The sequence below is a fragment of the Vibrio pomeroyi genome (assembly GCF_024347595.1).
In the GTDB taxonomy this organism is placed as follows: domain Bacteria; phylum Pseudomonadota; class Gammaproteobacteria; order Enterobacterales; family Vibrionaceae; genus Vibrio; species Vibrio pomeroyi.
Genome location: NZ_AP025506.1, coordinates 692056 through 749726, shown reverse-complemented (window position 1 = coordinate 749726; position 57671 = coordinate 692056). Strand labels below are relative to the sequence as shown.

Genomic DNA, 57671 nt, shown 5'->3' with positions numbered 1-57671 from the left:
AAGTGCAGGGTTCAGGAAGTTACGACCCGTACCACCGAAGATCTCTTTCGCTACAACAACACCGAAGGTAATACCTAGTGCTGCTTGCCATAGAGGAAGTGTTGGCGGAACGATAAGCGCGAATAAGATAGAAGTAACAAAGAAACCTTCGTTTACTTCGTGTTTACGCACCATACAGAACAGAACTTCCCAGAAACCACCAACGATGAATACCGTTGCGTAGATAGGTAGGAAGTAAGTCGCACCAAGTAGCATCTTACTGCCAACACCAGCATCGGCTCCTAAGGAGGCGCCAAGCATTTCGGTTAGCCAGTAGTGCCAGTTACCATCGATAACAGATGCTAGTTCAGCGCCTGCGTACATATGGTTAAGTGCTGCGATAGCTTGGCCACCCGCGTTGTACATACCCCAGAACATTGCTGGGAATACCGCGAACCAAACCATGATCATGATACGTTTTAAATCAACGCTATCACGAACGTGCGAGCTTTTCTTTGTAATAAGACCTGGTGTGTAGAACACAGTCGCTGCTGCTTCGTAAAGCGCAAACCACTTCTCGTGTTTACCACCTGGCTCAAAATGATGCTCGATGTCTTCAAGAAACTTTTTAAGGCCCATGAAAATTACCCTTCCTTCTCAATCGTATCTAGGCATTCACGAAGTAGTTGACCGTACTCGTACTTACCTGGACATACAAAGGTACACAATGCTACATCTTCTTCGTCTAGTTCTAGCGCACCTAGTGCTTGAGCACTATCAACGTCGCCTGCACATAGATCACGAAGCAGCAATGTAGGTTCCATATCTAGAGGCATTACGCGCTCGTAGTTACCGATTGGAACCATTGAGCGGTCACTACCGTTTGTTGTCGTTGTCATGTTGAACAACTGACCTTTAAACAGGTGACCAAGGAATGAACGAGTAACAGAGAACTTGTTCTTACCAGGCATAGCCCAGCCGAATAGCTCTTTATCACGACCTTCACGTAGAACAGAAACTTGCTGATGGTAACGACCAAGGAAAGCATGTGGACCTGTTGCTTCAGTACCTGTAAGTACAGAACCAGAAATCACACGAACTTCGCCTGGCATTAACTCGCTGTCAGTCAACTCTTCAAGGCTAGCACCAATTTGAGTACGAACTAGACGTGGGTTGTTAACCACTGGACCAGCCAGAGAAACAACACGCTCAGAGTAAATCTCACCAGTAAGGAAAAGCTTACCGAATGCGATAACATCTTGGTAGTTAATGCTCCACGCTACATTTTGTGCATTTACCGGGTATAGGTAATGCATATGCGTGCCTGCAAGACCTGCAGGGTGTGGGCCATCAAAAACATGTTCTTCAACGTTAGACTGAGCTGAACGAGGTAAGCTAGTACCTTTTTTACAAACGTACACTTTACCGTTAGTCAGAGTTGAAAGAAGATCTAAACCAGCAACGAAAGCATCAGACTGCTCGTTAATGATTAATTCTGGCTCAGCTGCTAGTGGATTAGTATCCATAGCAGTAACGAAAATAGCCTGAGTTTCAGAATCAACTGCTGGAACCTTGCTGAACGGACGAGTTCGCAAAGCGGTCCATGCGCCAGACTCAACTAACTGAGTTTTAACCGTTTCACGGTCAAGACCTGCTAGTTGGTTAGCTTCATAGCTATTGAACGTGATTTGCTCATTGCCTGCTACTTCAATCACTACTGATTGAAGAACACGCTTAGCACCACGGTTCACTTCAATAACTTTACCGCTTGCTGGAGAAGTAAATACAACACCTGGGTTCTTTTTATCTGCAAAAAGAACTTGGCCTTTCTTCACTTCATCACCAACGCGAGCATGCATCGTAGGACGCATACCAACGTACTCTTCGCCAAGCAAGGCGACTTTAGTGATGGACTTACCATCATTAATCACCTGGGATGGAGTTCCTGCGATAGGAAGATCCAAACCCTTCTTTATTGTAATCATACGCACTTGCACTACTTTATCGGGAAAAAGATTCTTTTAATTGCGTAAATTCAGGACGTTTTAAAATCGCCCTTAGACACGACATTACAGTGTCCGGTTTTGGTAAATTTGAGATACCAAAATCGCAACATTATCTTAATAAACTCATCACACGAAACATGTGAGATTTATCAGGTGCCGTATTCTAGCATTTTTTGACAACTTGATGCCATGACCAATAACTTGAATACCGCCTTTATTTGGTGAGATTTGAAGCATATGGACTCTCAAATATGTATAAATTTGACGAGCCGCACAGATAAAATGGCTTTTGAAACGTGTTTTAAACAAGAGATTAATACTCTGTCACAAACTAATATTTTACGAGTTATGTTGAAACACTGTTAATAAAAACATTACTCATTGTAGGTATTTTTAGTCGTTCAAATTGCCATCAGTTTGAGTGATATAACAACGAAAAACACATAGGTTTGGCGACAAAAAAGGCGGCATCGCCGCCTTTTCTCAATATGCTCGTTGTGTTACTTGCCACCACCCATACACATAGGGCTGTCTGGCACGTTATCGAGCTGCTTCATCCATTCATCTTTTGTATAAGTGTGAATGGACAGTGCGTGAATATTATTCGCTAACTCTTCTGAAAGTGCTTTATTTATCGCTCGATGACGAGCAATAAGACGTAAACCTTCAAACACATCACTGACAACAATCACTTTAAAATGACTCTCAGAACCGGCCGGAACATTGTGCATATAGCTCTCATTGACCACGTTTAAATGACTTGGTGAAAACTCATTGTGCAATTTTGTTTCGATAACTTCTTGGATCATTGTGATTCCTTAATAACGTATTGGCATTATCCGTGGGGTGAGTATAAACCCTAAGCGGTCGACTGTCTGAGTATTTGATAGCGAATGGCGTAGGTTTGCTTGAGTTTTTTCTATCTTGTTCAGCCTGCATTTGAGACAATATCCTTGTTATTCCTTACATAAGTATCTCAAGCAATGAAAACCGAACTTACCCTTCACGATAGAACTTTGACCTTACATCGTTTCCCTAAACGTTCAAATGAAACCCTTCAAGCTTGGGATGCGGGCGACGAATACCTGATCAGTCATGTTGAAGAGATGAATCTTGAACCTGGCAAACACATCCTGATCATGAACGACAGCTTTGGTGCCCTATCCGCTTGGTTCTCGAAAGATCATGATGTCACAATGATGAGCGACTCATTTATTTCTCATCGCGGTGCGCTAAAAAACTTACAGCGTAATCAATGTAATCGAGTCAACTTTTTAAACACCATGGATGATATCCCGCACGGTATCGACCTTGTGATCATGCAACTACCAAAGACCAACCGCCACCTTGTATGGCAGTTAAGTCAGCTACGCCAAGCACTGCCTGAAGGCTGCCAAGTGATCGGTGTCAACAAAGTAAAAGAGATCCACACCTCTACGCTTAACCTTTTCGAGAAGTACCTAGGCGAGACCAAAACCTCGCTAGCGAAGAAAAAGCACCGCTTGGTTTTCTCTTCTCCAAATTGCCAACCAGTTCAAACTGTCGAGCCGTTTGTGGAGTGGGATGTAGACGGTGAAGATATCCGCTTGAAAAATTTACCAAATGTTTACTCAGGCGAAGCACTCGATCAAGGCGCTCGCTATATGCTAGAGCACATCCCTCAAGATCCAGAGCTACGTCATATCATCGACCTAGGCTGTGGTAACGGTGTATTGAGTGTTAAAGCAGGACAATTGAACCCTCAGGCTCGTATCACTTGTGTTGATGAGAGCTTCATGGCGGTGGAATCGGCACGCCAAAACGTCAAGGATAACCTTGGTGAAGAAGGTAACTTCCAGTTCATTGCCAACAACTGTTTAGATGGTTTTAAGAAAAACAGCACTTACTTAGTAATGTGTAACCCTCCATTCCATCAGCAACAAGCGATTACTGATCACATTGCATGGCAAATGTTCTGTGATGCAAAGCATGTTCTAAGCAATGGAGGCAAATTAATTGTTATTGGCAACCGACACCTCGGATACGATGTCAAACTAGCAAGACTATTTGGTGAAGCTAACGTTGAAACGCTTGAACTAAACCAAAAATTTGAGATATTACAAGCAACAAGAGAACCTGCGAATTTTAATAAATAAGCAGAAACGACTTCACAAGAATTTAAGATACCGAGCTTCTGGTGTGAATTTAGAAAGGATAAAGGAATGAAAAAACTGATTTTGGCTGCTTCTATTATGGCTTTGACAGCATGTTCAGCCCCTCAGCAAGAACAGATCAATGTAATGCCAGAAGCTTCACTAAGCTCAAGCAACCTAGTACAAGGCAAAACATACACACTAACAAGTAAAGATGTTCGTGCCGCTCAATACGTTGCACTGGTTGATAGTGGCCGTTCAAATATTCAGCCAATTCACGCTAAGCAGAACATGCGTATTTCTCTAGAGAACGCGGTAGCACAACAGTTAGAGTCTCAAGGTTACCGTGCAAGCGTAAACAGCGAAAACTCGATTGTTTTAGAGATTCAAGAAGCACTTGTTACCGTAGAACACACCATTATGGAAAACCAAATGGACGGTAAAGTAACGCTTGAAGTAACGGCTGAGACACCGGAAGGTAAGCTCGTTAAAACATTCAATGGTACTGCAACTCGCACAGGTGCATTAAGCGCTTCAAATGATGATATCGCGATGGTGCTTAACGATGTAATCAACTTGGTATTGAAAGAGATTGCCAACGACCAAGAGCTACAAACTTACATGAAGGAACGTTTCTAATGGGTCGCATTTTATCTTCTATTGCACTAATGCTGGTGAGCGTGAGCGTTTGGGCTGGTCCTAAAGTGAACGTAGAAACAACATTAGGCGACTTCACTATCGAGCTTAACCAAGAGCAAGCACCAGTGAGTGCTGAGAACTTTCTAAAGTACGTTGTTGACGGCAGCTACGAAGGTACTATCTTCCACCGTGTTATTCCTGGTTTCATGGCGCAAGGTGGCGGCTTCGATCAAGACATGAATCAACAAGCAACTTATGCTCCTATCAAGAATGAAGGCAGCAACGGCTTGAAGAACGATACTGCAACAATCGCTATGGCTCGTACTAATGCGCCAGACTCTGCGACTCGCCAGTTCTTCATTAACTTCTCTGATAATGATTTCTTGAACGCAAAAGGCGGTAACCCAGGTTACGCAGTATTCGGCAAAGTAACTGAAGGTTTTGATGTTGTTCAAAAGATGGCGACGATTCCAACCAAGCGAATGGGCCGCATGTCAGACATCCCAGTCGACCCAATCGTCATCACTAAAGTGACCCTTCTTAAGTAATCCAATGTAACGCCCTTATTTCTTAAGGGCGTTTTTCTATACAAGGACGCCCTATGTCATCAGGCACTCCCTCTCTTTCTTGGATGCAGACTTTCCGCAGCTACCTTGATAAACGCCTACTTTGGGTGTTTATGCTCGGTTGTTCGAGCGGCTTCCCATGGGTTCTTATTGGATCCAACATGTCTGGTTGGCTAAAAGATGCAGGTTTAACACGAGCAGCCATTGGCTACTTTGGTAGTGTGTTTGCCGTCTATGCGATTAACTTTTTATGGGCACCATTGGTAGACCGAGTAAAACTGCCGGTGCTTCACGCAATACTCGGCCAGCGCCGCAGTTGGATCTTTTTCTGCCAAACCATTGTTTTAATCGGCACCTTATTCATCGCAGGCGTCAATCCCGCAGAGAATTTGGCGTTTACCTCAATGTTGGCGCTCGCTATTGCCATTGCTTCAGCCACGCAAGACATCGCAATTGATGCATTTCGTATTGATACCTTCCCAAAATCCGAAGCATCAAAACTGCCGCAAGCTTCTGCAATGGCCGTAATTGGTTGGTGGACAGGGTATTCTCTACCAGGCTACCTTGCCTTTATTAATGCAGACTCAATCGGTTGGAATGGTGTGTATTACGGAATGGCAGGTGTCGTTGTTGTATTAATGCTGTTTACTCTTTTTGTCGGAGAGCCAACTACACAACGCGAAGCCCTACAAGAACAAGCACAGCAGCGACACAATAAAGTGGTCGGCTCAAAGCTTGTCGCTTGGTTCAGTGTAACGGTAATTGAACCGTTTTATGATTTCTTCAAAAGAAACGGCGTTCAAGTTGCCATTACTCTATTGCTGTTTGTGTTCCTATTTAAGATAGGTGAAGCCTTCCTCGGTCGCATGTCGATCACCTTCTATAAAGAGATAGGTTTCAGTAACGAACAGATCGGTCACTACTCCAAGTTAATTGGCTGGGGAGCAACCATATTCTTCACTTTGGTAGGCAGTGTCTTCAATGTGAAATTCGGTATTGTACGCGGGCTGATGATCGGCGGTGTAGCAATGGCAGCAAGTAATCTAATGTTTGCGTGGATCGCCCAGACTGGCCCGAGTGAAACCTTGTTCTTGGCAACCATCATTGTAGACAACTTCACAACTGCCTTTTCTACCGTTGCGTTTGTCTCTTTCCTAACGTTATTAACAGGCCAAGCGTTTTCAGCAACACAATACGCCTTACTCGCATCCTTAGGTAACTTCGGTCGCACCACACTGGCTTCCTTCAGTGGTGAATTGGTTGATTACCTCAATGACTGGTCAACCTTCTTTATACTTACTGCGCTTATGGTGATACCAAGTTTGATCATGCTCTATTCGTTGCGCCACTTTTTCACAGATTTACTAGAAAAAGCTAAAACCAACCACGAATAAGAGAAAAAGAAGACAGAATAGAAAGAGGGTAGCTTCACGCTACCCTCTTTTACTTTGTCATTAATGATTTAGTAAACGCTAGTCTGTTGTATCACTCACAATAAGGTTAAAGCCTGTGCCAACCGAATCGTCGATCGCCACAACTTGATACACCACGCCATTAGCTAATATCGCCTGTGCTGAATTAACCGCTATTGTTGATGGGTCACCTGCAACGGTAATCGTTACATAATAGGTTCCCGCTGCAACATAAATACCATTCACATAATCTTTAAATTTCACATCACTCAGCGCAGGAGTGCTGCCAGCAATACCCGTGTTCTCGGTCAAGTAAATATCAACCGAAGCCGCAATTGGATTAGCCGCCGCGTGCGTAATGTTTAACACTGCACTGGTCGCAACCGGGCGACGGTTTTCTGGAACAACCAAGGCTTCCAAATTCAGTGGACTCACTGTCCCTACCGCATAGATGCTGTAATCCATACCCGCAAATACAGCGACACCATCCGCATCAATCAGTGCATTAGTTGTAGTACCATCTGCAAAGATGTCAATATCGTAGCTTCCCACAGCCAAATCGATAAATCCTCGGATTTCCTTGAACATCAAATCGGCTAAAGGCGCAAAAGCCGAACCATTTACAAATGGGTCTACATCCGGAGCACCATCAACTAAATGTCCTACTCTGACTTCTGCCGTTTCTGCCATATCGTAGATTAAAGATGATCCCGACCCATCCATTACCATCAATTTAACAGGTGAAGCACTATTAGAATCTGCTCTCGGTACGGCTGCAATGGTTAACTCACTACCAGCAGGGAGAGTGATCTCTCCTGAATCAAACGCAATAGCACTACCGCTTACTGTTTCAAGTCTCACACGATATTGACCAGCAGGAATATTGAGCACATCGGTAAAATCTTTATAAGCCAACGTCCCCAACGGTACACCCAATGGATCACTAGGACCTGTGACATACAAGTTTACATCGCCGACACCTGTTGCTGCATGAACTACTTGCACATCTAAACTTGAACTGGTTGCCGTACCCGCAGTTGGGCGAGTAACAACCAAAGCCTCTACAGGGTTATTGGAGCCATCGGCATCGCCCACCACCATCACCGTATAATCTAGGTCTTGGCTCAGGTTAAATTGGCTTTGAGGTATTACTGTTGCGACGGCCTCTCCGGGAAGTTGAACATCAACTTGCACTGAAGTCTGCCCTTCTGTTACTGAAGCGTACCCAGACGCTTGAGCATAATCGACACCAGTCCATCGAGCCTGACTGTCGACGATAACATTAGCTAAAGGAGCATCGGGTGATGCATGAACAGCTTGAAGTTGTGTAGTAGGTTCATCGTCATCATCACACCCGACAATGAACAGCGCTGATATTGCTACCGCTAGTAATGGTGAATATTTCATCGGTCTTCTCTCCAAAAAGTTAGACCAGTTCGTCACACAAAAGATAAGCTCAGTAAAAAATCTTCAAATACTCTCTCTCAGTATTTAGTGCAGTGAACTGTCTCAATAATATCTGTGATGGGAAAAGTAATAAGGCTCACATTCCAAATTACTCATCACATGAGTTGTTCATCAATTGATTCCCCCACCATTACGGAGTTGGTTAAAAATAGATCAAAGAGAGGATCTAACTGAGGAGAGATTTAGTCGTTTTCTGGGGATAAACTACATAGAAAAGAATACTGTTGATTTTGATATGCATATCACTCTATTTAGTATAATCGTTTGCTTAGAGCAGCAATTCACCAATTTATCTACAAAATAATCAGATTTCACAAAATCAATAGAACTCAGGGTGCATCAGGATGCATTGCCACCTTAAAGTTCCATCATTTAGATCGTTAGTGTGATCGACCTCACTATAATAATTGCAATTTTCACTCCGTCTCACTTTTATTTGAGAACAAAATCGCTATGATGCTCGGCATTCGGACATATAAACACGCACGGATTAGCGGGTTACTTATTTCAAACATAGAGAGTTCCATTATGCGTAAATCACTTTTAACTCTTGGCCTACTTGCAGCAACTTCTGCTCCAGTAATGGCAGCAGATTATTCTGACGGCGACATCCACAAAAACGATTACAAGTGGATGCAGTTCAACCTTATGGCTGCAATCGATGAGAAAGGCGCTGGTCCAGAATCAACTCACGATTACTTGGAGATGGAATTTGGCGGCCGCTCTGGAATCTTCGATCTTTATGGTTATGTTGACGTATTCAACCTAACTTCAGATCCAGGCAGCGACAAAGCTGGTGCAGAAAAAATCTTCATGAAATTCGCACCTCGTATGTCTCTTGACGGACTAACTGGTAAAGATCTTTCTTTCGGTCCAGTTCAAGAACTTTACGTTGCATCTCTTATGGAATGGGGTGGTAACTCTGGCGTAAACAACCAGAAGATCGGTCTTGGTTCTGACATCATGGTGCCATGGTTCGGTAAAGTTGGCCTAAACCTATACGGTTCTTACTACGGTAATGACAAAGATTGGAATGGCTTCCAAATCTCGACTAACTGGTTCAAACCTTTCTACTTCTTCGAGAACGGTTCATTCATCTCTTACCAAGGTTACATCGATTACCAATTTGGTATGGAAGATAAAGCTGGTAACAAGTTCAACACTAACACGTCAAACGGCGGTGCGATGTTTAACGGTATTTACTGGCACTCAGACCAATTTGCTGTTGGTTACGGTTTGAAACTATACAAAGATATCTACGGCTTTGAAGATGGTGAAGCACTACCATGGACTCAAACTGTTGACTCTTCTGGTGTAGGTCACTACCTAGCAGTAACTTACAAGTTCTAATCGAACTTCTAAGAAAAGTTTCCTAAATGGCACCCTCGGGTGCCATTTTTTATTGCTTTCATTTAATGCCTCGCTATCCTTGCAGCATCTCTTTCTTATCTCGGAATTGCCGTGAACATCACAATTGTTGGACCCGGAGCGATTGGTTCTTTGTGGGCCATAAAACTACTTCAAGCTGGTCATAATGTCTCTTTGTGGAGTCGATCTTCTGACAACTCTATAGACCTATCACTTGATGAGCAAACTTCACTCTCCTTCCGTAACAACAATATCGAAAAGCTATCTGCGAGTGACTTAGTGATCGTCACGGTCAAGGCTTGGCAAGTGAAAGAAGCCACCACTCCGTTACTTCAATATCTCGACCCTGACACCATTCTTATGTTCATGCACAACGGAATGGGAGCAGTAGACGAGATAGCCACTCAAATTGATGCTCATCCGGTAGTATTAGCGACCACTACCCAAGCAGCCTTTAAACCCGACCGTAATAGCGTCTCTCACACAGGGTTAGGTCAAACTCAGCTGGGAGCATTTAACCTCAAAGGTCAGCAGTGCACTTTTTTGGTTGATGTGTTGGAACACGCCCTACCGAGCGTGAGTTGGAACCCTGAGATAAAAACTGCGCTTTGGACTAAGCTCGCTATCAATTGTGCTATCAACCCACTGACTGGATTGGAACAGGTCAAGAATGGGGAACTGGTCGATCAACGCTTCAGCGAAACGCTAAATTCCATTGTTCACGAACTCACGCAAGTAATGCAGGCGGAAAGTATTGCTTGTTCATTTGATGAGTTAGAAGCAAGCGTCAACAAGGTTATTCACGCCACTGCACAGAACAACTCTTCAATGAAGCAAGATATGTTCTATCAAAGAAAGACTGAGATCGACTTCATTACCGGGCACCTCTTAAAGACTGCACTCAAGCATCAAATAGAAGTACCTACTAACCAAAAGCTGTTCGCAATGGTTAAAGAACGAGAAAATAGCTGGAATCATCAAGATTAGTCAGCAACGCTTAACAAGTCGCGATAAAATAACGATACCGCTCAGCGTAATGCTGGCACCAATTTCCAAGATTTAGGTAAGAATAGATGCTTGATATCAATCACATCCGAGAGCAGTTTCCTGCGCTATCACAAACCATCAACCAACAACCGTTGATTTACTTAGACAGCGCGGCAACCACACAAAAACCTCAGGTAGTTATTGATGCCATTAGCCAATATTACTCTAAGCAGAATGCCAATGTTCACCGTGGTAGCCACAGCTTAACCGCGCAAGCCACCAGTCAATTTGAAGCCGCAAGAGATAAGGTCGCTCAGTTTATTGGCGCTACGTCTTCAAAGGAGATTATTTGGACTCGCGGTGCCACCGAAGCACTTAACCTCATTGCTCAAACGTACGCAAGAAGTACCCTTCAACCTGGTGATGAGATCTTAGTCAGTGAAATGGAGCACCACGCCAACATCGTGCCTTGGCAAATTGTGGCTGAACAAACCGGTGCTAAAGTCATAAAAGTACCAATGACATCAGACTGCGAATTCGACCTTGATGCATTCGATTCTCTATTAACAGAACGAACTAAGATTGTTGCTCTGGCTCAGATAACCAATGTTACTGGCACTCGCCAACCGATTGAGCAAGTGATCGAGAAAGCCCATAAGATAGATGCTATTGTTGTGGTCGATGGCGCGCAAGGCATTGTTCATGAGCCAGTGGATGTCGCTACTTTAGGTGCGGATTTCTACGTATTCTCTGGGCACAAACTCTATGCTCCTGCTGGTATTGGTGTGCTTTACGGCAAACTTGAATTGCTCGAAGCGATGCCACCTTGGCATGGTGGTGGCAAGATGGTTGAGCGTGTCTCTTTCTCTGGCACTACTTTTTCTGAACTTCCGGGCAAATTTGAAGCGGGCACACCAAATGTCGCAGGGGCTATTGCTTTGAGTACTGCAATAGAGTGGTTGCATCAATTTGATCAACAAGATGTCGAGGAGCACATCCACCAGCTACAACAGAAAACCTATCAAGCCCTCATCCAGTTGGACGACATCCAGATCCTTGGTTACAAACCAAATTCTAGTGTGATTACGTTTGTTATGGATGGCGTTCACCATCAAGACATTGCGACGCTATTGGATCAGCAAGGTATTGCCGTTCGTGCTGGTCACCACTGTGCACACCCATTAATGGATGCGCTCAACGTAAAAGGAACCGTGCGAATTTCTTTTGGCATTTACAACAATATGGATGATGTCGAAAAGCTAATTGCAGCCATTGAAAAAGCCGTCGATATGCTCTAAATCACCACTAAAGATATTAATGTCTGGTTCAATTATTCGAGCCAGACATCCCCCTCCTCTAGAATAGTTCCACTTCCCAAATAAATACCGTTCTCTTTTCAAACCAACGCCTACCAACGTAAGGTGCTGATATTCTTTAACTTGATGTTTTCTTGATATCCCTCTTATTCGTTTTTATCGATTTCTAAGACTTCATTGATGAGTCATTTCTAAAAAAAGACACAATGCACCCCGTTCTCGTTAACCGCAGATAACAAACTGACTATCGCCATTAATAACAAGAACCGCCATTTATCATGGGTGACCTAAAGCTGACGGAATAGCACTTTAAATACAAACTTTTTAGATAGAGACAACACAATGAAACTTAAAACAATCGTTCTTCCTCTAGTAATGCTAACTACCGCTCAACAAGCTTCAGCAGACCCATACATTGGTGCAAGCTACTTGTATTCTGAGTACCAAGTAGAGAACGAAAACATCGATATGACAGATGAGAATAGCGGATACAACTTGTACTTGGGTTACGCATTCAACGACCTACTTTCTATCGAAGCTGGCTACGCTGACTTTGTAGATACGCACAAAGATTTCGAGCACGTTTACTCGAATGCATGGCTAACTAGCGCGAAAGTTTCTTTGCCAATCACTATCTTTGATATTTATGGTCGTGCGGGTATTGGACACTTTGAAAGTAACCTAGGTGACAGCAACGACGTGTACTACGGTGTGGGTGCGGGTGTAATGATTGGCCCTGCTCGTGTTGCTCTTGAATACACAATGTACGAAGCAAAAGTTATCGAGAATGGCTACGCGGTAAGCGCTGAATTCCACTTCTAATTTTCTATCGACTTATTCAGTTATCCGCTAAAACGAAAAACGGTGCTACTGGGCACCGTTTCTTTTCAATACTGTCGCTTGCTTATCTGTACGAAGAAGTTCTTAAGCGAAGGAGATTTCACATAGGAAGAAGTTCTCAAACGGATAGAAGCTTAAGCAGAGAGGCTTTTAATCTGCTCAACAATCGCTTTAAGGCCATTCCCTCTTGAAGGGCTCAAATGCGTAATCAAGCCAATCTCTGCGAAGTAGCCATCAATGTCGAACGCTTGGATCTGCTCTGATGTTTTACCATCATATGCCGCCATCACTAACGCAATAAGGCCGCGCACAATACGTGCATCTGAATCGGCGCAAAAGTACCAAACACCGTCGATATTCTGCGAAACTAGCCACACTTGGCTCTCACAACCAGAGACCACAACCTGCTCACTTTTCAGTTCCTCAGGCATTGCTGGCAGCTTCTTACCCCATTGAATAACTTGACGATAACGGTCTTCCCAACCGCTGAAAGTCTGCATTTTTGCGACAATATCATCACTGGTAATTTCTTGGCCGAATGGAGAACTTGGGAATGACGTCATTTTTATGTCCAGTAAATTCTTAGTAAGCGTAAAGTAACGAGTTACTTAGTATGCTTTTGAATGATCTTTTCTACGATACGTGAAACAGCAACAAAACCAAAAGTCGCGGTTACTACCGTTGCTGCGCCAAAACCTGTCGCACAATCCATTCGTTTGGGACCTTCGGCTGTCGCTTTCGTAGCACACACACTGCCGTCAGCTTGCGGGTATTTCAACTGTTCTGTCGAGAACACACAGTCGATACCGAACTTACGCGCTGGATTTGTAGGGAAGTTGTGGTGACGACGCAACGTGTCTTTCAGTTTCTTCGCTAGTGGATCTTGAATCGTCTTAGTCAGATCCGCCACTTTGATTTGAGTCGGGTCGACTTGACCACCCGCGCCACCAGTGGTGATCACTTTGATTTTGTTACTACGGCAATACGCCAACAGCGAAGCCTTAGCTTTCATGCTATCAATCGCATCGAGAACAAAATCGAACTCTTTTGAAAGGTATTCCGCCTGATTGTCTGGGCCGATAAAATCGTCAATCAGGTTAACTTTACACTCAGGGTTAATCAGCTTAACGCGCTCGGCCATCACTTCGATTTTACTCTTACCAACCGTGCCCGACATTGCGTGGATTTGACGGTTGATGTTAGTCACGCACACGTCATCCATATCGATCAACGTTAGCTCACCTAAACCTGTGCGAGCAAGCGCTTCAACCGCCCATGAACCCACACCACCAATACCGATCACACACACATGTGCCGCTCTAAGTATGTCGACTTCACTATTACCATATAGGCGACGAGTGCCACCGAATCGTTGGTCATAGTTTTCTGAAGCTGGAGTGGTCAATTCACGCATTGTTGCCGCCAATTTATTTCTGAGAAAAAGAAAAGAGTGCGTTTTATACGCACTCTTGAATAAAAAGTCTAGGGGATTAGCGATTCGCTTTCAATGCCCTATTTATTGCCGCTTACTCGACCTTTTCAGGTGGTAAAGCCCAAGGCGCTTCAGTCGCACTGCCATCTAAGCCAAGTTTCCACACACGACCAAAATGCTTGTAATGACCCGCTTCAGTGCCTGCGCGCGGGCCCATGCCATGGTAAAGGTCTAAGTGGTTCTGCTTAACCGCACCGCCCGTATCTAAAACGAGTAACAGTCTTAGTTGGTGTGCGCCGCTCCAAGTACCGTCTGCATTTAATAGTGGTACTTCAGCAAGAATCGGCGTACCCATAGGTAAGATAGAGCGATCACCCGCAACTGCGGCCATTGGTAACAGTGGGATGCCAGCGCTGCCCATTACCGATAAGTCATCTCTCGCGCTAAAGAATACGAATGATGGGTTTTGCTCTAGCAGCTCTTTCACCACTTCAGGTTCGTTCGCTAGTACCCACTCTTTGATTGCTTTCAGTGACATCTTCTCTCGCGGAACTAAGCCTCGTTCGATCAGAACACGGCCAATACTCACGTACGCCTTATTGTTCTTACCCGCGTAAGCGAAATACTGCAACGTGTCATCATCGCCAAAATGCACAAAACCACTGCCTTGCACTTCCATCATAAATGGGTCGATTCGGTTAGCAGCGTAGCCAAGTTCAAGGCCTTGACCTTCTAGAGCGCCGTTGTAGATCTCTTCGCGAGTTGGGCAATTTTTATCGCAGTCAGGAAGCCCATAAACAGGGAATCGATACTCTTCATTGGCTTCATGGCGCAATTCCATCACTGGCGAGAAGTAGCCCGTGAACAAAACATTGCCTTGTTTATCGCCGCCACCAAGTTGAGCAGTTTGAACGCCAAAATTTGCTAGTTGACTTGGATCACCACTTTGCAGCGCCCACTCATTGAGTTGCTGATAAAGCGGTTCATAGATTTTCGCCATCGAAGGGGATTTGGATACCACCATCTCAGCTTGTTCAGCGAATGCGGTGTAGTCTCTTGGTTTATTGGATTCAACCTGATCGACCTTATTTAAGGTGCGAGGAAATTCATCATCAAGATGTTGTTGAGCAAGATCGGTGGGTTGAGCACAGCCAAATAGTAAAGAGGCGGCAACAAGGGGAAGCCATTTTTTAATCACAAGAGTCATCCTAAAAATTCTATGCATCGAGGATGACAAAAACAGTCAGATAACACAATCTTAGATTGTAAGAGTTTACAATAAGATAACTTATCGGACTGAGTGATCGATATGGCCTTTAAGGCGAAAGACAGGATTGTAGTGACTGTCCGAATCAAGCACCATTTCGGTGTTCTCGGAATTGGTCATGCGGAAACGATACGTTTGATCGCCCGTCTTATATTCAAAGTAGTTACCATCAAACTCAAAGTTAGTCGCAACAATAGAACCCGCCACTGATACACCATTAGCATTCAACACAAACTCATCCGTCGCGTAATGCGCAACATCTTGTTCAATCCAAGTACCATAAAGCAAGTGATTTGGCGTTGCTGCATCTTGCAATCGAGTGATCACGTCACCAAAAAGTGACACCACTGCGAACGAACCGACCAGAGCCAAAACCATGAGACAACGCTCGATGATCTTACGCTTAAACTTAGATTGGTTGCGTTGTTCTGCCTCACTGTAGAGACCTGTGGTTATCTCGTCGATTTTGTTCTTTGTTGCTGGAGCTTGTTGCATTCGGTAACTACTCATAAAGATGCTATGCGCATTCTACACTGAGACCGTTTATATAATGAACCCTAGATGAGCATAGTTTGCGCTTTATTCCAAAAAGGTGTTGTTTAAATTTGAATTTAAATGCTAAATTATCGAATAAATAAACAAAATGGACTTGTTCTGTGAAATTAAGAAGTACAGCGCTAGTAAAAGGTTTCAGACAATCAACCCCTTACGTAAATGCTCACCGTGGAAAGACCATGGTAATTATGCTGGGAGGCGAAGCCGTTGCCGATAGAAACTTTGGCAACATTATTAGTGATATAGCCCTACTCCACAGCCTTGGAGTCAAAATTGTGCTCGTTCATGGCGCAAGACCGCAGATCAACCAACTGTTAGCAAAACAAGATTGTCATACGCCTTATCACAAGAATATTAGAGTCACCGATGAATATTCTCTGGGTGTTGCTATGCAGGCAGCTGGGCAATTACAACTTGCCATCACAGCTCGCCTATCTATGAGCTTAAACAACACACCTATGGCGGGCACTCAACTCAACGTGATGAGTGGCAACTTTATTACCGCTCAACCTTTGGGTGTCGATGATGGTACGGATTACTGTCACAGCGGACGTATCCGTCGAATCGATATCGAAGGGATTAATCGCACACTCGACCAAGGTTCTATTGTATTGCTTGGTCCGATTGCCAGTTCTGTAACAGGCGAAAGCTTTAACCTGCTTTCTGAAGAGGTTGCGACTCAAGTGGCCATTCGTTTAAAAGCCGACAAACTGATTGGCTTTTGCTCTGAGCAAGGGGTCACGGATCAAAACGGCAATGTCCTTGCTGAACTTTTCCCAAAAGACGCCAAGTTCATTCTAGAGCGCTTAACTCAATCTCAAAACCCCGCCGAAGACATGAGCACTGGCACACTTCGATTCCTGAAAGGTGCTATCTCAGCGTGTCGTGCTGGCGTGCCTCGTTGTCACTTAATCAGCTACAAAGTCGATGGCGCACTGATCCAAGAACTATTCTCTTTCGATGGTATTGGAACCCAAGTGGTTATGGCGAGTGCCGAGCAAGTAAGACAAGCTCAAATTGATGATATTGGCGGCATCTTTGACCTTATTCGCCCGCTTGAAGAACAAGGCATTCTCGTGCGTCGCTCAAGAGAGCAGCTAGAGCAAGAGATCCACCGCTTTACCATTATTGAGAAGGACGGGCTGATCATCGGCTGTGCTGCGCTCTACGCGTACCCAGAAGATCACATGGCAGAGATGGCGTGCGTGGCTATCCACCCTGATTATCGTGATGGAAACCGTGGGCAATTATTGCTGGATTACATGCGTCACCAGTCGAAATCTCGCGATATCGACCAGATTTTTGTCCTAACCACACATAGCCTGCATTGGTTCCGTGAACAAGGATTTTACGAGATCGGTGTGGATGAGTTGCCGATGGAAAAACAGGGGTTATACAACTATCAACGCAACTCAAAGATCTTAGCGTTAAATGTGTAAATAAAGTTTTGGACTAAAATCTCAGTTCAAAAGAAAAATAATTGCAAATGTAATCGTTTTCTATATGAGATTTATTAAGTATGCACTTTCACTCACACGAATTATTGTATAGAATTTAAGCGCTTTAATAATATTAACAAATGTTTTTATAGGAATTGCCATCTCGATAGTCACATCGAACTTATTGAGGTGGTAACTGCACGGATTGCTATACCCGTTAACGGTCAGCACGCTAGCAGTAGCTCTGCCGTTAGTATAAACAGCAAAAAGAGCAACATTGATATGAGAACCATTGTTTGTAACTCGCTGCAAAGTTTTTGGGATATGGCTGATAACCAATTCTTAGAAGGGCTAGACGTACACTGCGTGTTCCCTGTGAGCGAGAATCTAAAAGAGTTTATTTTGAATTGCCAAGCAAAATACAAAATAAACCACATATCGTTTACTCGAGCGTTTTTAGGCACTGATTCCTAGCACGCTCAAAGCAACCAGGGATGGTTGCTTTGTACATGTACCTCAACAATCACTTTTAACTAGTTAAACGGCTTCCTAAACCACTCACTCGCTCTGTCTTCACCTTAATACCACGCTTTAATACATTAGTATCACTGAACATCATCAGTCGTTTCTTCGCACGCGTAATACCTGTGTAGATAAGCTCTCGCGTCAAGATTGGACTGAAATCTGGCGGCAGAATCATTAAGGTCAAATCAAATTCACTGCCTTGAGATTTGTGAATCGTCATCGCATAAGCCGTTTCATGATCAGGCACTCGGCTTGGTAGCACCGCTTTCACGCTGCCATCGGGTAACTCAAAATAAACCTTCAAGCGAGGAGTTGAATCAGATTGGCTTGACTCCGATTCAAGCATGCAGATACCAATATCACCATTGTATAAGCCCAAGCCATGATCATTACGCGTTACCATTACTGGTCGCCCGTGATACCAAAGTTCATCGTTGTGCGGATTCACTAAACGTCTTGCAGCAAGCGCTCTTTCAATACGATGGTTGAGGCCTTTAACACCAAAATCACCTTCACGAATAGAACACAACAGTCGGCATTGGCTGAACAAATCGAGTACAGATTTGGCTCTCGCTTCTTGAGTTTCTAACTCTTCCAATGGCACATTCATTCGGTTGAGGTACGCACCATACTCATTAACCAAGGTACGTAACATCAAGTTGTAGCTGTCGCTCGATAGAAGATGGTTCTCAATATCGCCAAACCCTTTGGCGAACACTTGGTCGACTTGATTCGCAGAGCCGTTATTGATTGCTTTTGCTAACTGCCCGATACCTGAACGCGCATCGAAACGATAACTCTTCTGCAGCATACACAAACTATCTGCAATTGCCGGAGGATTAACTGATCCTGCTTTTGTCTGCTGTGTATTCGCTATCGCGTCAAAACCTGTCATCTCCGCAATCAAGTTGCCTTGCGCCGTGCTGTAGCCTGTTGAATTAAATGAGCAGATATCACCTAACACCGCGCCCGCTTCAACGGAAGCCAGCTGATCTTTATCACCCAACAAGATAAGCCTTGCGTGTTCAGGAAGTGCATCCACCAGCTTATACATCATGGATAAGTCGACCATCGATGCTTCATCCACTACCAAGATATCTAGGTGAAGTGGATTGCGTCGGTTATGTCTAAATTCAGCACGGTTAGGAATCGCGCCAAGTAATCTGTGTAAGGTGCTCGATTCCGTTGGTATGTTGGCTTTTACTTCAGGCGCTAAAGGCAGTTGCTCAATCGCTTTACCAATCGACTCAGTTAAACGTGCCGCCGCTTTACCCGTTGGTGCAACTAGCTTAATCGTTGGTGTTTTGCCTTGGCTTAATGATTGCTCGACCATTGCCGATAATAACTTGGTTACCGTGGTTGTTTTACCGGTACCCGGCCCTCCGGAAATCACCGCAAAGCGACGACTCAATGCCACCGCTGCCGCCACTTTTTGCCAGTTCAAACATGCCGACAACGGTACCAAGCTATCTAGAACATCTAAGTCCGTCACTTGCTTAGCTTGGACAATCGCTTGGTCGATCGCCCCCCAATTCAGAGATTGCTCATCGACGATATCAAGATGATCACACACCAGCTGTTGGCGCAGTACCTGAGACGTTTGTTGGTTTGCTTCAGCCTTGGCTAAAGCGTTAAACAAAAAGTGATAGCTGCGTGCAAAGAGCTGATTGAGTGTTTCCGTCAGCGCCTTTTTCTGTTCAATATTGAATTCTACAGGCTTACTTAAACGCTTTAAGGTCTCAGCCAACACCACTTCGTAGTTCCAATAGCGTTGTAAGTAGACACGCTGTCCATCAAACATCAGCGGCTTAACGCAGTCATTAGTTGTTCCAACTAAGTTAGATGATTGCAGAACAGTCGCCCAATCAATACCCAACAGTTTTTGGTTCAATTGCAGTGCCGTTTCACCGTACAAACCAAGCAACTGAGCAAGGTCTGCCGTTTGCTCAAGGTCTACCGTATGTAGCTGTATAAGCTGAGTACAGATATGCCCTTTGCCTAATTCATGACTCACTACACCAGCGAGAAAGCCGATCTCTTGAGAATGACTCGTCGCTTGCTGAGCAATAAAACGGGCAAATTGATAATCCAACTGACGGATTGAACCTTTGTCCGCTAGGAACTTTAATACATCCATGAGCTGCTCAGGGATAAGTGAAACTGGCTTAACAGAGTTCGCTGTCTCTATGCTGGTATTCGCGGTCGTTGTCGTCATTATAGAAGCCCCATCTGTCCAGTTTCATTGTCATTCAATTGTGCTGAACGTCTGTCTATCACTTTACCGTCAATCAATTGATCCATTTCATCGAGCAAAGCCAGTGTTGGTTTCGCCGAGAATATACCTTGTTGAGATTGGCCATCCATTCCTCTTAAGAACAAGTAATAAACCCCACCGAAATGTTGTTCATAACTGTAATCCGCAACGCGGCTGCGTAAGAAGCGATGCAGCGCCAATGCATAGATTTGATATTGCAGATCGTAGCGGTGATCAGCCATCGCCGATTTCAATGCTTCACCATGGTAGACGGCAACGTCATCACCTAGATGGTTCGATTTCCAGTCGAGTACATAGTATTTACCTTGATGCTCAAACACCAAATCGATGAAGCCTTTCAACATGCCTTGCACGGTTTGGAAACCTAGGTCGCCTGCTTTTGCCGATAAGGGATCATGATATTGAATGGTTTGATTCAGTTCAGATGCGGCCAACACTTCGATCGGTAATAAGAATTCCATCTCGACTAAGCGTTGCGTCGAATCTTTCTCACTGAGCTTTAAATTTTTGCCATCTAATGCGGTGTTAAGCACCGTATCGACAAGCTGTTGAAGCACAGGTAACCACTCTAGTTCGTATTGCTCCGACTCTAATAAGTGAGTGATTACTTGCGTGTTATGTTCGCTGGTTGCTGGCTCAGTAAATTCAACATCCTCAAACAAGGTGTGTAAGAAAGTACCCGGGCGAGCACCACGAGGGAACGTAAAGATAGAGCGTTCAGGTTCAATCAATTCAGACTCATCCTGCTCATCAGCTGAGTCAATATCAAAGCCAGATACCTCAATGGTCGCGTCATGACTCGCACCGTGACTGCCCTGCTTTACAAGCCCTGAGTAACTGGTGATACGCCAAGCCCTGTCGATTGAAGCCTTGAGTTCATTAGCATGTAAGCCTTCACTCACTTGCTCTGTTTGTACAAACACTTGCTCGTGAACGGTTGGCGTTTCGGCTAACAGCACACTTGAATTTTTGCCTTCAATTGCCGCTAGAGCTTGATGTAATTCGGCAATGCCTTGCTCTTGTCCGTTTTGAACCAAGTAGCCCATGGCACTCAAATGTACACCGGTCGGCTCTTTGGTTGAGCGGCCTTTACGTAGCGGAGCCATGCCAATGAAACAACCGTAAACGGCACGGGTGAGAGCTACGTAAATCAAACGTAGATCTTCTGCCAGTCGCTCTTTATCGGCTTGTGCTAAAGCACTATCACTGCCCGTAATATCAAGTACCGTGGTATCTGAATCGTGATCGTAGAACTTACCTTCACTCGCTTCACGATAGCTTGCAACGAACGGCAAAAACACCAAGTCATATTCCAAGCCTTTCGACTTATGAATAGTAACGATTTGAACCAAGTTTCTCTCTGATTCAAGACGCTGAATGTCGTCTTCACTGCCGCCTAAACCATTTTGTGCATCTGATATCGCTTCTGCTAACCAACGTAACAAGCCATAGTCACTGTCGAGCTCTTGTCTTGCTTGCTGTAGTAATTCGCCAATGTGCATTAAATCGGTAAGTGAGCGCTCACCATTTTCTTCTTCCAGTAAGCGTTCCGCGAGATGTCTTTTGCTGATCACGCTACGCAGCATTGGTAGCACGCCACGCTGTAGCCACAACTTACGATATTCTCGAAATTCGTTAACGACGTTTTCCCACACAACCTCATCGTTATTGAGCTCATCCAATGAAGCCGCATCCAGAGCAAACAACTCTGAGGCCAAACTCGCGCGTAATGCACGATCGTTTTCAGGTGTCAGCACCGCTTGTAGCAAGCGTTGAATATCTTGCGCAACCAAGCTAGTAAATACACTGTCTCGGTTCGACAGATACACACTCGCGATACCTTGTTCAGACAACGCATTCTTGATCAGACGACCTTCACTGCCGGTTCGAACCAAGACAGCAATATCACCCGCATTCACGGCATGTTGTTTTTTGCCGTTATCAAAATAGGCTTGCTGGCTTTGAGAAGCGGTCAGAATGGTTTGAATTTGACTCGCCGTCGCCTCTGCCATCGCCTTGTGATATTCGCCTTTTGGTAACGGCTTGTCTTCAGCCTCTTGCAGCCAAAAGGTAAGTGCGTGCTGAGTTTCTCCGTTCATCACCCATTGGCGTTTGTCGGCTGATGGACTGGCAGCTACGGGTAAGAATGGGATGTCTTGGTCGTAGATAAACGGACTGTCCGAGTTCATAAACACTTGGTTTACTGCGCTGACCATATCAGCACTCGAACGCCAGTTGGTGCCTAAGGTGTAGTGAGCACTAACTTGGTTTCTCGCCTTGATATAGGTAAATATATCTGCGCCACGGAAGCCATAAATCGCCTGTTTTGGGTCACCGATCATAAACAAGCCGCACTGCGGATTATCGAGATAGATTCGGCTAAAAATACTGTATTGCAGTGGGTCGGTATCTTGGAATTCATCGATCATCGCAACCGGGTAGAGTGTGCGAACTCTTTCAACCAGCAAGGATTGTTCATCGACATCAATCGACGCGGATAACTGAGTCAGTAGGTCGTCAAATGATAACCACTGCTTTTGCTGTTTCGCCTTGGCTAGCATAGTTCGACAATGGGTAATCGCATGTGCCAGCAATGGAGCTTTCAAGTCGGCTGGGTGATTTAAGAAATCCTCAATCGCTTCGAAAACGGCATGCTGAGGTGCGGTGCCTTTCGGTGTTTTTTCGATTAAAGTGGCTTGCGAGAACTTCTCTAATTTGTCTGGATATTGATAGTCATGGGTGTCGCTTTGCGCCCATGCCGTCACCGCCTCTAGCCATGTTGGCAGAGACTTCTTGGTGTAACTGCGCTTGTTCACATCCGAACCTGAGATCAAAGCCAAAAAGTCCGCTTCAGATTCACACCACAGCGCTTTAAGCTGCTTCATTTTGTCTAGGTTCTGATTGTGCAGAGTTTGCAAGTCACCCGACATCGCATCTACCGTCAATTTCAGCGGAGATCCTGTCAGATAACGATTTACGTCTGCTAATAACGCAGCAGGTGAGCCCCAAATATTACGAACCTCACCAGCCAGTTGAATAGGCAGCGGGTAAAACTGCTTACGCCAGTAGTCGGCAACCACTTGCGCTTTAAGATGGCTTTCATCGGTCACAAATTCATTATCAAATCGGCTTCCAGACTCGAAGGCATTTTGAGTCAACATACGCTGACAGAAGCCGTGAATGGTGTATACCGCCGCTTCATCCATTTGCCTTTCCGCATTGAGCAGTGTTTTCGCAGCGCCAGCGTGGTCTTCGATTGCTTGCAACAGAGGCGCAATCACTGGGTCATCACTTTGCCCGCGAGCAAACGCTATGCGTGCATCATGGATTCGGGCACGAATACGATCTCGCAATTCTGCGGTTGCTGCTTCAGTAAAAGTCACGACCAGGATTTGATCTACGGTCAGCTCCTCATGATGTCGGGTTGCTTCCGACAGCTCACCTTGTGGTTCTGCCGTGCCATGCCCGAGCAGTAGGCGTAAGTACAAGCCAGCGATGGTAAATGTTTTACCTGTACCCGCCGATGCTTCAATTAAACGCGCGCCATGAAGTGGAAACGTCATGGTATTGAGTGTCTGTGGAGCAATTACCTGAACACTGCTTGTGGTCGTCATGCCTTACTGCCTTCTGATAAATATGTTGTTACAAATGTGACCTAGCGTGGAAAACGTCATTCAATTTACGTCCTACGCAGATTTGTTAATAGTTAGTGCGATCTCTCTCACGGATCAATTCGGATCGCCTCGCTACTATGCGCCCACGAGTTCAGGAGCGCGATTCGAGTTTTATACTCATTGCCTACTTTGAACCACAGAATAATGGTCCCTCTGACCTGTGGCCGTACAGCGAACGCCCTACACTAATAATGATTTACTGGCGGCCACTTTATTTCCTGTATCTTGCTTCTCTTCACCTTGATTTCCTTCACCAGGAAAGTAAGCATCCCAAATGCTTACTAGCGACTCTCTTTCGTCATTCATTAATTCAGCGCATCCGCGGTTGATCGTGTCGATCACAACCACTTACTCCTGATCTTCCAGATCGGCAGCCGCCAACCTTGCCGCCTGTAACACAAGCGTTGAATACATGCGCGACTCCGCAGCCAGCTCATCATCCCACTTAGGCCAAATACGCGAGATGTAGGTGTCTCTGCCCTCACCGGTAAAGGCGAAGCTGTCATTAAAAGTATCGGCCATTTTCTTGAGCGACTTCTCTTCATCATCGACCCATTTACCACGGCTAAAGCCCGCTTCAACGCCAGCCAATGCTGTTTTCGGGAAGTAAGGCAGTGGTGCAGTCATGCCTTGATAGAACAGTCGAGCCAACTCAGCCAATAAACTCTTAGCCTGCTGCGCATCAGCAATCGGTTGTAGCGTTTGGTGAACCACGCCTTCTTTTCTGTCATAGCCAATAATATGGGTTGTTTTTCCGTGCCCCATTACTGCACAACACAAGTGATCGATCCATGCAGCCAAGTAATCTTGCGAACGAATTTTACCGCTACGGAAACGCACCAAACCCGATTGATAGTTTTGAGTTAACCAACCCATCAAACGAACCGGTTTGCCTTCACCTAACACATCAAACTCAATATTTACCTCAAGATCTTGCTGTGGCTGCCCACTTACAAATCGAATCTCTTTGGCTAAGTCTTCTGCTTGAACTCGGTTGGTTTCAAATTCAATGTCGCCAAAAGCGCCAACCGGTAATCGACCTTGGGCTTTTTGCTCAGAAACAAACAAGCGAACCGCTTCATCTGCCCCTTCAGGGTTATCCAACAATACTTGCAGCAAAGCATCCTTAAGCTGGAAGCTTTCTAAGCCATTTAGCACGAACGGCTCATCGTCTTCCATAACCGGAAGCGGTGGCTCAAATACCACTTTTAGTCGGCGATTAAAGAAGTATTGCACCGGTAAGCGCCAGAAACGCTGCAATTCAACAAGATCCAATTCCAGTAGATAAGTTGCACCAAGCAAATAGTCATCCAAGGCACGATTGAATTCACCACTGCGTTCACCGGAACGGTTAGCCGCAGGAAGCCACTCTTTGGCGTAACTCAATACATGGCTTTCATCACCTTGTGTAAAGGCTGCAGGACTAAATGGCGTCATGGTGTGTTCAAAACTAATTGCTTGAGTCAGCCTGATGCCTGAATCATCACTTGGTAATGATTGGTCTTCACTTAGGCAGTAGTTCTGCTGGCAGTATTCAATCAACTCAGAAACCAATACCGACGGTACTCGCTCAGTATTATCTTGAATCGAGCGGCCGACATAACTGATGTACAAACACTCTTGTGCTGACAACATTGCTTCTAAGAACAGGTAGCGGTCATCATCACGACGAGAGCGGTCTCCCGGCCGTGTGCGCCCGTTCATTAGGTCAAAACCTTCTGGCGGCATTGAACGAGGGTAAACACCATCATTCATGCCTAATAGACAAACAGTTTTGAACGGGATGGAACGCATCGGCATCAGGGTACAGAAGTTCACTTGCCCCGCTAAGAAACGCTGACTAATGCGCGCGCCCGACAGTTTATTATTCAAGTACTGATAGATGATGCTTGGCGATAGCTCTTGTTCGTATAGGGCATCATCAAGCTGTTCATTCAGTTGAGAAAGTGCATCGCGAATTGACTTAAGCACCACCTCGCCCTCTAGCTCAACGGCGAAGAAATCATCAATCATTTGCAGCAAGGTTTCACGCCACATGTCGATAGATTGAGTTTCAGTTAAGCGTTGACGGTAATGAGCAATACGGTCAATAAAGTGCGCTAACTTACCGGCAAGTTCGGCATTAATACCTTGAACTTCGTTATAAGCCGCAATTGGAGAGTGTTCAGTTTCAAACAAACCTGCAGAACCTGACATCGCATAACCCAGCAGCATCCGCTGAATACCAAATAGCCAGGTATTTTGCTCAGTAGCAGGCAAATCAAACTCCGTTGCGGTAGACGAGTCGACGCCCCAACGAATACCCGCCTCTTCAACCCACTGCTTGGCTTGCTCAAATTGAAATTCATCAATACCAAAGCGTGCCATCATCGCTGGGATTTCTAGTAGCTCTAGAAGTTCAGAAGCTAAACAACGCGTGCTCGGTAGCGCGACCAGCTGCATGAACGCGGTCAGAATTGGACTCTCTTGGTCGGCGGTTCTATCGGAGATCGAGTAAGGGATATAACGCTCACCCGGGGCATTACCAAATACCGCCTGAATCGCAGGGCTGTAGGCATTGATATCTGCCACCATCACAATGATATCGCGTGGCTTGAGTGTCGGATCAGCATCGAACATCGCCAATAGCTGGTCATGGAGAACCTCCACCTCGCGCATTGGGCTGTGACAAGCATGCACAGTCAACGAGCGATCACCCAGCTCAACCACTTGTTTGTGGTTGCTGGAATCTAAGATGTGATCATCTTGATGTTCTTCTAACTGGAGAATATCGGCTTGCAGTTGATGCAGCAGACTGTCTCTCTCAACATCAATAAAGAACTCGTGCTCTTCACTGTCTGATTGAGACAGCAAGAACAGGTTATCTCTGCCCAGCTTACCCATAGACGCAAGCAAGCTATTACCTACCGCTTGGCTGGTATGCAGTTCATCTTCGACGTTGGCTTCAATACCATCTTTCAATGGCGATACTTCGCCTTCTAGCTGAGGTAAGCCATCAACCAGAGCAAACTGCTTACGACGTTGCGCTTCCACTCTTGCCAAGTATTTACGGTCGCGGATATCGCCCCAATAATGTTGACAAGGATTAGTAAACATCAGGTGAACATCAATCTGCTCTCCCAGCGCTTTCAAGGCATCCATATAGCGAGGAGGCAGCGACGAAATACCAAATACAAACAGACGTTTCGGCAGGTGTTGTAGCTGCCCTTGTTGGTTGGCTAGCGCTTCAATGAAGTCGTGATATAAGTTACCACGGTGATACTTTGATTGACCTTGAGAGAGGGTCTGATCATAAAGCGCCTTCCACAAAATTGGCTGCCAAGGGTGCTCTTGTTGTCCTTCACTATCAATCAATTCTGCAACGGGCTCGCCCGCTTCCCACATCGCCATCCACTCTGGACGATATACTAAGTAACCATCGAAGATATCGGCAATTTTCTCGGCTAATTGATACAGCTTTGAATCATCTTCGTCGTTTTCAAGATAGCGCTGTAGGGGTAAGAAATCAGGGTGGTCAAGTTTCGCGGGTAGCAAACTCATCAGCTTCCACGTCATCGCTTCTTTGTTAAAAGCACTGCGTTTAGGTACATCAGGAAGCACTTGGGTAAACATATCCCAAATGAAGGTTGCTGGAAGAGGAAAATCGATATTTGCTGCTACACCAAATTCTTTGGCGAGTTCCATCTTAAGCCATTGAGACATACCTGGGCTCTGAACCAGAATTTGCTCTTTTTCGAAAGGATTGGCTAAAGGGTCACTTTTGATCAAGTGAACGAGAAGAATTTTTAAAGTATCAACTTTATTGGAATGGTAAACAGTAAACAAAGTGCACTCACGCTAATCTTGCCACAATATACTGCCAGATTAGCATAAGTGCTGAGTTTGGATGAGGAATATAAGCTTATGAAATACCGAAAGCTTAAGGTCCGTTTATCTTTTGAACTATTGCCCTTTACAATCTACCCGCTACCGCACTTAAAACACGATGAGGTTTGTAGTTCATGTAGTAACGAATCGCGACATAACCGACGACGAAGGTTGCCACAATCAGTTCTAGGTACGCTAGATTGAACACTTGGCTGATGTAGTGCGCTTCAACACCTTGTACTTGCATCCAAGCCGCCAATTTAAATAACGCTGTTGCACCAATCACGATTGGGAAAGTAAACGCTGCATAGCCTGGGCTGAATGGAAGACGAAGTAGTTTGAAAAACGCGATGTAGATAATAAACGTCATCAACACTGCGATACCAAAGAGCAAACCAATGATCACTGGTGAAGGGCTAGCAGTAACGGTTAAGTAACCCGCCAATGATAGGCTCGCTGGTGCAGCCATAATCGCAATCGTTGGTTTAGCTGCATCTGGCACTTCGTGAGAGAAGATCAAACGGTAAACCATCAGTGGTAGCATCACAGCGTAAACCAATAAACCAAATACCAAAGTCGCGTTCGCTACTGGCTCTAAAACTGGATTACCAGAGAAAGACACGTCAGCCACGATAATACCGATTGGTGGCACAAACCAACTTGGCACCATATGGTGAATCTCAAAGTTTTTAGCTCTGTGGTACAAAAAGCTCACTAGAAACACAACGTGTAAAGCCACAGAAGCCAACCACATCGCTTCTTGTAAGAATTGAGAAATTGGCGCCAAAGACGCTGATACCACCATGCACCCCATCGCAAATGTAGGTACCACACTGCCAACAACAGGGTGAGCAAGATCTTCACGCAATAGGTGGCCATGAATCAAAAATTTCACAGCTAAAACAAGAAGCAATACCGCTGCAATACCTGCACTGATCCACTGCACTAAGCCAGGAGTGTGCAAAATACCTTGTGCGACTAAAACGCCATCCCAGCACCAGCCTAAGCTTGCGATTGCGAGTGCTAACCCTGCCATGGGTGTTGGAGCTCCTGTTAATCTATATTTAATACGTTGAATCATGTCAGCCTCTCTTAAACTTAATTCACTAAACTTGTGAACTCATCAGCTTGTTGAAGCCATAATACGCTTGCGCTTCGTTAAACAATATCCAATTATATATAACAAGTGTTCATCAATACTGAACAACCCTTTCCACCAGCAGCGTAAAACTAGGAACCTGATGGCTAATATCTCAATCAAACAACTCAAAGTGTTTGTCACCATTACCCAGCATTCGACGCTTACCGCCGCATCAGAAGCGCTGTTTTTGTCTAAAGCCGCGGTCAGCATGGCATTAGGCGAAATGGAGAAACAGTTAGGTCACTCTCTATTTGACCGGGTTAACAACCGATTAATTCTCAATCAAGAGGGACAAAAATTACTTCCCTTGGCTGATGAGATACTTCACCGAGCTGCGGGTATCGATGTTTTGTTCCGCGATGACCAACCATTAAATGGCAATCTCAAGGTTGGCGCGAGTGACACGATTGGTAATCAAGTCGCACCCTTTATTCTGTCTGGCTTTCGCGAACGAACTCAGCATCAAGACCAGAGCTTGTTCATTTCAAACAGTGCGCTGATCTGCCAAAAGTTGGTGGATTATGAACTGGATATCGCGCTAATTGAAGGAAAAACACTCCATCCTGAATTGATCTCTAGCCAGTTCAGTAGCGATGAGATGTGTATTATCGTTAGTAATCAACACCCTCTCGTTTCACAAGACAAAGTTGCTCTGCATGATTTAGAAGGCAGCCATTGGATATTGCGCGAGTCAGGCTCAGGTACACGTGAGTTTTTCTTGCGTGCCGTTGCACCGCGTATCGAGCACTGGTACGAATCATTTGAGCTCAACACCACGGAAGCGATCATCAACTCTGTTTCTGCAGGTCTGGGCTTTGCGTGTTTATCGCGTTTAGCGGCACAACGTGCGATTGATTCAGGCCGAGTGAAAGCACTTGATGTACCACTCGACATGAAACGTCGATTCTGGATGCTGGTCCATAAAGACAAATATCAAAGCCCACTGCTGAAATCTTTCATGGGTTATTGTGAAGACTGGGCTACACATCAAGATTGAGGCCGCATAGTTCAGGCTCCAACTGGACTTTTAGCATCAGAAACTGTATAAAAAGCCAGTAAAATTTATCAAACTTAGAGGATTAACCATGGCTGTTATCGTCAAGTACGTGGTGGAACGCAACGGAGAAGAGAAAATGACTTTTACCTCTAAAGCCGAAGCTGACGCATACGACAAAATGCTGGATATGGCTGATGAGCTTTTTGAACTGTTAGGCAAAAGCGATTTAGTTGAAGATGAAGGCAAGCAAGAAGAACTTGCAATGTACCTAGCGAAGAACAAAGAAGAAGTTCTTTACGCATTAGGTGCTAAGCGTAAGCCAGCTCCGAAAAAAGCTAAGAAGCTTGAAGCTGTTGAAGACGCAGAAGAAGATGCAGCATAACTAGCTGATACCTTTCTAAAAAACGTCAATAACGCCTCTAATCAGAGTTCGTTATTGGCGTTTTTTTATACTTATCGAAATATAATGAAGCTTGTTTATAGTCGAAATCGCTCTAAACATTCGCTTGCGCAAAAGTGTGATAAAGATCTAATCTATAGCCATCAGGTGATGGGGTTCCACCTAAGCTTTTGCTTCAACCGCCCGTTCTTTCCGAACAGTGCTAATGACTCCTACAGAATCGAAAACAGGTAATACTGTTGGACGTATCGCTATTCCTCCATTTTGAAATGGACTTAGTCTAGTAAGACCAAGCTCCATGACACCTTTGGATTATCGATACTCAAGATCTGTAGTGAATTAGCCGCACCTCTTCCAACACGTCCTGTTTTCTCAACGCCCTAGGTCTTAAATGGCTCTATAAGTGAGAAAACATTATGCACTACTCTTCAGAAATTCAATCAATGTGCCCTATTCAAAGGGGTGATCTTCACAATTCAGCTCCAATTCCAGTTGAAGGCGCAATGGTTAGCCCAAAAGATGTCATCGCTATTTCTGGCTTAAGCCATGGTGTTGGCACTTGTGCACCACAACAAGGTGCTGCAAAACTGACTCTTAACGTAAAAAACGGCATCATCGAAGAAGCATTAATCGAAACCATTGGTTGTTCAGGCATGACACAATCTGCCGCGATGGCAGCCGAAATCCTCACCGGAAAAACCATTCTAGAAGCGCTCAATACTGACTTAGTATGTGACGCTATCAACGTAGCAATGCGCGAAATCTTCCTACAGTTTGTTTACGGTCGAACTCAGTCTGCTTTCTCTGAAGGTGGCCTAGAGATCGGCGCAGCATTGGAAGACTTAGGTCAAACACAGCGCAGCCAAGTCGGTACCAGCTATTCAACCTCAGCGAAAGGCGTTCGTTACCTAGAGCTTGCAGAAGGTTACGTGACCAAACTTGCGCTTGACGATAACAGCGAAGTGATTGGCTACGAATATCTCAACCTCGGCAAAATGATGAAGGCGATTAACCAAGGTGTACCAGCGAACGAAGCTGCTGACCTTGCGACAGGGACTTATGGTCGCTTCGACGAAGCCGTAACCACCATCAACCCACGCCAACAATAATTTTGCCAATTAAGAGGAAAGATATGATGAACACTCAATTTAATGAATCAGTAACTCGCGTATTGGCAGAAATGAACTTCGACTCTTTAGAGCAAGCAAACCAATACTGTCTATCACACAATGTCGATCCAAAAGCGCTGGTGATGGACACTCAACCTATCGCATTTGAAAGCGCAGCTGACGCCTACACTCTTGGTGCAGCATTGGCTCTGTTCCGCAAAGCGAACAACGCTGAACAAGCGGCGAATATCATTGGTGAAGGCCTTCAAGCATTCACAAAACCCGGCAGTGTTGCGGAGCAACGTCAAGTCGGTATCGGCCATGGCGCACTGGCTGCACGTCTATTAAATGAAGAGAGCCACTGCTTTGCTTTCCTTGCAGGCCATGAGTCTTTTGCTGCTGCAGAAGGTGCGATCAAGATTGCACTGAACGTGAACAAATCACGCAAAACACCATTGAAAGTTATCTTGAACGGTCTAGGTAAAGATGCGGCTTACCTAATCTCTCGCATCAATGGCTTTACCTATGTTCGCACTCAATTTGATTACCAAACGGGTGAGCTAGTTGAAACAGAACGTCGCCGCTTCTCACAAGGCCCTCGTGGCGAGATCTTGTGTTACGGCGCTGATGATGTACGTGAAGGCGTAGCGATCATGCACAGAGAAGAAGTGGATGTGAGTATCACGGGTAACTCAACCAACCCAACACGCTTCCAACACCCTGTTGCCGGTATCTACAAAGCAGAGCGTACTCGCCAAGGCTTGCCTTACTTCTCAGTAGCTTCAGGCGGTGGTACAGGTCGAACTTTACACCCAGATAACGTTGCTGCAGGCCCTGCATCTTACGGCATGACAGATACCATGGGCAGAATGCATGCTGACGCTCAATTCGCTGGTAGTTCTTCTGTTCCAGCTCACGTAGCAATGATGGGCTTCATCGGTATGGGTAACAACCCAATGGTAGGTGCTACGGTTGCATTGGCTGTCGCTGTGAGTGAGTCTCAAAACGCATAACGACAAAACGAGCTCTATAGTCGGCCTGTCATATAGAGCCTTTTGTAGAGCTCTTTAATTGAGAAACGCGCAATAACGCACGACCAAAACTCTACCCCTATCACTAAAACCAAACAGCCAGTCTTATGCTGGCTGTTTTTTATTCACACTTGCTCTAATATCTATTTCTAATAATTATTTGTATCTAAGATTAAATACACAAACTATTGGTATTTAACTGCATATTTTCAAAGGAATAATATGAAAGAGCTCATCATTCATACCATCACCGTGTTCATGGGCTTTTTCGCCATCATGAACCCAATCGCCAACACCCCAATCTTTCTTGGATTAACAGGTGATAACGATAGAGAAACGGTCAAATCCATCGCCTTCCGTTCAGTGTTTATCGCATTTGTCATCGTCAGTACGTTTGCACTCTCTGGTAAACTGATCTTTGACCTCTTTGGTATCACGCTTTACGCACTGCGTATCACGGGCGGCATTCTGGTCTTTTTGATTGGCTTTCACATGCTGCAAGGTGACTCAACACATTCAAAAGCAAAAGAGAAGGTCAACTCAGACGCCCAACGAGACGCGGCGCTTAGCATCGCAGTATCACCTCTAGCCATGCCAATACTGGCAGGCCCCGGCACCATAGCCACCGCAATGAACTTCGCCAGCACTGAGGGAATTTACGAAACAATCATTACCATCGTCGCGTTTGGCCTACTGTGCACCTTAACCTACGTATTATTTGTATTCGGCGAACGCTTCGTGAAAGCCGTAGGGCCAAGCGCACTAAACGTGATTACTCGAATGATGGGTTTGATACTCGCCGTTATCGGGATGCAGATGTTGATTGAAGGGATTGAACAAGCTTATAAGGCGCTGTTTGTCTAAAGAGGCTATTCACAGAAGAACGTTGGCTAACGCACCAATCAATTTGTGTTGATCTGCAGTGTTTTCTCATTGCAGAAAAATATCTCTCAAAAGACAAGCAATATCATTTTACAGACTTTATCCCGATGCGCCCTTTCATAACGAGGGCGCTCTCTTTATGATGAACGCAATTAAATTAACTTTGCTAACGGCAGCGCTTGTTATTCGAGCCGCTGTTATGAAATAGCAAAATCAAGACTCAACACATGGAGATTCAACATGGCTTACTTTTCACTAGCCTTCGGTACGGCAACTAAAAACCGCGACAATAAAATCATTGAAGCGTTCTTCCCTAACCCACTTCTAAACCCAAGCGATGCTCTAGTAGCGGCTGTTGGTGAAGTTGCAGGTTACACTGAAGGCAACCAAGCTATCGAAATCTCTGCAGCACAAAGTGCAGAACTAGCGAAAGCATTCGCAGCAAACGACGATGCAGCAAACGCATCTTTCGCAGAAAAAGCAGCAGCATCTGAGCAGCCACTTGTTCTTGTTGTTCTTGCGACTGACGAAAAGCCAGCATCAGTTGCTGAAGGCTTCCTTAAGCTGCAACTTATCTCTAACCGCCTAGTTCAACCACACGGTACAGTACTAGACGGCATCTTCGGTCTACTGCACAACATCGCATGGACTAACGAAGGTCCAATCGATCTTCCTGAACTGGCTGAGCGTCAAATCGAAGCACGCCTAGCTGGTCGCGCTCTATCTGTAGATTGCGTAGACAAGTTCCCTAAAATGGTGGATTACGTGGTACCAACAGGTATTCGTATTGCTGACACTTCTCGTGTTCGTCTTGGCGCACATGTGGGTGAAGGCACAACGGTTATGCACGAAGGTTTCATCAACTTCAATGCAGGTACAACTGGCGTAAGCATGGTTGAAGGTCGTATATCAGCAGGTGTTGTTGTAGGTAACGGTTCAGACATCGGCGGCGGCGCTTCTATCATGGGTACTCTGTCTGGTGGCGGTACTATGGTTATCTCTATCGGCGAAAACTGCCTACTAGGCGCAAACGCGGGTCTTGGCTTCCCAATGGGCGACCGTTGTACTGTTGAGTCTGGCCTTTACGTAACTGCAGGTACTAAGGTTCGCATGCTAGATAAAGAAGGCAACGAAGTAGAAATCATTAAAGCTCGCGACCTAGCTGGCGTTTCTGATCTTCTGTTCCGCCGCAACTCGATCACTGGTCAAATTGAATGTCTAGCGAACAAGTCTGCTGTTGAACTAAACAGCGAGCTACACAGCAACAACTAATCTAAGCGCTAGATGCTAGAAAATACGAAGCCGCTGGGGTTAAATCCAGCGGCTTTTCTTTTATTGGTATCAAACTAAAAGGGTTACGCTTTCTCTGCGGCTAGCTGCTCAAGCGCTTGAATAGAAGTTTCTGATACTAGCGTGCCATCCATGTAGTAGCTGACCTTGTCGCCATCACGAACACCTGTCAGAACGGCTTTCTGACCATCGTTGTAAGTGATGTCCATACGAATCGTGTTCTCATCAATTTGCTGCATCTCACCCCATTCGATCTGACGATTATTGAAACCAAGTGGTGCTTCTTTTAGTGAATCATCAAGGCTGTCGTTCACATCAATCATGGTATCGACTTTGCTATCAAAGATGTGAGGTGCGCCTGTGAGTGGGTTTTTACCCGCCCAGAATTCGATTGAGTTAAAGACAATGTAATCGGCTGCGGTGGTTAATGCGTAAACCGGAGCAAGCAAGAAGTTGACGCCCGCACGAGCGTAACGGTTATCCACCACCTCGACGTTGAACTTCATTAATTTTCCAGTAACCGCGTTACTACCTACACACCCAGCTAACGACATGACAATCGCTGCCACTGCAACGGCTTTTGTAATTGTTGTTTTCATAGATCCCTCTTATGCCACGATGATTGATTCAGTTTTTGCATAGCCGAACGAAGCTTTCCTTGCTCGATAGCAAGAATTATTCGCCTAACAAATTGATTCCATAACATTTAGCGTAGTGGAGATTTTTAGAACAGCAAACTGCAAACCTCAATTGTTTCGCACTGGTTCCTAAATCTTAGGAAATAAAAAAGCGCAGACCTTTCGATCTGCGCTTTTCATTTTTGATTAACCTAGCCTAGATTAATGCGACCTGTAAGAAAGTGATTAACCTACATTCTTACGAGCGTTTTGGAACATACGCATCCAAGCGCCATTCTCGCCCCAACCTTCTGGAGACCAAGAGTTTGCAACCGTGCGGAACACACGCTCTGGGTGAGGCATCATGATAGTCACGCGGCCGTCAGTCGTTGTTAAACCTGTGATAGCGTTTGGCGAACCGTTCGGGTTGTTCGGGTATTGCTGCGTTTGGTTACCGTTGTTATCAACGTAACGTAAGGCAACTGTACCTGAGTTTTCAATCGCGTTTAGGTGGTCGTTATCACGTACTTCTACGCGGCCTTCACCGTGAGAAACAGCGATTGGCATACGAGAACCTTCCATGCCATTGAAGAATACAGAATCAGATTTCTGAACTTCTACTAGGCTGAAACGTGCTTCAAAACGCTCAGATTCGTTGCGAACGAAACGTGGCCAGTACTCAGCACCTGGGATTAGGTCACGTAAGTTAGACAGCATCTGACAACCGTTACATACACCTAGAGAGAAGGTATCTTCACGCTTGAAGAAGTTTTCAAACTGGTCACGAGTAGAGTCGTTAAACAGAACCGACTTAGCCCAACCTTCACCTGCGCCTAGTACATCACCGTAAGAGAAGCCACCACATGCCACAAGGCCGTTGTACTCTTCTAGAACCGCTTGACCCGTTAGGATGTCGCTCATGTGAATATCAGTTGCTTCGAAGCCTGCACGGTCGAATGCTGCTGCCATTTCAACGTGAGAGTTAACACCCTGCTCACGTAGAATTGCCATCTTAGGCTTAGCACCGGTGTTGATGAACGGTGCAGCGATATCTTCATTTACGTCGAAGCTTAGTTTCACGTTCAGACCAGGGTCTGAGTTGTCTTTCTTCGCTTCGTGCTCTTGGTCAGCACATGCTGGGTTATCACGTAGACCTTGCATCTTATGCGTTGTCTCAGCCCAGATAGTACGTAGCTCAGTACGGTTACGTTCAATCACTACAGACTCGCCAGACTTAATCACTAGCTCATCCGATGCTTCAACAGAACCAATTACGTGTGAGCACGCTTCTAGGCCGTTTGCCGCAAGTGTAGAAAGAACCGCGTCTAGGTCATCGTTGCGAACTTGGATTACCGCACCTAGCTCTTCGTTGAATAGTGCAGCTAGTGCATCTTCGCCTAGCGCAGCAATATCAGCATTAACACCACAGTGACCTGCGAATGCCATTTCAGCTAGAGTAACAAATAGACCACCATCACCTTTATCGTGGTAAGCCACAACTTGGTCGTTAGCCACAAGAGCTTGAACGCCTTCGTAGAAACCTTTTAGCTGTGCTGCGTTGTCTACGTCTGCTGGCTTGTCACCAAGCTGCTTGTAAACTTGCGCTAATGCCGTAGCACCTAGACGGTTTTTGCCGTTACCTAGGTCGATAAGAACTAGTGATGTGTCACCCTTGTCAGTGCGAAGCTGAGGCGTAATTGTCTTACGAACATCTTCAACACGAGCAAACGCAGTGATAACAAGAGATAGCGGAGACGTTACTTCTTTCTGCTCGCCGTTCTCTTCCCACTTCGTCTTCATAGACATTGAGTCTTTACCCACTGGGATAGTTAGACCCAGTGCTGGACATAGTTCTTCACCGACTGCTTTCACCGCTTCGTAAAGACCTGCATCTTCACCCGGGTGACCCGCTGGAGACATCCAGTTAGCCGATAGTTTAATGTGTTTGATATCGCCGATGTTAGTCGCTGCGATGTTTGTGATTGCTTCACCAACCGCTAGACGAGCCGATGCACCGAAGTCTAGTAGTGCCACTGGCGTACGCTCACCAAGAGACATCGCCTCACCGTGGTAAGAGTCGTAACTTGCTGCCGTTACAGCGCAGTTAGCAACCGGAACCTGCCATGGGCCAACCATTTGGTCACGAGCAACAAGACCTGTTACCGAGCGGTCACCGATAGTGATAAGGAATGTTTTCTCAGCGACTGTTGGCAGGCGAAGAACACGGTCAACCGCTTCATTCATTTCGATACCAGAACGGTCAATCGCTGGGTTGTTTGCTTTTAGCGTTTTCGCGTCACGGTGCATCTTAGGTGTTTTACCTAAAAGGATGTCCATTGGCATGTCGATTGGCGTGTTGTCGAAGTGTGAATCTTCAAGTTTAAGTTCACGCTCTTCCGTTGCTTTACCAACCACTGCGTATGGTGCGCGCTCACGCTTACAAATTGCGTCGAACGTTGCCATGTCTTCGTCAGCAACCGCCATTACGTAACGTTCTTGAGATTCGTTACACCAGATCTCAAGTGGGCTCATGCCCGGCTCATCGTTTGGCACGTCGCGTAGGTTGAAGATACCGCCACGCTCACCATCGTCTACTAATTCAGGAAGAGCATTAGAGATACCACCCGCGCCCACATCGTGGATGAATGCGATTGGGTTCGCATCACCTAGCTGCCAACAACGGTCGATCACTTCCTGACAACGACGCTCCATCTCTGGGTTTTCACGTTGTACAGAAGCGAAATCTAGATCTTCAGAAGAAGAACCAGAATCCATAGAAGATGCCGCACCGCCACCAAGACCGATGTTCATCGCAGGACCGCCAAGAACGATTAGGCTTGCACCTACTGGGATCTCTTTCTTCTGAACGTGCTCATCACGGATGTTACCAAGGCCACCAGCTAGCATGATTGGTTTGTGGTAACCACGTACTTCTTCACCTGCGTGAGAGTTTACTTTCTCTTCGTAAGTACGGAAGTAACCTAGTAGGTTTGGACGACCAAATTCGTTGTTGAATGCCGCGCCACCAAGAGGACCTTCAAGCATGATATCCAGAGCAGTAACGATACGGCTTGGCTTACCAAAATCGGTTTCCCAAGGTTGAACGAAGTTCGGGATCTTAAGGTTAGATACAGAGAACGCAACCAGACCTGCTTTCGGCTTACCACCAATACCAGTAGCGCCTTCATCACGGATTTCACCGCCTGAACCTGTAGATGCGCCCGGCCATGGGGAGATTGCCGTTGGGTGGTTGTGCGTCTCAACCTTCATCAAGATGTGTGTTTTCTCTTGGTGGTAGTTGTACTGACGAGTTTTTGGATCTGGGAAGAAACGACCGACTTCAGAACCTGTCATTACCGCTGCGTTATCTTTATAAGCAGACAGAACGTGTTCTGGTGTCGTTTCAAAGGTGTTCTTAATCATCTTGAACAATGATTTTTCTTGCTTAACGCCATCGATAGTCCAATCAGCGTTAAAGATCTTGTGACGACAGTGCTCTGAGTTCGCTTGTGCAAACATCATTAGCTCGATGTCAGTCGGGTTACGACCTAGCTTTTCAGTGAAGCTTTCAAGAAGGTAATCAATTTCATCTTCTGCAAGTGCAAGACCTAGGGTAACGTTTGCTTCTTCAAGCGCTTTACGTCCGCCAGTTAATAGGTCAACTTCCGCATAAGGAGCAGGCTCAGCAACTTTGAACAGTGCCGCTGCCGATTCGAAGTCAGTGAAAACCACTTCCATCATACGATCGTGTAGAATCGCTTTCAGCTCAACAAGTTGAAGCTCAGAAAGTTCAGCCGAAGTTTCAATGTAGAAAGCAGTACCGCGCTCTAGACGTGACACTTTAGCCAGTCCGCAGTTGTGTGCGATATCTGTTGATTTTGAAGACCAAGGCGAGATAGTGCCCGGGCGTGGCGTTGCAAGCAGCAATAAACCTTCAGGTTCATGCTCTTCAATCGTTGGACCGTAAGTCAGTAGCTTTTCTAGCTTCTCAACTTCAGACTCATCTAGGTCTGCCGTTAAATCAGCAAAGTGGGCAAACTCAGCGTAAATACCTGTTACAGGTAAGCTTAATTCACGACAAAGCTCTAAAAGCTTGTTAACACGAAACTCAGATAGAGCTGGGGAGCCACGCAAAATTCTCATGTGCTTAGGTCTCTTATGCAGTTGATTAAGGTAGTATTGGAATAAATTCAGTGGGTTATAGGAACAACCTAACTGTTTTCTTCGAAGCTATTCCCGAAGGTTGCCAAACCTATGCCGATTCCACCTCTTCAATGCGAGCGCATTATAAAGCATTTCTTTTTGTGACGTAACACCAAAAGCAACCGTTTGCGTTATTTTTTTTATCTTTCTGCGTAAATAGTATTTTTGCTGCATTTATCACCACTTTTACATCTGTTTAATTAAACCTGCTTTGCCAGCCTTGCGGGGTTTGGTATAAAGGGGCTTCCACTTTTCGAGATTTCATTTTGATGCCTAAATTTACGCTCATCTTTTCGTCTAAATTCATTCTGCTCGTTATCGCTCTGGTTGGGCTCGCGGGATGCCAGATTGAATCTGAACCTAAAAGTGTCCTTGAGCAGATACGAGATCGCGGCGTTCTTCGTGTCGGCACCCTTAACAACCAACTCTCTTATTACATTGGTCCTGATGGACCGGCTGGCTTGGATTACGAGTTAGCTCGTGAGTTTGCGCAGGAGCTTGGTGTAAAGCTTGAGGTTAAACCCGCTTACCGTCTATCTGGCTTATTCCCAGCGTTGAAGAAAGGCGAAATCGACCTTATCGCGACTGGCTTAACGCAAAACAACAAACTGACACGCGCTTATCGCGCCGCGCCTGCTTATTACTATGTAAGCCAACAGGTCGTGTACAAAAAGGGACAATGGCGCCCAAGAAACCTTGAGCAATTGATCAATTTTGAGAATGAGCGTCAGGCTGAGTTTGTAAAAGCACAAGCGGAATCAGAAGCTGCGGTATCAAGCGAGACGCTGACGCCCTCTTTGGTTGTGGTGAAAGACTCGCACTTTGAACCAACACTCAAACTGCTACAGAAAACACACGATGACTTCATCTACGACGCGGTTGGCAATGCAGACATCAATGACCTGCTAAAAGAAGTATCAACAGGCGAACGTTTATTCACAGTTGCAGACTCTATCGAATTGTCACTGGCGCAACGTTTGTACCCAGATGTTGCCTTGGCATTTGAGCTGACAGAAGACCAGCCTATCTCTTGGTACCTAAATAGATCGGAAGATGAAAGTTTGTACGCTTTGCTGATTGAGTTCTTCGGTAACCTAAAACAGTCTGGTGAACTGGCTTCACTGGAAGAGAAATACATCGGTCATATCGGCACCTTCGACTACGTTGATACTCGTGCCTTTATCCGCGCACTAGACAGCAAACTACCAAAATGGTCACCGCTGTTTCAGAAGTACTCACAAGAATTTGATTGGCGCTTGATTGCTGCATTGGCATACCAAGAGTCACACTGGAACCCAGTCGCACGCTCGCCAACGGGTGTGCGAGGCATGATGATGCTGACACTGCCTACAGCGAAGAGCGTTGGTGTGACTAACCGGCTCGACCCGAAACAGTCGGTACAAGGTGGTGTTGAATACCTACGTCGCATCGTGAATCGAGTGCCAGATTCAATCACTCAACACGAAAAGATCTGGTTTGCCCTAGCTTCATACAATGTCGGTTACGGACACATGATGGACGCTCGTCGCCTCACGAAGGCACAAGGTGGCGATCCCGATGCTTGGGGCGATGTGAAAGACAGACTGCCGCTGTTACGACAGAAGAAGTACTACAGCCAAACTCGCTACGGCTATGCCCGTGGTGATGAAGCTAGAAATTACGTTGAAAACATTCGCCGTTATTACCAAAGCATCATCGGCCATGTAAATAAGCGTAATAAGGAACAAGAAGAGAGTCTTGAAGGGTTGATCGTCATCCCACCTCTAGAGACTTCTGGTGCTGAATCAAGCATTAGCGCTGCTGAATCGACAGTAAGCAGTTCAGAACCTTCGCAGTAGAGACTAAAAGAGCAATGCCATTAAGCATTGCTCTTTTTTATTGTGCTTTTTATAACTGCGTAAAAGAATAAGCTCGACAAAAGGCCGTGAAAATCGATGTGTCATATTGCAGTAACAATCGAACTTTATAACGGCACACCATAATCAAGATTACGCTCTGTTGCACTTCAGTGCTGGGGTTTAGCTAGAACTGCTCTTCTGGGTAAGCCAAGCGCGCGACAAGCCAAATAAACGAATAACACTATAATTAAATCGTTAGTCCAAACTACAAAGTCAGACGACAAATAGGAAATCATTGAAATGATGAAGAAACTGAAATCGAAGCGCCTTGATAAGACCGTTGCTGCAAACCGTCGTAAGCGTATGCTTTCAAATAACAAAAAGAAGATCATTTGGCGCAACCGTGCTTTCATGCAGATGATTGCTGAGTAAATACGATAACCAAGTCGGTTGGCACGGGCACTCTTGAGATTGAGAGTGCCTAAAGCTCGCTGCTATTTCTTATTACTGACCTTTTTGTCGCTACTTACCTCGTCAGCTTTTAGACTCAGCTCTTCCAACAGACGCTCTTGCTTTCGCTTCTCTTTTATCTCTTTCCTACGGCGCTTGAAAAACGCCTGCAACTGCTCACGACACTCTTCTTCTAATAGGCCATGTTCAACATCAGCATAGTGGTACGAGGCTTGGCTTTCAAACAGGTTCAAAACTGTACCCGCCGCACCGGCTTTTAAGTCAGGTGCACCAAAGACGATGCGTTTTACTCGGCTATGTAACAAGGCTCCTGCGCACATAGGACACGGCTCTAGCGTGACGTATAAGGTGGTATCGAGTAGACGGTAATTTTCCAGAGCTTGCCCTGCTTTACGCAAGGTTTCGATTTCTGCATGTGCCGTGGCATCGTGGCTACCAATCGAACGGTTCCACCCTTCAGAAATAATCTCACCATCTTTTACCAACACGGCACCCACGGGGACCTCTCCCTCACTCTCAGCTTGCTTGGCTACCTCAATGGCGCGTCGCATGAAGATTTCATCTTGAGGGGTGAATTGATGGTCTGACAAAGGGAACTCCCGAAAAACAAACAATAAGAACAAAAAAGGTATGCGGTGAAGCATACCTAATCTTGGTGGCTATGAACAACAAAGAGATAATGAACAATAGCCACCATCTAGATGATTAGCTCTTTATTTAGCTTGCTGCTTCAACGACATCATTAACGGTTTGCGTCGCTTTAACACTCACAATGCGGTTGTTCTCAACTGAGATGATTTCAAACTGCCACTGCTGGCACTCCACGAATTCACCGACTTCTGGTAAGCGGCCTAGTAGCCACGTGATAAGGCCATTCAGCGTTTGGAAACCCTCGTTTTCACCTTCTAGTTCCGAAAGCTCTAAGCGGTTTTTCAGCTCACTGAGGGGGATTAACCCGTCCACCAGAAGTCCGCCTTCGACTTGCTCTGTCCAAAGGTCTTTCGGGTTGTTCGATAACTCTCCGGCAATCGCCTCAAGAATATCGTAGTGAGTCACCAAGCCTTGCACATCACCATACTCATCGACAATGAATGCCATCTCGGTACCCGACTCTTTAAAGTAGCCAAGTAGACGTAATGCCTTCATCGATTCCGGTACATAGATCGGCGATTTAGACAGCCCCATGATCACTTGAATACTCAGATTACCCGCCTGATTCAATAAAGCCTTGGCCGACACTGTGCCCACCACCTTATTTAGATGGTCTTGGCATAAAGGGAATACGCTGTGCTTTGATGAGCGGAGCTGCTTCAAGATGTTCTCAACAGGTTGGTCGATATCCAGAAAATCGATGTCTCTGCGAGGAGTCATCAATGAGCTGACAAGACGATCATCAAGCTGCAAGATATTGCGAATCATCTCTTGTTCACCACGCTCTATCACACCAGATTCAGAGCCTTCTTTCACGAGCGCATGAATATCATCTTCAGTCACGCTGTCTTCTTCGCCGCCACGTCCCATCAGCTTAAGAATGCCTTCGGTTGAAGCCGATAGCGCAAACACAAAAGGCGTCGCGATTTTAGATAACCAGAAGATAGGTAGCGCCACTAATACGGCGATGTTTTCAGCTTGAGATTGAGCGAAACGTTTTGGTACTAGCTCACCGACAACTATCGCGAAGTAAGTAATACCCACCACCACAACCGCAGTAGATAAGATGTTCGCTTGTGTTGGGTCTAATCCCCACAGTTCAAGTTGAACAGCCAATGGAGCAGATAGCGTCGCCTCACCCACAATGCCGCTGAGCAGGCCGATTACAGTGATACCGATTTGAATGGTTGAGAGGAAGCGGGTTGGGTTTTCTTTAAGCTCAAGTGCAACCTGAGCGGAACGATGTTTTTCGGCTAAGCGTTTCAGCCGACTATTCTTTGCTGCTACCAATGCAATCTCTGACATGGCAAACAGACCATTTAAAACAATTAACCCTACTAAAAGCAGAATCTTCATGTGGTTTGGATTTCCTAAATTTACCGGCCAACAATTAGCCGTAATCCGGAGTATAAGCTGAGTACCTTTGACTTGGATATAAAAAGTTTTGGATATAAAGAGTCTTGAATACAAACAAAACAGAAAAAAATAGCGAAAAAAAAGCCCGCACATTTCGGTGCGGGCTTAGCAATGAATAAAGCTTAATTTTGCTTAGTTCAATCTTACATTGTGTAAGTGTAAGGTGCTTGGATACCTAGTGGGATACCAAGAGCCCAGTAAGCTAGCAAGAAGATAGACCAACCGATTAGCATAGCAATCGAGAATGGCATCATTAGAGAAGCTAGAGTACCGATACCTGTCGACTTAACGTAGCGTTGACAGTAAACAACAACCAGTGGGAAGAACACCATTAGTGGAGAGATGATGTTAGACACTGAGTCACCTACACGGTAAGCCGCTTGAGATAGCTCAGGAGAGATACCCACAACCATTAGCATTGGAACTAGGATTGGACCGATAAGAGCCCACTTAGCTGAAGCAGAACCTACAAGAAGGTTAACTGAAGCTGTTAGTAGAATCATACCAACAACCGTTGCTTCACCAGGAAGGTCCATCGCTTTCAGGCCTTCAGCACCGTAAAGCGCAAGCATAGTACCGATGTTTGATTGACCGAATGCAGATAGGAACTGTGCACAGAAGAACGACATTACAATGTATGCGCCCATCGTTGCCATGGTCTCAGACATTGCTTTGATTACGTCATTGCTGTTCTTGAAAGTACCCGCTACACGGCCGTAGACGATACCTGGAATGATGAACAGGATGAAGATCAGAGGAACGATAGACTTCATTACTGGTGCAGAGAATGCTGTTAGCTCACCTTCAGGAGAACGAAGTGCTGAGTTTTCAGGAATAAGAGCCGCGATAAGCAGACCAATACCTGCAACCATAGCCCAACCTGCAAACTTGAATGCTTTAGATTCGATTGCAGTGAATGTACCAAGATCTGGTGCTGCTTCTGCATCTTCATCAACTGGCGTGTTAGCAAGGCGAGGCTCGATGATCTTCTCAGTTACATACCAACCGATAGCAACAATAAGAACTGAAGATAGGCCAGTAAAGAAGATGTTCGCTAGAGGGTTAATCACGTATTCAGGGTCAAGAACGTTTGCCGCTGTTTGAGTGAAACCAGCGAGTAGCGGGTCAATACCTGAAGGAATGAAGTTCGCTGAGAAACCACCTGATACACCAGCAAACGCTGCTGCAATACCCGCTAGAGGGTGACGACCCGCTGCGTGGAAGATGATACCACCAAGAGGGATTACTAGAACGTAACCTGCATCTGCAGCTGTGTGAGACACGATAGCAACAAGGATTAGCATTGGCGTTAGTAGCTTAGCTGGCGTGAAGTTAAGCATCTTCTTAAGGCCAGTCGTAATGAAGCCTGAAGAATCTGCAACGCCAACACCTAGCATAGCAACAAGTACGATGCCTAGCGGTGCGAAGCCTGTGAACGTGGTAACCATATTCGCTAGGAAGCTAGCAAGCGCTTCACCAGTCAGTAGGTTGTTAACTTCTAGAGCAGCACCCGTTTGAGGGTTGATTAGGTCGAATGAAAGGTTCGACAAAAGTGCAGATGCTACCCATACGATAACTAGAGCCCAGAAGAACAGGATTGCTGGGTCTGGAATTTTGTTGCCGGCGCGTTCAATGAAGTTTAGAAAGCGGTCCATTCCACTGATTTTCTCAGTCGATGGTGCTTTTTTTACGGCTTGGTTACTCATTGTAACTCCATATGTGATGTTGTTTTGTTTAGGCCTAATATAAGTTTTGACCACGGCCTATTGGTACAGCACATATTCTATTTAAATCGCCATTAAAAAGCACAAGATTCCACCTCATTTTCCATAAATGGAGACATATTTTGCAAAAATACCATACAACAGCAACAATATAAAAACACAAAAAACACCATTCCATATACAGTCATTTAACTAGTACGTAAACAATGTCCGAGGAGTGAAAATTATCAGTAAAAGGAGTCGCGTAAGCCTTGGCATGCAGTAAACGTTTGCTTGAGGGTCAATCAAACTCACTGTATTTGGAGAGCATAGTTTCTAGATAAATGCTTTGTGCGCGGTTCATACGATCTTGCCATGCAATTGTGACAGTAATGTTTTTCAGAGCGCCAGACAAAGCCCCGTTGGCATCGGTTACATCACATGTCATCGCATACGCAGAGCCCGATAAACCGGATAAGGGATCTGAACTTGCTATGTTGAGACAATGGTTCGCCTCACTTAGTTCCGAGAAAGAAATGAGCCCAACCGCCCCACTCACATCCGACACGCGAGTTCGATAATATTCCATCTGTCTTTCTGCAAAATGCAACGCTTCAACACTGTGGAGTGCAAACTCTGATTTTTGTTCCGCGTACACCTGCAATTTAACCAGCCCTAATGAAGCAACACCAATGAGCATAAAGGAGATAAGCACCTCGATCAGGCTGAAACCTTGTTGTTTAGAAGTCATTCCATGAACCTCGCTTCCATTGGTAAATCGAAGGCGGATCGCTTGGGTTAGATTCAGAACGAAAATCTAAGTCCATGTCACCCACAATGGTCGTCACACCAAGTGGGGAATCAAAGATAAGGCCACCGGAAGGAAGACCCGACGCAAACTGAATCCCGACACTTTTTTTAATAACGTTGACGTCATCGATGTCTTTGATAAAAGGAGCAAATACATTGTTCGCCACAAGCCCCTTCCAAAAGTCATCGACACGAGTTTTCACATGGCTCTTTTGATAATCAACCAAGTGATAAATCACTCCGTTGTAAGCCATGGCTCCATTCAAGGCGAACACACCATCTTGCACAACCAGAAGCTGCGATGGGTTGATTGTGGCCGCAACCGCAGCGTTGATATGGCAGTTGCCTTCAATCCACAGCCCCTTGCTTTGCCCAGCCGTAAAATGGTCCATGATCTCAGTACCGCAATCAGTCGCATTCAATAGCTGAACATGCTTAAACAAGTCAGCATCTTGTGACAAGTCGACAATATTTTGATCGGTTTTAGCAATACCAAAGAAGGTGTAAAACGGATTCATATTTGGATCAGGGTTAAAGTCTTTCTGGAACGGAGGTGGGTTCACTTTTTCATAGTAATCAGGAGCATAAATCGAATGAGAGCTGCCGGAGCTACCTTTAGGGATCGCTGTTTTATAGTCGCTATGGCAAATACCATCGAAGCCAGAAAATGGGCCATCGGCACTAGGATCGAGCACCTCTAATCCCAATGCCTGCCCTGAATTACTATGTGTGGCGTCATATTGGTAGGTGAATAGATCAGCAAAAGTAACACTGACACACTCATATTCATTACCACTAATAGGGTCTTCTTTCGCTGTAGGCTTAAGACTCAGTGTACCGATGAGCTCAATCGGCCCTGTTGATTGAATCGCCCCACTGCCTAGCAGGGAGCTTTCCTTTATTGTCTTATAGAGCGAATGTGTATCTATTGATGACGTCACAATATAAGCACTAGAACTTGCACTATCAGAGATCTCGACTTTAGGTTGGTCGGTATAAGGGGAGCACCAATCGGCAAAATCAGCGGGGCGAGTACTCGAATCTTTGATGTCAGGAATGGTTTTATTTAACTCGAGTAGATAAGAGTATGTGCACTCCAAGCCACCTTCTGATCGCCAGTGGGCTTTGCGACCTTCGACCTCATTTTGAGCCACTTTGATCTGATGAAAAACACTGCGATACGTACCTAATGTCACCACCAGCGCACCAATTAAAAGCACAGATGTAATCAACAAGGTCACCACACCACGCTGGTTTCTCAACATCATCATTGCCAGTTCCTTTGTTTAATAGAGACCGAAAGCGATTTGGAAACACCCGCGGTTGGAATTGAAGCTGTGATATTGATATCAGTGAGCGTGGTCTTGATAGAGTTTTGCTCTAATGCCTGAGAATTAATGTTGAACTCGTCCACTTCGATAAGACTGTCATCGAACAATGAATAACACGATGTGACTTCATTGAACGACAGGAGGTCATCTGAAACAAGCATGCCTTTTTCACATATTTGTAGCCGAGTCCCATCCTTGCGGTAAACGATATGTCGATGATCTTTATCGCTACTCGACCCTTCTCGGAAATAAACAAAACCCACCGCCACACCGCCACTGACTTGAATTGTGTCACTCGCGCCAGATAACTTGATTGAGTAACCGTTTGAACCATCGTAACCCGCTCGTTGAATATCCTCTTTCATCACCTGCATGGTGCTTGTTAGATTTTGTAGCAGCAATAATTCAATGCCTTTGTCTTTGGCAATTCTCTGCCCTGTTATAAAGACACTACCGATAATCGAAATCGCAAATACACCAATCACAGACGCCACCATTAACTCAATTAATGATGTGCCTTGTTGTTTACTCGGCGCTATCGCGGTCGGTCTAACACGCATCATAGCCATACTGCGCACTGGACTCTCCGCACACCTTAATTCGCCCTGGAGGGCTAGATAATTTAACCAACAGTCGGTCTGTAGACGCCGTGTTTGGAGAAAGATAAATCGTCCCTCTGGCTGGTCGTCCTCTTACACTCTCAAAACTAATTCTTGCTCCTGTATAGTTATGAGAGAACGAGACATCTCGAAACGGTTGACCCGATAGCATCACCAGCGTTTCGCCAGAGAGATCTTCGGTCGGTTTCAACAACAAGCTCCATTCCCCCGTTGATTGCTCTTCATTTTTATCCATGGAGAAATGAACCCAAAGATCTTGATTCCTTTTCACCGATTCCGACTTAGCTTGAATTAAAAAACCATTCAACTCACCAGCGAGTCGCTGCATCTTGACGGTTTGAGTCACCGAACTAAAACTCGGGGCAGCCGTCGCTATCAGTATCGACAAAACCGATACTGTTATTAACAGCTCTAATAAAGTAAACCCGCGAGTCATTTCCCAAATTCCTATGTAATCTGATGCGTAACCGTATTTAATCTTGCGCCGATGCTACCACCGGAGAAAAATAGACAGAGTTATGAAAGGAAACTACTCGCGATGATTCGAAGAAATATATGCAACAACAACAACTTAAGCATTAAAGGAATGACATTGATCGAATTATTGATCGCTATCGCCATCGTGGGGATACTCGGCGCCATTGCCTACCCAAGTTATACAAACCATGTAATCAAGGCGCATCGAGTTACAGCGATGGCTGATATGACAAAGATCCAATTGGAGATAGAAACGCTGTACACGGGAAACTACGCGTCGGCAGCGGAGAGTGTTATTTCTGGAGGGACATGCTTGTTTTGCGATACGGATACCAGTCGCTACACGCTAGCAGTTTCGGCTAGCAGTACCACCTATTCGATTCAGGCTGAACCACTTTCACAACAAACAAACGATGACTGCTTAGAGTCGACGACCGATATTTTGGAATTGCACCACTCAGGTATTTCAGAACCGGAAGCATGTTGGAAATAGCAAGATAACCCTGCAAGAAAACTAGAACTTGCCCGTACACCTCAGTTCTTTTCTCTAACCTACTGTCTCGTCCTAAAATACGTTGACAGTTTTTTACCAAGCCAACAGCGCCAGCTGTTGGCTTTTTTCATGCACCTCATTTGGAGTTTTCATCATGAGACTGAGATGTGGCCTCATATTGTTATAGATATTGATAGACTCTTTTACTAGTCGTTTAAGCTCCTCAAGATTCTTACATCTATCAAGTAAGAACTCTTGTTTCAGGATCCCATTTATTCTTTCTGCTAAGGCATTTGGGTAGCAATCATAACCATCTGTCATCGAAGGCATTATGCCGCTAGTTTTCAGTTTATCTTGATATACACCTGAGCAATACTGCAGACCACGATCTGAATGATGGATACAAGAACGATGATATCGACGCCCTTTGATAGCCATATCTAGCGCTTTCACGACATCCGTCGCTTTCATTTCATTACTCAGCTCATAGCCCATTATTTTTCGGCTAAACGCATCTGTAACCAATGATAGGTAGTGAACTCCTTCATCAGATTGAACATAGGTTATGTCGCTCACCAACACACTCTCTGGACTACATGGCTTGTAGTCCTTTAATAAGTTCGGGTGTTTCTTCATCCAATGCCGACTATTGGTCGTTTTTGTAAAACTACGCTTAGGTCTTACCAACAATCGCTCAGCTCGTAAGTAGTTGAAAAGCGCATCTCGGCCTAACTTGATACCTTGTTCTTGTAGTCTGGGTTTTATTAAAAAATAGAGCTTCCTAGTACCAACCCGAGGCATATAGCGCCTAATATCCAACACCATTTTTTTAATCGGTTTAAGCTCTAACCGACGATGATGAGCTCGCTTTTCTCGTTGATAAACACTCTGCCTTGTTATGCCGCAAAGCCTACATACTCGAACTAAACTTATTCCTTCTTGCTTTTGAAGGCTTCTTGCTCCTTGGCTAGATACTTTTTTCTGAGACTGGTTCCGTGCTCAGCATCAAGGATATCAACCACTCTATTTAAGAAGAGGTTCTTGATTTTTTCGTCTTCCAACTCTTTTTCAAGACGTTTTATTTTCTGTGCAGGCGATTCTTTAGGCTTAGGTGATTGGATCATGACATTCATCCTTGGATTTTGCGCCCAATTCATCTTACCGTGCTTTCGAAGCCAGGTTAAAACGGTTGAACGGCCTTGGATACCATAAATGGTTTGGGCTTGTTTATATGTCATATCGCCTCTTTCTACAGCGGCGACGACCTGTAATTTAAAGCCTAGTGTGTAATCACGCTGAGTGCGCTTAACGTAGGTATTATTTGAAGTAGTCATAATTCGTCCTCAATGTGTAAACACATTTCAGGACGAGACATACAGACACAAAAATGTATGGTCCGCCCCGTTATTGCAACTACAATTAAGTAATAACGGAGTTGGTTTGCGCTAATGTATTCGGAGTCCTTGTTGGGAGCACTAGCTTCCCAGCTCCACGATGATATCCGCGCCAGATTATCCTTAAAAAGCCCAAAGCATTGATTGCTATTTTTTGTGTCAGGTTCTTAATCTGGCCGATTGACCGTTTTTGTCATCACGTTCATTGGCGTTGCAAACTTGGTTATAGCTAAACAGCCTTAAAAGCTTGGCGGTGGTATAACACCGCCCAAGCTATCCTCACTAGCTTGTTGGCTAATGCGACTACTACTACATTAAATGGTTTGGTGGCTCGTAGGTTCGCAAGCCACTCTCCAAACACTTTCCCTGTCGTCTCTAGTCTAGAGAGTACAGCCCTTGCCCCATGGACAAACAGAGTTCTGAGGTGTTTATTCCCTCGTTTACTCATACCAAGTAGCTTGGTCTTTCCTCCCGTTGAAAATTGCCTTGGCACAAGCCCCAACCAAGCCGCCATCTCACGGCCATTGGTAAAGTTACTCGGAGAGCTTACATCGGCAATACACAATGTGGAGGTAAGATCACCAATTCCAGGGATAGTTTTTAATAATTGAGCACTTTCGTTGTTATTAACAATAGTTTGAAGCTTGTTATCTTGAGTTTTGATTTGTTCATTAAGGTACTTGTAATGTTCGTGGATAGATATCAATTCACATAGCAAGCTTTTTGGTAATGAGACGGTTTGTTCTGCTAACCATTGAAACAGAGACTTCATCTTTGCATGCCCTTTGGGAAAGCTAAGGCCGAACTCAAGTAAGATCGCTCCGATCCGCGACATAGCGGCAGTTCTCTCCTTGATATAACTATCTCTGACTCGATGAATCGCTGCGATGACTTGAGCCTCTTCACTTTTTACAGCTACAAACCTCATGGTCGGTCGACCCGCAGCCTCTGCGATCGCTGAAGCATCGATGAAATCGTTTTTATTGCCTTTGACATAAGGCTTAACATACTGAGGAGGAATAAGTCGGGGTTGATGCCCAAACTCACTACATTTTCGAGCAAGCCAATGAGCACCGCCACAGGCTTCGAAAGCAATAGTTGTTGGTTCTATTTTACTAAGAAAGATTAAGAGTTGGTTGCGATTAAATTTACGACGAAGCACCTCCACCCCACAACGGTTATGTGCGATAGCATGGAAGCAATGTTTACCTAGGTCGATACCTAAAATATGAATAGAAGACATATAGTTCACCTCATTCTGAGAGCCTACTCTAAGCTTAAGGGCTTGAGAGTGAGGCGGACCATATAATTAAGCCTGCTACATGAGCAGGCTTTTCTATTGTTATCAAAAACTTTAAGTATCAACAATTTAAAGCATCAATAACTTAAGGTATCAACAACCTAAGTTGCTAAGTAAGGGATTACTTAGTTAGGTCATCGAAGAAGTTTTTAACGCCGCTGAAGAAACCTTCAGACTTTGGCTTGTGCTTGCTTGCCGCTTCGCCACAACATGTTTCTTCGAATTCGCGTAGTAGTTCTTTCTGACGAGAGCTTAGCTTAACTGGTGTTTCTACCACTAGCTTAACGATTAGGTCACCCACACCGCCGCCACGAACACCTTTCACGCCTTTGCCACGCATACGGAACATACGGCCCGTTTGTGTTTCTTCTGGCACTTTAAGGTTCACACGACCATCCAGTGTTGGAACTTCAACTTCACCACCTAGAGCTGCCATAGAGAAGCTTACTGGTACTTCGCAGTAAAGGTTGTTGCCGTCACGCTCAAAGATGTTGTGCTCTTTTACGTGTACTTGTACGTACAGGTCGCCAGCTGGAGCGCCTTGCTCTCCCGCTTCACCTTCGCCAGATAGACGAATACGATCGCCAGTATCAACACCAGCAGGGATCTTAACGTTAAGTGTTTTGGTCTTCTGCTTACGGCCTTGACCGTGACAAGAGTTACATGGGTCTTTGATGATCTTGCCTTTACCATTACAAGTAGGACAAGTCTGTTGAACCGCGAAGAAACCTTGACGCATTTGTACTTGGCCGTGGCCATGACAAGTGCCACAAGTTTGCGCTGAAGAACCTTTCTTCGCGCCGCTTCCATCACAGGTATCACACTCAACAAGTGTTGGTACTTCGATTTCTTTAGAAACACCACGAACCGCTTCTTCTAGAGAAAGCTCCATGTTGTAACGTAAATCAGAACCACGTTGTGCACGCGCTTGACCGCCACCACGACGACCGCCGCCGAAGATGTCGCCAAATACGTCACCGAAGATATCGCCGAAGTCACCTTGGCCACCGCCGCCGAAACCGCCGCCGCCACCCATGCCGCCTTGTTCAAAAGCTGCGTGGCCGTATTGGTCGTAAGCTGCTTTCTTTTGAGGATCGGTTAGGATCTCGTACGCTACTTTTACTTCTTTAAACTTATCTGCTGCGGTGTCGTCACCCTGGTTACGGTCCGGGTGGAATTTCATCGCTAAGCGTTTGTACGCTTTTTTAATATCGCGCTCTGATGCATCGCGGCTTACGCCTAATACTTCGTAAAAATCACGTTTTGACATGTTCTAGGTCACCAAAATAATTGCTACTACCGAATGATCACTTCAGTAGTCTGTGTATCAATCTAGATAAAAGTTCTGCCGGCTGAAACGCCGAATAAAGCTATTATCTAGATCGACAAGTCTAAATACAAATTTACGGGCGTGAGAGTTACCTCTGACGCCCGTATATTTAGAAATCGAAAAACGACTTTTCTAAGCTAAAACACGTTAGTTCAAGGAGAAGGCACGGAGCTTACAAGTGTAAGTGAGTACCTTCGACGCAGAAATCACGTGTTATAGCGACGAAAAATTACTTTTTGTCGTCTTTAACTTCTTCAAACTCCGCGTCTACCACGTCGTCGTCTTGCTTAGGTTGCTCACCCGCTTCAGCGCCACCTTGCTGTGCTTGAGCTTGTTGTTGAGCGATTTCCATTAGCTTCTGAGCTGCTTGCATAAGTTCTTGAACTTTAGCGTCGATAGCTTCTTTGTCGTTACCAGACTTAACTTCTTCTAGTGCCGTGATAGCTGCTTCGATCTTCTCTTTCTCTTCTGCAGGTAGAGCTTCACCAGCTTCTTCAACTTGCTTACGAGTACCGTGAATCATTTGGTCAGCTTGGTTACGTGCAGTTACTAGCTCTTCGAACTTTTTGTCCGCTTCTTTGTTAGCTTCTGCTTCTTGTACCATTGCTTCGATCTCTTCCTCAGACAGGCCGCCTGATGCTTGGATAGTGATCTTCTGCTCTTTACCAGTAGCTTTATCTTTAGCAGATACGTTCAGGATACCATCAGCATCTAGGTCGAATGTTACTTCGATTTGTGGCATGCCACGTGGTGCTGGTTGGATACCTTCTAGGTTGAACTGACCAAGAGACTTGTTGTAAGTCGCTTGCTTACGCTCACCTTGAAGAACGTGGATAGTTACTGCGTTTTGGTTGTCTTCAGCTGTAGAGAACACTTGATCCGCTTTGGTAGGGATAGTTGTGTTTTTCTCGATAAGCTTAGTCATCACGCCGCCCATCGTTTCGATACCGAAAGATAGAGGAGTAACGTCTAGTAGTAGAACGTCTTTAACGTCACCAGCTAGTACACCACCTTGAACAGCAGCACCCATTGCAACAGCTTCGTCAGGGTTCACGTCTTTACGTGGCTCTTTACCGAAGAATTCAGTTACTTTAGCTTGAACCATAGGCATACGAGTCTGACCACCAACTAGGATAACGTCAGTGATTTCGCCTACAGATAGGTCAGCATCTGCTAGAGCTACTTTTAGTGGCTCAAGAGAACGTTGAACTAGGTCTTCAACTAGAGACTCAAGCTTCGCACGAGTCACTTTAATGTTCATGTGCTTAGGACCAGTCGCATCAGCAGTAACGTAAGGTAGGTTTACGTCAGTTTGAGTAGTAGAAGAAAGCTCGATTTTCGCTTTTTCTGCTGCTTCTTTAACACGCTGCATTGCTAGTGGATCAGCTTTAAGGTCGATACCTTGCTCTTTCTTGAACTCATCTACTAGGTAGTTGATCATGCGGTTATCGAAATCTTCACCACCAAGGTGAGTGTCACCGTTAGTTGAAAGAACTTCGAAAGTCTTCTCGCCTTCTACTTCATCGATTTCGATGATAGAGATATCGAATGTACCACCACCAAGGTCGTATACAGCGATAGTGCGATCACCGCCTTGCTTGTCTAGACCGTAAGCTAGAGCAGCAGCAGTTGGTTCGTTGATGATACGTTTAACATCTAGACCAGCGATACGGCCAGCATCTTTAGTTGCTTGACGTTGAGCATCGTTAAAGTAAGCAGGAACAGTTACTACTGCGCCAGTTACTTCTTCGCCTAGGAAGTCTTCAGCTGTTTTCTTCATTTTCTTAAGAACTTCAGCAGATACTTGAGGAGCAGCCATTTTTTGGCCTTGCGCTTCAACCCATGCATCACCGTTGTCAGCCTTAACAATGTTGAAAGGCATGATTTCGATATCGCGTTGAACTTCTTCATCTTCAAAACGACGACCGATTAGACGCTTGATAGCGAACAGTGTGTTTTGAGGGTTAGTAACAGCTTGACGTTTTGCAGGTTGACCAACTAGCGTTTCGCCTTCTGTGTATGCGATTACTGATGCTGTTGTGCGTTCGCCTTCAGCATTTTCAATTACGCGTGGTTTGTCGCCGTCAAGAACAGCAACACAAGAGTTAGTAGTACCTAAATCAATACCAATGATTTTACCCATCAGGCCATCTCCGAAATATATTCTATTAAGTTTTTGCTATACCCACATATGTGGGGGTGGTAATTAGAGAATCAACCCTAATACACAAAATTAAAGTGCAAATGTAATTTGCTTTCGTATGCACCATAGATAAGGGCTGCAAACTGGTTTTCAAGGGAATAAGTGAAAAAAATCTATTTTTTCGCGCATCTTTTTACATAAATATAAAAAGTGGCCTATCCCTTACCCCTTATGGCTCGAAAGTAGAGATATTCGCGTGTTTGCTATGCAAAGAAAATATCCGCCATATTCTCTTTAACATAAAAAAGACCTTCACTTGGAAGGTCTTTTAAAATAGATATTAATCGATATGGGTATCAGCCAACATCGATATCACTCGAATAATTATTGATTGAGCACTAACTGGTAGAAACTTGCTTGAGTGTAGTCACCCGCTTCCATACCACGCCATTCACAAGCCGAACTCGACTTCTTCGTGTTGCACTGGTTGTAAGCACCGGCTTTGAAGTACATCCAATCTTGACCGTATCCAAGGTCGATGTCGTGCCCTTGATATTTACCCTTTGCCAAATCAACATCATATGTCTTCACGACTGGGTCAGATGAGTTTGGATTCTTAGTAAAGGTTAAGTGCATGATGTTGTCTTTTATATTCACATCGTATGAGAACACCTCTCCTAGCTTAATACCATCGGCAGGATCAGCACTGCCCTTCTTCAGGTTATATTGACCAAACACATCATGGCGAATGTCTTTACGAAGTTTCTTACCGTTTTCGTCCTTCGCATCTTTCATCTCTGTCGGCGGGTTCAGTTCGTAGTTCCACGTTAAAGAACCGTGTTCATGCTCTGGCAATTTACGGTAAACAATTTTCAGAGGCTCATTATCCGAGCCATGGATCTGACCAATCACCACTGAGAATGCGCCTGTCTTTTTGTAGTTGCCGCTAGTACTGACTTGGTCGACAGAAAGCGTTGCCGTCATTTGACCGCCGATAGAGCCAAACTCTTGCGCATTGTCATGGCTTGAAATCGCGAAGTTGTTATTTGGAGCCGAGTAGCTGTCTGCCAGCATTGCTCTTAGTTCACTGCGCGTATTCTTACTGTTTGGTGTGGTTGGCGCGGTATTTGGAGCCACAAACACCATCGCACCAGATTCCGCATCTGTGTAGAACCATTTAGGGTGAACGTAAGGCGTTTCTACATTCGACAATTCCTTCTTACCAATCTCCAGAGTTTTGCCTTTACGGTCTCCCTCGGTTGTCAGCTCAGGTAAGTTAATTTTCCATTTAGATAAATCGAAGTTCTGTGCCGGTGCTTTTGCCGGATCAAGGTCAAACTGTTGACCAACATCGTGATTAGAAGCAAGAACAGGCGCAGCTAAAAGGCCAGCAGTCAGTAGGCTAAGGTAGGACAACTTCATTATTAGGTTTCCTTTATGTCGTCAGAATGTAGGTTGCCAGAACAATAAAATAATATTGTATTACTATATGTGATCTATATTAAATATTGAAAACTGATGACCGATAAGGTGTCTATAAAAATAAAAAATGAGACTTAGCATCAACAAGAACTCCTCTTTAACCAACTAACCAAGCAACCTACACACTTATCAACAACAAAAAAAGCCCCGCTCTCATTGAGCGGGGCTTCCAGTTATCGAGTCTTAATTAAGAATTAAGCTTCTGCTTTCTGTAGTTCAGCTTCTTCGTTTGTTTCAACGCCGATTTCGCCTTCAGACTTAGCAACGATAGTGTTAACCGCTGTGTCACCCACTACGTTAGATGAAGTACAGAACATGTCACAGATACGGTCAACAGCAGCAACAATCGCTAGACCTTCTGGTGGCAAACCTAGTTGGTGTAATAGAACACCTACCATCACAACACCGCCACCTGGAACACCACCAGCACCGATAGACAGTAGCAGGATAGTTAGACCTAGAGTGAAGATGTCAGCTGTATTGATTGGTTGACCGAAAGCGTTCGCAACGAACATTGTCGCTAGTGCGATGTAGATAGATACACCAGACATGTTCATTGTTGCGCCTAGTGGTACACCGAAACCTGCTACTGACTTAGATACGTTTAGTTTGTCAGTTAGAGTACGCATTGTTACTGGGATTGTTGCATTCGAACTTGCTGTAGATAGTGAGAATAGAACTTGCTCACGAGTTGCACGTAGGAACTGCTTTGGAGAAATGCCAGTGAATGAACCAACCATCATCGGGTAGAAGAAGAAAATCCAGAACACAAGCATTGCAACTACAAGCGCCACAT

Annotated in this window: 47 protein-coding genes and 1 riboswitch (2 of these 48 only partly in view); of the genes, 19 read left to right on the top strand and 28 right to left on the bottom strand. The window is 45.2% G+C overall.

What is annotated here, in order from left to right; translation table 11 throughout:
• The 3 genes from OCV12_RS03280 to bolA all read right to left on the bottom strand — a co-directional run.
• Positions 1–618: the 5' end (the start) of an NADH:ubiquinone reductase (Na(+)-transporting) subunit B gene (locus OCV12_RS03280; RefSeq protein WP_123306317.1), read on the bottom strand. Its footprint begins 627 nt before the window's first position; 618 of the gene's 1245 nt are visible here — the first part of the coding sequence; it begins with the start codon at positions 616–618; the stop codon falls past the left edge of the window.
• Positions 619–623: 5 nt separating this feature from the next.
• Positions 624–1964, bottom strand: a complete 1341-nt coding sequence (locus tag OCV12_RS03275; protein ID WP_128644399.1) for a Na(+)-translocating NADH-quinone reductase subunit A — start codon at positions 1962–1964, stop codon at positions 624–626.
• A gap of 521 nt (positions 1965–2485) precedes the next feature.
• Positions 2486–2794 carry a transcriptional regulator BolA gene (gene bolA / locus OCV12_RS03270; RefSeq protein ID WP_086715969.1) on the bottom strand — a complete coding sequence of 103 codons (309 nt, stop codon included), beginning with the start codon at positions 2792–2794 and terminating at the stop codon, positions 2486–2488.
• Positions 2795–2968: 174 nt separating this feature from the next.
• Between bolA and OCV12_RS03265 the strand changes: the two genes are divergently transcribed.
• The 4 genes from OCV12_RS03265 (at position 2969) to OCV12_RS03250 (ending at position 6716) form a co-directional block, all read left to right on the top strand.
• Complete coding sequence (locus OCV12_RS03265; RefSeq protein ID WP_017631926.1) at positions 2969–4120, top strand: methyltransferase; 1152 nt, start codon at positions 2969–2971, stop codon at positions 4118–4120.
• A 66-nt stretch (positions 4121–4186) separates the two neighbouring features.
• Complete coding sequence (locus OCV12_RS03260) at positions 4187–4756, top strand: YajG family lipoprotein (protein WP_017631927.1); 570 nt, start codon at positions 4187–4189, stop codon at positions 4754–4756.
• Positions 4756–5304 carry a peptidylprolyl isomerase gene (locus tag OCV12_RS03255; protein ID WP_261885341.1) on the top strand — a complete coding sequence of 183 codons (549 nt, stop codon included), beginning with the start codon at positions 4756–4758 and terminating at the stop codon, positions 5302–5304. Before OCV12_RS03260 ends, OCV12_RS03255 begins: the two co-directional genes overlap by 1 nt.
• A 53-nt stretch (positions 5305–5357) precedes the next feature.
• The gene (locus OCV12_RS03250; RefSeq protein ID WP_261885340.1) at positions 5358–6716 is read left to right on the top strand and encodes an AmpG family muropeptide MFS transporter; all 1359 of its coding nucleotides are present in this window, start codon (positions 5358–5360) and stop codon (positions 6714–6716) included.
• A 78-nt stretch (positions 6717–6794) separates the two neighbouring features.
• Here the strand turns inward: OCV12_RS03250 and OCV12_RS03245 are convergent, their stop codons facing one another.
• The gene (locus OCV12_RS03245) at positions 6795–8141 is read right to left on the bottom strand and encodes a DUF4397 domain-containing protein (RefSeq protein ID WP_261885339.1); all 1347 of its coding nucleotides are present in this window, start codon (positions 8139–8141) and stop codon (positions 6795–6797) included.
• A gap of 588 nt (positions 8142–8729) precedes the next feature.
• Between OCV12_RS03245 and OCV12_RS03240 the strand changes: the two genes are divergently transcribed.
• The 4 genes from OCV12_RS03240 (at position 8730) to OCV12_RS03225 (ending at position 12694) form a co-directional block, all read left to right on the top strand.
• Positions 8730–9551 (top strand): nucleoside-specific channel-forming Tsx family protein, encoded by an 822-nt coding sequence (locus tag OCV12_RS03240; protein WP_239847284.1) that lies wholly within the window; start codon positions 8730–8732, stop codon positions 9549–9551.
• A 111-nt stretch (positions 9552–9662) separates the two neighbouring features.
• Positions 9663–10556: a 2-dehydropantoate 2-reductase gene (panE, locus tag OCV12_RS03235; protein WP_261885338.1), complete on the top strand. Its 894-nt coding sequence runs from the start codon at positions 9663–9665 to the stop codon at positions 10554–10556.
• Positions 10557–10642: 86 nt separating this feature from the next.
• A complete protein-coding gene (gene csdA, locus OCV12_RS03230; protein WP_261885337.1) occupies positions 10643–11854 on the top strand; it encodes a cysteine desulfurase CsdA in 1212 nt (403 codons plus the stop codon).
• 360 nt (positions 11855–12214) lie between these two features.
• A complete protein-coding gene (locus OCV12_RS03225; RefSeq protein WP_261885336.1) occupies positions 12215–12694 on the top strand; it encodes a porin family protein in 480 nt (159 codons plus the stop codon).
• A gap of 152 nt (positions 12695–12846) precedes the next feature.
• On the opposite strand, the gene csdE is transcribed toward OCV12_RS03225, so the two are convergent.
• The 4 genes from csdE to OCV12_RS03205 form a co-directional block, all read right to left on the bottom strand.
• The gene (gene csdE / locus OCV12_RS03220) at positions 12847–13275 is read right to left on the bottom strand and encodes a cysteine desulfurase sulfur acceptor subunit CsdE (RefSeq protein WP_261885335.1); all 429 of its coding nucleotides are present in this window, start codon (positions 13273–13275) and stop codon (positions 12847–12849) included.
• A 41-nt stretch (positions 13276–13316) separates the two neighbouring features.
• Positions 13317–14126 carry a tRNA cyclic N6-threonylcarbamoyladenosine(37) synthase TcdA gene (tcdA, locus tag OCV12_RS03215; protein ID WP_261885334.1) on the bottom strand — a complete coding sequence of 270 codons (810 nt, stop codon included), beginning with the start codon at positions 14124–14126 and terminating at the stop codon, positions 13317–13319.
• Positions 14127–14238: 112 nt separating this feature from the next.
• Positions 14239–15351: a murein transglycosylase A gene (mltA, locus tag OCV12_RS03210; protein ID WP_108020737.1), complete on the bottom strand. Its 1113-nt coding sequence runs from the start codon at positions 15349–15351 to the stop codon at positions 14239–14241.
• Positions 15352–15432: 81 nt separating this feature from the next.
• Positions 15433–15906 (bottom strand): DUF2850 domain-containing protein, encoded by a 474-nt coding sequence (locus OCV12_RS03205; protein ID WP_261885924.1) that lies wholly within the window; start codon positions 15904–15906, stop codon positions 15433–15435.
• Between the two features lie 161 nt (positions 15907–16067).
• Here OCV12_RS03205 and argA point away from each other — a divergent pair, with 161 nt between their 5' ends.
• A complete protein-coding gene (gene argA, locus OCV12_RS03200) occupies positions 16068–17405 on the top strand; it encodes an amino-acid N-acetyltransferase (RefSeq protein ID WP_261885333.1) in 1338 nt (445 codons plus the stop codon).
• 282 nt (positions 17406–17687) lie between these two features.
• The gene (locus tag OCV12_RS03195) at positions 17688–17879 is read left to right on the top strand and encodes a hypothetical protein (RefSeq protein ID WP_008223046.1); all 192 of its coding nucleotides are present in this window, start codon (positions 17688–17690) and stop codon (positions 17877–17879) included.
• Positions 17880–17934: 55 nt separating this feature from the next.
• Here the strand turns inward: OCV12_RS03195 and recD are convergent, their stop codons facing one another.
• The 5 genes from recD to OCV12_RS03170 form a co-directional block, all read right to left on the bottom strand.
• Positions 17935–20145 carry an exodeoxyribonuclease V subunit alpha gene (recD, locus tag OCV12_RS03190; RefSeq protein ID WP_261885332.1) on the bottom strand — a complete coding sequence of 737 codons (2211 nt, stop codon included), beginning with the start codon at positions 20143–20145 and terminating at the stop codon, positions 17935–17937.
• Entirely contained in the window at positions 20145–23819 is a 3675-nt protein-coding gene (gene recB / locus OCV12_RS03185) for an exodeoxyribonuclease V subunit beta (protein ID WP_261885331.1), read from the bottom strand. The genes recD and recB overlap by 1 nt, the downstream gene beginning before the upstream one ends.
• Before the next feature lie 240 nt (positions 23820–24059).
• Positions 24060–24221 carry a hypothetical protein gene (locus OCV12_RS03180; RefSeq protein ID WP_261885969.1) on the bottom strand — a complete coding sequence of 54 codons (162 nt, stop codon included), beginning with the start codon at positions 24219–24221 and terminating at the stop codon, positions 24060–24062.
• 6 nt (positions 24222–24227) lie between these two features.
• Positions 24228–27704 carry an exodeoxyribonuclease V subunit gamma gene (recC, locus tag OCV12_RS03175; protein ID WP_261885330.1) on the bottom strand — a complete coding sequence of 1159 codons (3477 nt, stop codon included), beginning with the start codon at positions 27702–27704 and terminating at the stop codon, positions 24228–24230.
• 127 nt (positions 27705–27831) lie between these two features.
• Entirely contained in the window at positions 27832–28827 is a 996-nt protein-coding gene (locus OCV12_RS03170) for a TDT family transporter (RefSeq protein WP_449361571.1), read from the bottom strand.
• A 160-nt stretch (positions 28828–28987) separates the two neighbouring features.
• Here OCV12_RS03170 and OCV12_RS03165 point away from each other — a divergent pair, with 160 nt between their 5' ends.
• The 6 genes from OCV12_RS03165 (at position 28988) to dapD (ending at position 34578) form a co-directional block, all read left to right on the top strand.
• Positions 28988–29884, top strand: a complete 897-nt coding sequence (locus OCV12_RS03165; RefSeq protein ID WP_261885329.1) for a LysR family transcriptional regulator — start codon at positions 28988–28990, stop codon at positions 29882–29884.
• An 88-nt stretch (positions 29885–29972) separates the two neighbouring features.
• Positions 29973–30266 (top strand): YebG family protein, encoded by a 294-nt coding sequence (locus tag OCV12_RS03160; RefSeq protein WP_008223840.1) that lies wholly within the window; start codon positions 29973–29975, stop codon positions 30264–30266.
• A gap of 155 nt (positions 30267–30421) precedes the next feature.
• Positions 30422–30506, top strand: a riboswitch (Fluoride riboswitch).
• A gap of 194 nt (positions 30507–30700) precedes the next feature.
• Complete coding sequence (locus tag OCV12_RS03155) at positions 30701–31393, top strand: iron-sulfur cluster assembly scaffold protein (protein ID WP_261885328.1); 693 nt, start codon at positions 30701–30703, stop codon at positions 31391–31393.
• 23 nt (positions 31394–31416) lie between these two features.
• The gene (locus OCV12_RS03150; protein ID WP_017631946.1) at positions 31417–32406 is read left to right on the top strand and encodes a GGGtGRT protein; all 990 of its coding nucleotides are present in this window, start codon (positions 31417–31419) and stop codon (positions 32404–32406) included.
• 240 nt (positions 32407–32646) lie between these two features.
• A complete protein-coding gene (locus tag OCV12_RS03145; RefSeq protein ID WP_261885327.1) occupies positions 32647–33288 on the top strand; it encodes a MarC family protein in 642 nt (213 codons plus the stop codon).
• Between the two features lie 258 nt (positions 33289–33546).
• Entirely contained in the window at positions 33547–34578 is a 1032-nt protein-coding gene (dapD, locus tag OCV12_RS03140) for a 2,3,4,5-tetrahydropyridine-2,6-dicarboxylate N-succinyltransferase (protein WP_009848346.1), read from the top strand.
• Between the two features lie 83 nt (positions 34579–34661).
• Here dapD and OCV12_RS03135 read toward each other — a convergent pair whose 3' ends face one another.
• Complete coding sequence (locus OCV12_RS03135; RefSeq protein ID WP_008223831.1) at positions 34662–35195, bottom strand: DUF3332 domain-containing protein; 534 nt, start codon at positions 35193–35195, stop codon at positions 34662–34664.
• Positions 35196–35459: 264 nt separating this feature from the next.
• Positions 35460–39356, bottom strand: a complete 3897-nt coding sequence (gene purL, locus OCV12_RS03130; protein ID WP_261885326.1) for a phosphoribosylformylglycinamidine synthase — start codon at positions 39354–39356, stop codon at positions 35460–35462.
• A gap of 329 nt (positions 39357–39685) precedes the next feature.
• Between purL and mltF the strand changes: the two genes are divergently transcribed.
• On the top strand, positions 39686–41254 hold the full coding sequence (gene mltF, locus OCV12_RS03125; RefSeq protein ID WP_261885325.1) for a membrane-bound lytic murein transglycosylase MltF: 1569 nt from the start codon (positions 39686–39688) through the stop codon (positions 41252–41254).
• Positions 41255–41554: 300 nt separating this feature from the next.
• Positions 41555–41686 (top strand): hypothetical protein, encoded by a 132-nt coding sequence (locus OCV12_RS03120; RefSeq protein WP_017059878.1) that lies wholly within the window; start codon positions 41555–41557, stop codon positions 41684–41686.
• A 62-nt stretch (positions 41687–41748) separates the two neighbouring features.
• Here the strand turns inward: OCV12_RS03120 and tadA are convergent, their stop codons facing one another.
• From tadA to OCV12_RS03085, 7 genes are all read right to left on the bottom strand, one after another.
• On the bottom strand, positions 41749–42369 hold the full coding sequence (gene tadA, locus OCV12_RS03115) for a tRNA adenosine(34) deaminase TadA (protein ID WP_261885324.1): 621 nt from the start codon (positions 42367–42369) through the stop codon (positions 41749–41751).
• A gap of 73 nt (positions 42370–42442) precedes the next feature.
• Entirely contained in the window at positions 42443–43732 is a 1290-nt protein-coding gene (locus tag OCV12_RS03110; RefSeq protein WP_261885323.1) for a hemolysin family protein, read from the bottom strand.
• A gap of 203 nt (positions 43733–43935) precedes the next feature.
• Entirely contained in the window at positions 43936–45498 is a 1563-nt protein-coding gene (locus tag OCV12_RS03105; RefSeq protein WP_048663708.1) for an AbgT family transporter, read from the bottom strand.
• Positions 45499–45796: 298 nt separating this feature from the next.
• Positions 45797–46246 (bottom strand): prepilin-type N-terminal cleavage/methylation domain-containing protein, encoded by a 450-nt coding sequence (locus OCV12_RS03100; protein WP_261885322.1) that lies wholly within the window; start codon positions 46244–46246, stop codon positions 45797–45799.
• The gene (locus OCV12_RS03095; RefSeq protein ID WP_261885321.1) at positions 46236–47576 is read right to left on the bottom strand and encodes a hypothetical protein; all 1341 of its coding nucleotides are present in this window, start codon (positions 47574–47576) and stop codon (positions 46236–46238) included. Before OCV12_RS03095 ends, OCV12_RS03100 begins: the two co-directional genes overlap by 11 nt.
• Positions 47573–48205, bottom strand: coding sequence for a PilW family protein (locus OCV12_RS03090; protein WP_261885923.1), 633 nt, complete (start codon positions 48203–48205; stop codon positions 47573–47575). The genes OCV12_RS03095 and OCV12_RS03090 overlap by 4 nt, the downstream gene beginning before the upstream one ends.
• A complete protein-coding gene (locus OCV12_RS03085) occupies positions 48186–48692 on the bottom strand; it encodes a GspH/FimT family pseudopilin (RefSeq protein WP_017631958.1) in 507 nt (168 codons plus the stop codon). The genes OCV12_RS03090 and OCV12_RS03085 overlap by 20 nt, the downstream gene beginning before the upstream one ends.
• 102 nt (positions 48693–48794) lie before the next feature.
• Here OCV12_RS03085 and OCV12_RS03080 point away from each other — a divergent pair, with 102 nt between their 5' ends.
• Positions 48795–49226 carry a type IV pilin protein gene (locus OCV12_RS03080; protein ID WP_176681897.1) on the top strand — a complete coding sequence of 144 codons (432 nt, stop codon included), beginning with the start codon at positions 48795–48797 and terminating at the stop codon, positions 49224–49226.
• 93 nt (positions 49227–49319) lie between these two features.
• On the opposite strand, the gene OCV12_RS03075 is transcribed toward OCV12_RS03080, so the two are convergent.
• The 6 genes from OCV12_RS03075 to OCV12_RS03050 form a co-directional block, all read right to left on the bottom strand.
• Positions 49320–50560 (bottom strand): IS3 family transposase gene (locus tag OCV12_RS03075; protein WP_261885320.1). Its coding sequence is split into 2 segments (ribosomal slippage): positions 49320–50188 and positions 50188–50560, totalling 1242 coding nucleotides; the frame shifts between segments, so codons are not numbered across the junction.
• 289 nt (positions 50561–50849) lie between these two features.
• Positions 50850–51863 carry an IS110 family RNA-guided transposase gene (locus OCV12_RS03070; protein WP_261885319.1) on the bottom strand — a complete coding sequence of 338 codons (1014 nt, stop codon included), beginning with the start codon at positions 51861–51863 and terminating at the stop codon, positions 50850–50852.
• 178 nt (positions 51864–52041) lie between these two features.
• The gene (gene dnaJ, locus OCV12_RS03065) at positions 52042–53190 is read right to left on the bottom strand and encodes a molecular chaperone DnaJ (protein WP_176681898.1); all 1149 of its coding nucleotides are present in this window, start codon (positions 53188–53190) and stop codon (positions 52042–52044) included.
• Positions 53191–53479: 289 nt separating this feature from the next.
• Complete coding sequence (dnaK, locus tag OCV12_RS03060) at positions 53480–55393, bottom strand: molecular chaperone DnaK (RefSeq protein WP_261885318.1); 1914 nt, start codon at positions 55391–55393, stop codon at positions 53480–53482.
• Between the two features lie 384 nt (positions 55394–55777).
• Positions 55778–56815, bottom strand: a complete 1038-nt coding sequence (locus tag OCV12_RS03055; protein WP_261885317.1) for a polysaccharide lyase family 7 protein — start codon at positions 56813–56815, stop codon at positions 55778–55780.
• 254 nt (positions 56816–57069) lie between these two features.
• Positions 57070–57671: the final stretch of a dicarboxylate/amino acid:cation symporter gene (locus OCV12_RS03050; RefSeq protein ID WP_017629404.1), read on the bottom strand. 673 nt of this gene lie beyond the right edge of the window; only the last 602 of its 1275 coding nucleotides appear in the window; its start codon lies off the right edge, out of view — the gene reads right to left on this strand; its stop codon occupies positions 57070–57072.

What these genes read in the sequence shown, in the direction of transcription:
- OCV12_RS03275 (WP_128644399.1), bottom strand. Translation starts at nt 1,964, where the DNA reads ATGATTACAATAAAGAAGGGTTTGGATCTTCCTATCGCAGGAACTCCA.
- bolA (WP_086715969.1), bottom strand. Translation starts at nt 2,794, where the DNA reads ATGATCCAAGAAGTTATCGAAACAAAATTGCACAATGAGTTTTCACCA.
- OCV12_RS03265 (WP_017631926.1), top strand. Translation starts at nt 2,969, where the DNA reads ATGAAAACCGAACTTACCCTTCACGATAGAACTTTGACCTTACATCGT.
- OCV12_RS03260 (WP_017631927.1), top strand. Translation starts at nt 4,187, where the DNA reads ATGAAAAAACTGATTTTGGCTGCTTCTATTATGGCTTTGACAGCATGT.
- OCV12_RS03255 (WP_261885341.1), top strand. Translation starts at nt 4,756, where the DNA reads ATGGGTCGCATTTTATCTTCTATTGCACTAATGCTGGTGAGCGTGAGC.
- OCV12_RS03250 (WP_261885340.1), top strand. Translation starts at nt 5,358, where the DNA reads ATGTCATCAGGCACTCCCTCTCTTTCTTGGATGCAGACTTTCCGCAGC.
- OCV12_RS03245 (WP_261885339.1), bottom strand. Translation starts at nt 8,141, where the DNA reads ATGAAATATTCACCATTACTAGCGGTAGCAATATCAGCGCTGTTCATT.
- OCV12_RS03240 (WP_239847284.1), top strand. Translation starts at nt 8,730, where the DNA reads ATGCGTAAATCACTTTTAACTCTTGGCCTACTTGCAGCAACTTCTGCT.
- csdA (WP_261885337.1), top strand. Translation starts at nt 10,643, where the DNA reads ATGCTTGATATCAATCACATCCGAGAGCAGTTTCCTGCGCTATCACAA.
- OCV12_RS03225 (WP_261885336.1), top strand. Translation starts at nt 12,215, where the DNA reads ATGAAACTTAAAACAATCGTTCTTCCTCTAGTAATGCTAACTACCGCT.
- csdE (WP_261885335.1), bottom strand. Translation starts at nt 13,275, where the DNA reads ATGACGTCATTCCCAAGTTCTCCATTCGGCCAAGAAATTACCAGTGAT.
- tcdA (WP_261885334.1), bottom strand. Translation starts at nt 14,126, where the DNA reads ATGCGTGAATTGACCACTCCAGCTTCAGAAAACTATGACCAACGATTC.
- mltA (WP_108020737.1), bottom strand. Translation starts at nt 15,351, where the DNA reads ATGACTCTTGTGATTAAAAAATGGCTTCCCCTTGTTGCCGCCTCTTTA.
- OCV12_RS03205 (WP_261885924.1), bottom strand. Translation starts at nt 15,906, where the DNA reads ATGCAACAAGCTCCAGCAACAAAGAACAAAATCGACGAGATAACCACA.
- OCV12_RS03195 (WP_008223046.1), top strand. Translation starts at nt 17,688, where the DNA reads ATGAGAACCATTGTTTGTAACTCGCTGCAAAGTTTTTGGGATATGGCT.
- recD (WP_261885332.1), bottom strand. Translation starts at nt 20,145, where the DNA reads ATGACGACAACGACCGCGAATACCAGCATAGAGACAGCGAACTCTGTT.
- recB (WP_261885331.1), bottom strand. Translation starts at nt 23,819, where the DNA reads ATGACGACCACAAGCAGTGTTCAGGTAATTGCTCCACAGACACTCAAT.
- OCV12_RS03170 (WP_449361571.1), bottom strand. Translation starts at nt 28,827, where the DNA reads ATGATTCAACGTATTAAATATAGATTAACAGGAGCTCCAACACCCATG.
- OCV12_RS03165 (WP_261885329.1), top strand. Translation starts at nt 28,988, where the DNA reads ATGGCTAATATCTCAATCAAACAACTCAAAGTGTTTGTCACCATTACC.
- OCV12_RS03160 (WP_008223840.1), top strand. Translation starts at nt 29,973, where the DNA reads ATGGCTGTTATCGTCAAGTACGTGGTGGAACGCAACGGAGAAGAGAAA.
- OCV12_RS03155 (WP_261885328.1), top strand. Translation starts at nt 30,701, where the DNA reads ATGCACTACTCTTCAGAAATTCAATCAATGTGCCCTATTCAAAGGGGT.
- OCV12_RS03150 (WP_017631946.1), top strand. Translation starts at nt 31,417, where the DNA reads ATGATGAACACTCAATTTAATGAATCAGTAACTCGCGTATTGGCAGAA.
- OCV12_RS03145 (WP_261885327.1), top strand. Translation starts at nt 32,647, where the DNA reads ATGAAAGAGCTCATCATTCATACCATCACCGTGTTCATGGGCTTTTTC.
- dapD (WP_009848346.1), top strand. Translation starts at nt 33,547, where the DNA reads ATGGCTTACTTTTCACTAGCCTTCGGTACGGCAACTAAAAACCGCGAC.
- OCV12_RS03135 (WP_008223831.1), bottom strand. Translation starts at nt 35,195, where the DNA reads ATGAAAACAACAATTACAAAAGCCGTTGCAGTGGCAGCGATTGTCATG.
- purL (WP_261885326.1), bottom strand. Translation starts at nt 39,356, where the DNA reads ATGAGAATTTTGCGTGGCTCCCCAGCTCTATCTGAGTTTCGTGTTAAC.
- mltF (WP_261885325.1), top strand. Translation starts at nt 39,686, where the DNA reads ATGCCTAAATTTACGCTCATCTTTTCGTCTAAATTCATTCTGCTCGTT.
- OCV12_RS03120 (WP_017059878.1), top strand. Translation starts at nt 41,555, where the DNA reads ATGATGAAGAAACTGAAATCGAAGCGCCTTGATAAGACCGTTGCTGCA.
- tadA (WP_261885324.1), bottom strand. Translation starts at nt 42,369, where the DNA reads ATGCTTCACCGCATACCTTTTTTGTTCTTATTGTTTGTTTTTCGGGAG.
- OCV12_RS03110 (WP_261885323.1), bottom strand. Translation starts at nt 43,732, where the DNA reads ATGAAGATTCTGCTTTTAGTAGGGTTAATTGTTTTAAATGGTCTGTTT.
- OCV12_RS03105 (WP_048663708.1), bottom strand. Translation starts at nt 45,498, where the DNA reads ATGAGTAACCAAGCCGTAAAAAAAGCACCATCGACTGAGAAAATCAGT.
- OCV12_RS03100 (WP_261885322.1), bottom strand. Translation starts at nt 46,246, where the DNA reads ATGACTTCTAAACAACAAGGTTTCAGCCTGATCGAGGTGCTTATCTCC.
- OCV12_RS03095 (WP_261885321.1), bottom strand. Translation starts at nt 47,576, where the DNA reads ATGATGATGTTGAGAAACCAGCGTGGTGTGGTGACCTTGTTGATTACA.
- OCV12_RS03090 (WP_261885923.1), bottom strand. Translation starts at nt 48,205, where the DNA reads ATGGCTATGATGCGTGTTAGACCGACCGCGATAGCGCCGAGTAAACAA.
- OCV12_RS03085 (WP_017631958.1), bottom strand. Translation starts at nt 48,692, where the DNA reads ATGACTCGCGGGTTTACTTTATTAGAGCTGTTAATAACAGTATCGGTT.
- OCV12_RS03080 (WP_176681897.1), top strand. Translation starts at nt 48,795, where the DNA reads ATGATTCGAAGAAATATATGCAACAACAACAACTTAAGCATTAAAGGA.
- OCV12_RS03070 (WP_261885319.1), bottom strand. Translation starts at nt 51,863, where the DNA reads ATGTCTTCTATTCATATTTTAGGTATCGACCTAGGTAAACATTGCTTC.
- dnaJ (WP_176681898.1), bottom strand. Translation starts at nt 53,190, where the DNA reads ATGTCAAAACGTGATTTTTACGAAGTATTAGGCGTAAGCCGCGATGCA.
- dnaK (WP_261885318.1), bottom strand. Translation starts at nt 55,393, where the DNA reads ATGGGTAAAATCATTGGTATTGATTTAGGTACTACTAACTCTTGTGTT.
- OCV12_RS03055 (WP_261885317.1), bottom strand. Translation starts at nt 56,815, where the DNA reads ATGAAGTTGTCCTACCTTAGCCTACTGACTGCTGGCCTTTTAGCTGCG.